Below are 56475 nucleotides of genomic sequence, written 5' to 3'. Positions count from 1 at the left end.
TCGGCAACCCCATCGTGGTGGGCGGGCAGTTCTCGGTGCTGTCCACCGAAATCTTCTTTGCCATCGTGGGTGCGCAGTATGACCAGGGCCGTGCCGCGTCGCTGGCCTGGATCCTCACGTTCTTTGCGCTCACCGTGTTCGCCATCCAGCGCGGCTTGCTGGGCAAGCAGAACTTCACCACTGTATCGGGCAAGGGCGATGCGGGCATCGCCATGCCGCTGCCGACGGGCGTGCGCCGCGTGGTGCACTCGATTGCACTGCCCTGGATGGCGTTCACCCTGATCGTGTACCTGTTTGCGCTGGCCGGTGGCTTTGTGCAGACCTGGGGGCGCGACTACACCATCACGCTGGCGCATTTCCGTACCGCGTTCAGCGTGGAATGGGGCGAGTTTGGTGTGGTGTGGGCGGGCACGGCGTGGAACTCGTTCTTCACCACGCTCAAGCTCGCCGCCATCTCGGCGCCACTCACGGCCACGCTGGGCATCGGCATTGCGTGGCTGCTGGCGCGCACCGAGTTCCGGGGGCAGGGCGCGTTCGAGTTTGCAGCGCTGCTGGCTTTTGCCATTCCCGGCACGGTGCTGGGCGTGAGCTACATCCTGGCGTTCAACGTGCCGCCGTTCGAGCTGACGGGCACCGCCCTCATCATCGTGTTGTGCTTCATGTTCCGTAACCTGCCGGTGGGCGTGCGGGCGGGCACGGCGGCGTTCAAGCAACTCGACCGGTCGCTGGATGAGGCGTCCGTCATGCTGCGCGCAGGCAGCGTGCAGACGCTGCGCCATGTGGTGCTGCCGCTGCTCAAGCCCGCGCTGGTGGCTGCACTGGTCTACAGCTTTGTGCGTGCCATCACCACCGTGAGCGCGGTGATCTTCCTGGTCACGGCCGAGAACGAGCTGGCCACCACCTACATCATCGGCCGCGTGGGCAATGGCGACTATGGCGTGGCGCTGGCGTACTGCACGGTGCTCATCGTCCTTATGTCGGCCTCCATCGGACTCATTCAGCTGCTGGTGGGTGACCGCAAACTGGGCCGCCGTGGAGCCGCTCCCGCTGCGCACTGACCCCCTCTGAAAAAAGAAAACACGCCATGAACAACAATGACGCGGGCATCGTGTTCCGCAACATCACCAAGCGCTACGGCAGCGACAGCAGCGCGGCCCTGGCCGTCAAGGGCATCAGCTTTGAGGTGCCACGCGGCACGCTCACCACCATCCTCGGCCCTTCGGGCTGCGGCAAGACGACCACCTTGCGCATGATTGCGGGGCTGGAATCGCCCACTTCGGGCGAGATATTCATCGCAGGCCAGGACGTGACCACGCTGGGCCCCGCGCAACGCAACGTGAGCATGATGTTCCAGAGCTACGCGTTGTTCCCGCACATGAATGTGGTGGAGAACGTGATGTACGGCCTGCGCATGTCGGGCCAGCCCAAGGAGCAGGCTCGCACCAAGGCCGTGGAGGCGCTGCGCGGCGTGGGCCTGGTGGGCTATGACGACCGCCTGCCCAGTGAACTCTCGGGTGGGCAGCAGCAGCGTGTGGCCCTGGCCCGTGCGCTGGTGCTGGAGCCCGAGGTGCTGCTGTTTGACGAGCCCTTGTCCAACCTCGACGCCCGCCTGCGCCGCGAGATGCGCGAAGAGATCCGTGCGCTGCAGCAGCGCCTGTCGCTCACGGTGGCCTACGTCACGCACGACCAGGCCGAGGCCATGGCGGTGAGCGACCAGATCATCGTGATGAACCAGGGCCTGATTGCGCAAAAGGGCTCGCCCCGTGCACTGTATGAAACCCCGCACAGCGAATTCGTCGCGGGCTTCATGGGCGAGGCCATGCTGTTCCCGGCCGTGGCCGACGCTGACGGCACGGTGGCGCTCGGCCCACTGGTGCTGCGCCCCCGCATGGCGGTGAAGAGCGGCCCGGTGAAGGTGGCGGTGCGGCCGGAGGCCTGGCGCATTCACCGCCAGGGCGAGGGCCTGCTGCCCGCGCGGCTGGGCAAGCGGGCCTACCTGGGCGCCGTGTACGAATACACCTTCGAGACCGCGCTGGGCCACATCTTTGTGGTGTCGTCCGACCTGGACGATGTGCTGGCTGTGGGCGACGCGGTGCAGCTGAGCCTGGGTGCCCACGGCGTATCAGTGGTTGGTAGTACCGAAGGCGCCCGGACCAATGCGGAATAATGGCGCCATGACGAACCAACTCGACGCCCTCAAACAGTTCACCACCGTGGTTGCCGACACCGGCGACTTTCTGCAACTGGCCCAGTTCCGTCCGCAGGACGCCACGACCAATCCCTCGCTGATTCTCAAGGCGGTGCAAAAGCCCGAATACGCGCCGCTGCTCAAGGACACCGTCGCCAAGTGGCAAGGGCGTGCGATGGACGAGGTGATCGACCGCCTGCTGGTGCGTTTTGGTTGCGAGATCCTGACCCACGTGCCCGGCCGTGTTTCCACCGAAGTGGACGCCCGCCTGAGCTTTGACACCAGCGCCACCGTCACGCGCGCCGAGCGCATCATCGAGCTGTACCAGGCCGAAGGCATCCACATCGACCGCGTGCTCATCAAGATCGCGGCCACGTGGGAAGGCATCCAGGCCGCCGCCCAGCTGGAGCGCAAGGGCATCCACACCAACCTCACGCTGCTGTTCTCTTTTGCCCAGGCCGTGGCCTGCGGCCAGGCCAAGGTGCAGCTGATCTCGCCCTTTGTGGGCCGTATTTACGACTGGTACAAGAAGCAGGCGGGTGCGAGCTGGGACGAGGCCGCGCGCGCGGGCGCCAACGACCCGGGCGTGCAGTCCGTCACGCAGATCTACAACCACTACAAGCGTTTTGGCATTGCCACCGAGGTGATGGGCGCGAGCTTCCGCAATGTGGGGCAGATCACGGCGCTGGCCGGGTGCGACCTGCTGACCATTGCGCCCGAGCTGTTGGCGCAGTTGGCTGCGAGTGATGCACCGTTGCAGCGGGCGTTGGATGCGGAGGCTGCCAAGGGCATGGACTTGCCTGCGGTGAACTATGACGAGGCGGGGTTCCGGTTTGCGCTGAATGAAGATGCGATGGCGACCGAGAAGCTGGCTGAGGGGATTCGGGCGTTTGCGGTGGATGCTGTGAAGCTGGAGAAGCTGATCCTCGCGGCTTGAGGTTTGTTTTTGTATTGGGGCGGCTGGTGCCTGGGGTGCAGGTGCTGGCCGCTTTTGTTTTTGGCTATTCGCAAGGCTACTTGCTTATCAGGTGGTGTGCCTGGTTTGAGTGCGGAGGCCGGGAGTCGCCCGGCTTGCGAGTAACTTTCTTTTGCTTCGCCAAAAGAAAGTCACCAAAGAAAAGGCGACCCCCAGTCTGCGACCCCTTCGCTGTGCGAAGGGGCAAACCTGCGGCGGGGCGGTTGTGGGGTGCGCCGTGGAACTCGCTCTGCGCTGGCGCGCGCCGCTCGGACAGCCACGGCGAGTCAGAGCACGATGCACGCGCGCTCCGACGCGCGTGCCACCCCACAACCGCCCCGCCGCAGGCGCAGCCAGCAGGGGTGGGGCAGCCGAACAGCCGAACAGCCAACATCCATTCGGGCCATCGCTTTGCCCGGCCCAGGCTGCGCAGCGCGCGGCGCTTGCCCCCGCGATTCGGGGCCGAGCGCAGCGATGGCCCGTGTGGATGTTCTGCTCCCCTGGCCCCTCTGGATGCGCCGAGGAGCGCAGGGTTTGGCGGATCAGGGCTCGCGTGTGTCTGAGCGACGCGCAGCGGCGCGAGTTGAGCGAGACCCCGCCAAACCCGAGCACCGCAGGTTGCCCCGGAGCGAAGCGCAGGGGACGCAGACAGTGGGGTCGCCTTTCTTTTGGGTACTTTTCTTTGGCGAAGCAAAGAAAAGTGCCTCGCCTGCCGGGCGACTCCCGGCCTCCGCCCTCAAAGAAGGCATGCCATTCGATGCGCACAAGCCCCCAAGACTCAGCGCGCACACCAGACGCGTGAAACCGTCAATTTCCGCTGGAAATCTTCAGCCCCGAAGTGATGGAGATCACTATAAAAATCATAGCTGCCAAGGCATGAAACACTGGCGCACCCAGCCAAAAACACCAAAAACTCACCCCGCAGGCAGCCGCATCCCCACCCGCAACCCCTTCGGCACCATCCCCTCCGCCACGGTCCGCCCTCCGTGCCGCAGCGCGATCTCTTCCACGATCGAAAGCCCCAGCCCACACCCTCCTGCCTTGTCCGACCCGCGCCAGAACCGTGCAAACAAATCGCCCAGGTGCTCGGCCGGCACGCCCGGCCCGTCGTCCTCCACCACCAACAGTGCCCAATGCCCGGGCTCTTCATGGCCCACGCGCACCGTCACCGTGGCGCCGGGGCCTGCGTAGTGCAGCGCGTTGTCGATGAGGTTGTTCAACGCCTCCCGCAGCAGCAGCGGGTGGCCCTGCGCGGGCAGGTGGTCCACGCCCTCGTAGCCCAGGTCCATGCCCTGGGCCAGGGCGCGGGCGGCCCATTCGCGGGCCACCTCGCGGGCCAGGGCGGCGAGGTCGATGGACTGCATCTCCACGTTCGACTCCGAGCGCGCCAGCTGCAGCAGTTGGTGCACCAGGTGGGCGCTGCGTTGCGCGGCCGACAGCACCTTTTGCAGGCGGGCCTGCACGGCGGGTTCGTGGCTTTCGTGCAGGGCCAGCTCGGTCTGGCCGATCAGGCCGGCGAGCGGCGTGCGCAGCTGGTGGGCAGCGTCGTTCAGAAACCGCTTTTCCTTTTGCTGGCCGCGCGCCACGGTCTCCAGCAGGCGATTGATGGTGCTGGCCAGCGAATGCACCTCCTGCGGGGCAGATGTCAGCTCGATGGGTGGCAGGGGCGTGGTGCCCGTGTGGGGCTGTGCGCCTGCACGTTCAATTTGCGCCTCCAGGCGCTTGAGGGGTTGCAGGCCGCGCAGCACGCCGGCGTACACCACGGCGCTCAGGGCCAGGCCCATCAGGCCCATGGGGAGCACCATGCGCTCCAGCAGCTCCTGCGCAATGCGCTCGCGCACCGTCAGGCTCTGGGCCACCTGCACGCGCAGGCGCTGGCGGGTGGAGGCGGTGCCGTAGTCCACGTCCAGCAAGGCCACGCGCACCGGTTTGTCGTCCACCCGCGCCTGGTACAAAAACGCCTCGCCCACCGCCACATCGACCTGGGCGGGCGGTGCTGGCAGCTGCGCGTTGCCCAGCAGAAAGCGGCCGGGCGGGGACGACACCATGTAGGTGATGCGGTCGGCTGGGTCCTGCTCCAGGATGTCCTGCGCGGCCTTCGGAAAGTCCACCAGCAGCCCGTCGCCAATCGGCTTGATCTGCCGCGCCAGAGCCCGCACCGACTGGGTCAGCGTCTGGTCAATGCCCTTCTCGCCGTTCTGCAGCGCAATGCGCCAGGCCAGAAACCCGCCCGACAGCCACAGCACCAGCTGCGGCAGCAGCAGCCACAGCAGCAGCTTGCGTTGAAGAGAGACCCCAGGTACGTGGCGCATGTCAGAGAACCCCACTGCGGGAGGTGGTGAAAGCCCGCAACGCGTGACACTGGCGCGGCCGGGGCGCGGGATGCCGAGCAAGGACCGCCCCGCAGCGAGGGCATCGTCCCCCTGCCCGCGCAGCGGAGCGAAGCGAGAGTGGGGGGAAGGCGCGCAGCGACTCAGGGGGGTGTGCCATCTACGGCTTGTTCAGCATGTACCCCAGCCCCCGGATATTGCGGATCACCAGGTTGGACTGGTCGAGCTTCTTGCGCAGGCGGTGCACATACACCTCCAGCGCATTGGAGTTCAGCGGGGCGGCGGTCTGGCCGGGTTCGGGCGGGCTGGCGCGCCAGGCGGCCAGCACGTCGTCGCGGGTGACGACTTCGCCGCAGCGGTGGGCCAGCAGCTCCAGCAGCTCCCACTCGCGCTGGGTCAGCTCCAGCAGGTCGCCGTTCAGCGCGGCGGAATGGCTGGCGTGGTCCAACACCAGCGGGCCGATGGTGGTGTTGGCAACGCCTGCGGCGCTGCTGGCCTGGGTGAAGGCGGGCTGGCGCGCACGGCGCAACATGGCCTGCAGGCGGGCCTGCAGCTCCTGCATGTTGAAGGGCTTGGTGATGTAGTCGTCGGCCCCGGCGTTCAGGCCCAGCACACGGTCATCGACGCCGTCGCGGGCAGTAAGGATCAGCACCGGCAGGCCGGCAATGTGCGCGCGGGCCCAGGTCAGCAGTTCCATGCCGTCGGCGCCGGGCAGGCCCAGGTCCAGGATGATGCCGTCCACCGCCTGCGTCTGCAAAAGCGCCATGGCCTGCGCCACGCTGCTGGCGGTGCAGACGCTGTAATCGAGTTGCTTGAGCTGGCCGGTGAGAGCGTCGAGCAGGAGGGCGTCGTCTTCGACAATCAGTATCGTGGCCATGGATTGAGCATAACAAAGGCCCCTGCAACGGGCCCTCTGTGGGGCCGCTGCGACTCTCAGGGAAAGCCCTGAGAATTAAATTAATTATTGTAATTAAAGTACCGACTGCGCTGAACGGCACCGGTATCACGGCGCAGCAACGGATTCTGAAAACAACGTCGAGGAGACAAGGGTATGTGGAAAATGACAAAGATCGCCGCACTGGCGGTGGGCCTGGCGGCCGCGATGTCTGCCAGCGCGGGGGAGGTCGAGGTCCTGCACTACTGGACATCGGGCGGCGAGGCCAAGTCGGCTGCCGAGCTCAAGAAGATCATGCAGTCCAAGGGCCACACCTGGCGCGACTTTGCCGTGGCTGGGGGCGGTGGCGACAGCGCCATGACGGTGCTCAAGAGCCGCGTGATCTCGGGCAACCCGCCCTCGGCCGCCCAGGTCAAGGGCCCGGCCATCCAGGAATGGGCGTCCGAAGGCGTGCTGGCCAATGTCGATGCACTCGCCAAGACCGAGAAGTGGGACGACGTGCTGCCCAAGGTGGTCGCCGACGTGATGAAGTACAAGGGCAGCTACGTGGCCGCCCCCGTCAACGTGCACCGCGTGAACTGGCTGTGGGCCAGCTCCGATGCGCTCAAGAAGGCGGGCGTGGCCAGCATGCCCAAGACCTGGGACGAATTCTTTGCCGCAGCCGACAAGCTCAAGGCCGCAGGCCTGATCCCCGTGGCGCATGGCGGCCAGAACTGGCAGGACTTCACGACCTTTGAATCCGTGGTGCTGGGTGTGGGCGGTGCCAAGTTCTACCAGGACGCACTGGTCAAGCTGGACGACAAGGCCATCAACAGCGACACCATGAAGAAGTCGCTGGAGACCTTCCGCCGCATCAAGACCTACACCGACCCCGGCGCTCCCGGCCGCGACTGGAACTTGGCCACGGCCATGCTCATCCAGGGCAAGGCAGGCTTTCAGCTGATGGGCGACTGGGCCAAGGGCGAGTTCATTGCCGCCAACAAGGCGCCGGGCAAGGACTTCCAGTGCGCGGCCGCACCGGGCACGGCCAATGCGTTCACCTTCAACGTGGACTCGTTCATCCTGTTCAAGCTCAAGGATGCTGCAGCACAGAAGGCGCAGAGCGACCTGGCCAGCTCCATCATGAGCCCTGAGTTCCAGGAGGTGTTCAACCTCAACAAGGGCTCGATCCCTGTGCGCACCGGACAGAAGATGGACAAGTTTGACGACTGCGCCAAGCTGTCCAGCAAAGACTTTGCCGACACTGCCAAGAGCGGTGGCCTGGTGCCCAGCGTGGCCCATGGCATGGCGATTGCGCCTGCCACCGAAGGGGCGATCAAGGATGTCGTCAGCCAGTTCTGGAACGACGACAAGGTGAGCGTCGCCGACGCCATGAAGAAGATCGCGGCCGCCGCGAAGACCAAGTAAGCCGTGTACGACACACGTACCTACACGCACTAAAACCAACCCCAGAGGGATCCCATCATGAAGACAAGAAACCGCCTCACGGCGGTGGCTTTGGCCGCCGCATGCGCGAATGGCGCCTTTGCTATGGACGTAGCAGGCTTTGAGTTCAACGGCTACTCCCGCGGTGGCCCGGTGTTCAACCACTCCGACGGCGTCAAGGGCAACCTGACGCTGGGCGGCGAGCTGCAGAAATACCGCCTGGGCAACGAGGGTGACAACGGCATCGAAGTCAACTTTGCCAAGGGCTTCGAGGCCGGCGGCATCAACTGGAAGGTGAACTACATGCCCGCCAAGTGGGGCAGTGGCGACATCAGCACCGAACAGGCTTTTGTGGAAATGAGCGGCTTCTCGTTCTCGCCCGAAGCCAAGTTCTGGGTCGGCCAGCGCCGCCTGCGGATCCAGGACGTGCACATCGTCGACTACTTCCTGCTGAACTACGGCGACAACATCGGCGCCGGTGTGACCGACGTGCCTGTGGGCGGCATGAAGCTGGGCGTGGGTGTGTTCTCCGGCGACAAGTTTGACGGCGGCCTGCCCAACAATGTGAAGGCGCATCGCATTAACGCCGACCTGTCTGACATCAACACCAACCCCGGCGGCAAGCTGCGGGTGCTGCTGACGGCTGTGGGGGGCAAGAACCAGGTGGGCGGCGGCTCGGGCTCCGGCATCTCGCTGATGCACACGCAAAAGGAGTTCCTGCTGCCTAGCATCACCAACACGCTGTACCTGCAGACATCGCGTGGCCATGCCCGCATCGACGGGGAGTTTGAGGCCATCGAGGGCACCAGCGCAGGCAAGCGCGCCACCCGCATCGCCGACTCCATCAATTGGCAAAGCGGCCCGTTTGGCGGCCAGGCCCTCATTGGCTACCAGACCAACAAGGCTGACCTGACCGGTGTGGAGACCAAGGACTTCTCGCTGGGCGGCCGTGGCTCGTACGCGTTCACCAAGAACTTCAAGGGCCTGGTGGAACTGTCCACCACCACCCGCAAGGGCAGTGGCCCGGACCAGCGCCTGTCCAAGGTCACGCTGGCGGGTGCCCTGGCACTGAATGAAGACTTCTGGTCGCGTCCCGAGCTGCGTCTGTATGTGACCAAGGCCAACTGGAACCAGGCGGCGGCGGTGGCCAACGCAGGCACCTTTGGCGCCAATGGCAAGACCTCGCGCACGCTGGTGGGCGTGCAGTACGAGGTGTGGTGGTAAGAACCTGCTCAAGATCTTTTCGGGGTCGCACAAGTACCTTGCCGGGATGGAGTGCAAGGCGCGGGGCGCAGTGGATAGCCCGGCTATCCACAAGCGCCGCAACGCCGCAGACCGCCCGGCAAGGCACTTGCCCAAAGGGTTGGAGTGAAATCGGGCGATTGGACGCCCCGGCTGCTTGCATGGGCACGAGCCCATGCAGCGCATCCGAGGCATCCACTCATCCCGATTGCACTCCAACGCGACCCCGAAAAGATCGTAAACACGTTCTTAGGGACACGCTCTGACGCTGGCACCACCGCTGGAGCCCCACCTCACAAACCACCATCCCACCACCGCATGGACATCATCATCCTGGCGATCCTCATCGCCACCGGCACCTTCATGCTCAACGCCAAAGAGCAGCGCAAGCGCATCGCGCTGCTCGGCAAACACCTGGCCAATTACCAGATCGAAAAGCTGATGGAGGCGCTGACCGACGGCTACCTACGCGCCCTGGGTGAAAGCACCGACGAGCGCCGCAGCCAGATTTGGAGCCTGCTGAGCACCACCGAGTCGCAGCTGAGCGAGCAGTTCAGCCGCTTTGCCGCCGACTTTGCCAAGGTGGACGAAGCCCACGCGCGCGTCAGCCGGCTCTCCGTGCCGATACCGTTTGCCGACAAGCTGCTGCCCGCCATGACCTTTGACGTGCGCCGAGCCCTGGCCATCCACGCGCGCGGCATCGCCCATGTGGTGCAGAACACCAGCCACCTGTCGCCCAAGGACCGCGCCTACATGATGACGGCCGAGCTGTTTCTGATGCAGCACACCTGCCACTGGTACTGCAAGTCCAAAACCGTGGCCAGCGCCCGCATGCTGGCGCGGCACCAGACGCCGCACGAACAGCTCGTCGCTTCCGTCTCGGCCGAAACCCGCAACGCCTACCTGACCTTGATCAACGGCGGCTGAGCCCAGCGACCCAACAATGCCCCATGCCATCCTCCACGCACACCCGCATGACCGACAGCCTGGGCAACCCCATCACGCTGCACGACGCCACCAGCGCGACGGCGCTGAATGACTTTGTAGAAGGCTTCATCGCCTGCGAAGCCCGCGCGGTGAACGTGCTGAACGCGGCGGCCGACACCAGCCCCATCGTTCAGGCCAGCTGCGCGGCGCTGCACATGTTTGCCGAATCGGCCGACGCCCCGCGCAACGCCCGCCCCTTCATCGACCAGGCCCTGGCCCGCGCCACAGAGGCCAGCGAGCGTGAACAACGCTTTGTGGCCGCCATCGCCGCCTGGGTGGATGGCGACCTGCCCCGCGCCATTGCACTGCACGAGGAGCAAGCCCGCCTGCACCCGCGCGATCTCGCCTCCCTCAAGCTCGGCCAATACCATTTGTTCAACCGGGGCGACTCGCCCGGCATGCTGCGCCTGGCGCTCCAGGCCCTGCCCGCTGCGGCCGAGGTGCCCTACCTGCACGGCATGCTGGCCTTTGGCTGGGAGCAATGCCACCGCCTGCAAGAAGCTGAAAGCGCCGCACGCCACGCCATCACCCTGTGCCGCAAAGAGCCCTGGGCCCACCACGCGCTGGCCCACGTCATGCTGACCCAGGGCCGCATCCGCGAAGGTACCGACTTCATGGCCAGCGTGAACGACACCTGGACGGGCCTGAACTCCTTCATGGTCACGCACAACTGGTGGCACCAGGCGCTGTTCCTGCTGGAACAAGACCGGCACGCCGAGGTGCTAGCGCTCTACGACAGCCAGGTCTGGGGCGTGGTCAAGGAATACACGCAAGACCAGATCAACGCCGTGTCCCTGCTCGCCCGGCTGGAGCTGGCGGGCGTGGACGTAGGCGACCGCTGGGCCGACGTGGCCGACCACCTGGCGCCGCGCCTGGCCGACCATGTGCTGCCCTTTCTGGACCTGCAATACCTCTACGGCCTGGCCCGCGCCGGCCGCATGGAGGCCGCGCGCACGCTGCAAAACAACATCGCAGCCCACGCTGCCTCCCGCACCGAGGCGCATGAACGCACCGTGTGGCAGCAGGTGTGCGTGCCTGCCGCCCACGGCCTGCTGGCGCATGCGCAGGGCGACTGGGCGACGGCGGTGGAGAAACTGGGCGTGGCTCTGCCCCGGCTGGTGGAGATTGGAGGAAGCCATGCGCAGCGGGATCTGTTCCACCAGATCTGGCTGGATGCACTGCAGCGCAACGGGCAGTGGGGGGCGGTGCAGAACGTAGTGCAGCCGATGGTGAATGGGCAGCCGGAGTCGGTGCGGTTGGCAAGGCAGATCAGGGCGATAAACAGCGTGTTAGGGCTACCGTCGGCGACATAGCGGACTCAGCACCAAGACAGCCGAGCGGTCCTCCACAGAAGCCACCGACATTTTCATGACACAGGAATCTCAAATGAAGCGATTTGCACCAGCGATATTGATCATCCTTTCAGGCCTCGCAGCACAAGCGCATGCCATTGACTTCTGGCATTCCAACACGGTGTGGGCTGGTCAAGGTCAATGTTCTGCTGTGTTTTCTTTTGACAGCGGGATGGAAGAAGTCAAAAACCTGCAGGTAGTGGTGACCGTCTTGAACAAAGCAAATAAACGGGTGGCGTCAGGTGTTCTGGAAATTCCTCGATTCGGGCAATCTGCTGCCGATCGGTACGCTGAGGCGTTTCTGGAGAGCGACGAACTCTGCTCGGATGATCTCGTCATTGTGGTGAACAAGGCAACTGCCGCTATCGATGGCAAACGGACTGACCTCTTAAAGTCAAAAGCACTCGTCATCCGCGACTTCAAGCCATTCAAGATTCGCATCGGCAAATAGCGCCACCCGCCTTCAGGCTGACCATCTAGCAAGTCACCTGCCTCTGGCCTATCGCGTGACCCCGACACGGCGCATCACGGGGAGGTAGCGCAAGCCCAAGCTGCTGGCATTTCATTGCCAACAACAGATGCCACTGCCACTCACCGCACCACCAACTTCGTCTGGTCGTACACCGGCTGCTCCGGCAAATCCGCCAGGTGCCGCACATCGGCCCAGTCCAGCACTTCCACCGCTTCTCCACTCACCCGCACGCGGTTGAGACCCGCGTTGGGAATGTCGCTCTGGCGCGGGCCATCCAGCCCCGTGCCGCGTGCAGTGCGCCAGATCATGTCGAGCACGCCGCCGTGGGTGACCACCATCACGGTCTGGCCGCTGTGCTGCTGGGCGATGCGGTAGACGGCGTCCATCACGCGGGTGTGGAACTGGCGGGTGGTCTCGCCGCCGGGCATGCCGTAGTCGGCTTCAAAGCGCAGCCACTGGTTCCATGCGTCGGCGTGTTCCAACTTGACGTCGTCCACGCGCTTGCCGTCCACCACGCCAAAGTTTTGCTCGCGCAGGGCGCTGTCGGTGAGGGTGTCGATGCGGGCATGAGGGAACAGCACCTGCAGGCTGGGAGTGGCGGTCTGCTGGGTGCGGATGAGGTCGCTGCAAATGAGGTGATGCACCACGGGGCGCTCTGCGGCCAGGCGCTCGGCCAAGCGGCGGGCCTGTTCGTGGCCGGTGGCGTTGAGGGGCACATCCACGTGGCCCTGGAAGCGCAGTTCGCGGTTCCAGTCGGTCTCGCCGTGGCGGATCAGGATGAGTTCGGTCATGCGTGCCATTATCGAATGCATGCACATGATTGCAAGCATTTTTGGCTGCTAGCGCTTATGCAATAAGCGCTGATAGCTATGTTTTTTATAACAACCGCAATCCACCGTCCACCGTGCGGCCTGTCACCGCATGGGCACGATGAGTACCTTGCGGCGCGGCTGGCAGCCGGGGCCTTCGTGGGGGGCGCTGTCGCGCTCCCAGCCCGGGCCGGGCGAGGTTTGCGCGCACACGCGCTGGCCATCGACCAGGCTGCGCCAGTAGTACCAGGGGGCGGGGGCGGCCTGCAGCAGCAGCGGGGCCAGCAAAACCAGCGCGAACCAATGGCGGGGGGCGAAAGGCATGGGCAAACAAAGCATCTAACGTGTCCCGCCCATGCTACGCAGCCTGCGGCGGGCCGATGCCTGGAAAAGCGGCGGAATCGTTGGTCAGGGCTTGTCCGCCGTGACGATCCAGCCTTCGAGTGGATCGAGCCCCGGCGGCAGGCCGTAAAGCGCGTCGCCCTCGGCATGGCGCTGCTGGGCCCAGGCGGCCTGCAGCAGGCACAGCACGGCGTCCAGGCTGTCGCCGCTGGCGTCCTGCACCAGCGCGTCGCGCTGGGCGTGGCTGAGCTTGAGGCGCAGGCCCAGGCGGGTCTGGCCCAGTTCCAGCGCATTCACCAGGTCTTTGCGGGCGATGAGGCGGTCGGGCGTCTGCTTGGCGCGGTCGTCGCTTTTGTAGCTGCGCCGCTGCAGCACTTCGCGCGCGAGCAGGCCGGGGTAGGCCTCCAGCGCCACGCGGCGGGGGTCGCCTTTGTGCAAGCCGGGCAGGTGCACGCCCGCGTCCAGCAGCCGCGGCAGGCCCGCGTGCAGCATGTAGGCCACGGGCGGGTTCACCCATTTCATCGAGGGGCTGGAGCCTGCGGGCCCGTCGGTCGCACGGTGCGCAAACTTGCCGCCCACGGGGCGCGCATCGCAGAACGCCGCAAACTGCGCGCGGATCTGGTCGCGGCTGAGGCTGCGGTAGTGCTGCATGCAGGCGTGCCAGTCGGTGGGCCAGCCCAGCGCCTGCACCAGCTCGCGCGGCAGGCCAAAAGGCAGGTCGAACCCGCCCACCCAGTCGCCGGGCTGCGCCAGCCACTGGCCAAACGTGGCCAGGGTGTCGAACGGCTGCAGCGTTGTGAGCGACACGCGCGCGCCCTGGCGCTGGCCCAGCGCCAGCACGATGGGTTTGCGCCGCGTGGGGCTGCTGGAGAAGTCGCAGCCCAGCAGCAGGGATTGTGGTGCGGCAGCCGTCATCCCAAGGCCAACGCCGTGACGCCTGCCGCAATGCACAGCGCGCCAAAGATGCGCGCCACGCGGTCACCCTCGCCCAGCAGGTGCCCGCCGATCAACGCGGCAAACAGCATGGACACCTCGCGCGCCGGAGCCACGTGCGACAGGGGCGCCTGCTGCATGGCGTACAGCACCAGCACATAGGCCACGGGGCTCACCACCGCCACGGCCAGGGCAAAACGCCACTGGGCCAGCCACAGCGTGCGGGCCGTGGGCAGGTCGCGCAGCACCACCGGCGCCAGCAGGCCCACGCGCACAAAGTTGCCCATGTAATCCACCAGGATGGGCGACATCAGCAAAAACTTGACGGCATAGCCATCGACCACCGTGTAGCTGGCAATGAAGGCCCCCGTCAGAACCCCGTAGGCCATGCCCTTGTGCACCCGTGCCCGTGCGGCAGGGTCGTGCGCGGCGCGCAGCAGGCCCGGGCCGCCCGCGATCAGAAACACGCCCCCCACCACGCCCACGATGCCCAAGGCACCCAGCGCCGAGATCTGCTCGCCCAGCAGCGTGATAGCCACCAGCGACGACAACAGCGGCCCCGAGCCGCGCGCCAGCGGGTAGACCACGGTGAGGTCCGCCACCCGGTAGCCGCGCAGCAGGATGACGAAGTACGCCACATGCAGCAGCCCGCTGGCGGCCACGAAGCCCCACTCCACCGCACCCCACTGCGGCACCGCGTCGCGTCCCAGGTACCAGCCCAGCGGCGCCCAGACGACCATCATGATCACCGAGGTGAAGAACGCAAACCGCGAGTCCCCCCCGGCCTTCTTGGCCACGATGTTCCAGCACGCGTGGATGAGGCCAGCGAGGATGATGAGGGCGAAAGCGGTGAAGGTCACAGGTCAGAAAGAGAGAGGGCTTGAATGCAAAAAGCCGCAGCGCGATGGCGGCTGCGGCTTGGATTGAAGGGCTAGGTACCGCTCACGGCATCTGCGACTGGCGCGGCCCAAGCTGGGGGCCACCGTGCAAGGGCCGCCCCGCCGCACTGGTGGCGTCCCCCTGCCCGCACCGCGAAGTGGTGCGAGAGCGGGGGGAAGGCGCGCAGCGCCTCAGGGGGGTGATCTCTATGCTCTTCCGATGATGGAGGCCGTGGCCATCAACTCTTCGAGCAGCGCAAACGACACCTTGCCCGACACGGAGTACGGGTCCAGCTCGGGCTTCTCGGAATACTTCAGCAGGATGGAGTGGTTGATCTTGGACAGGTTGACCTGGCCCATGGTCCAGCCGCCAAACCGGCGCTCGGCGATTTCTTCGTAGTGCAGCAGCACCACGTCCTTGTGGCGCGGGTCCTTCTGGATGTGGCCGTACAGCTCGCTCACCGCAGAGCGGCCGCCCTCGATGGCTTGCAGGAACACGCCTCCGCCGTAGCACAGCACGCCGGTGATGCCGGAGCCCGGGTTGTGCTGGCGCGACTGCGTCAGGATGGCTTCGATGGCGGCGGGCGAGGTATCGACCGCGCGACTAGCGTAAAGCAGGCGTACCAGCATGGTCAGTTCTTTCCAGGAATAAGGGACAAAAATTCACGGCGCAGGGCGCTGTCCTTGAGGAACACGCCACGCATGACCGAGTTGATCATGCGGCTGTCGTTGTCGCGCACGCCGCGCCAGGACATGCAGAAGTGGCTGGCTTCCATGACGATGGCCAGGCCGTCGGGCTGGGTCTTTTCCATGATCAGGTCGGCCAGCTGCACCACGGCTTCTTCCTGGATCTGGGGGCGGCCCATGATCCAGTCCACCAGCCGCGCGTATTTGGACAGGCCGATCACGTTGGTGTGCTCGTTGGGCATCACGCCGATCCAGATCTTGCCGATCACGGGGCAGAAGTGGTGGCTGCAGGCACTGCGCACGGTGAGCGGGCCCACGATCATCAGCTCGTTGAGGTGCTCGGCGTTCGGGAATTCGGTGATGGGCGGCTGCGCCACGTAGCGGCCACGGAACACCTCGTTGAGGTACATCTTGGCCACGCGGCGCGCGGTGTTGTTGGTGTTGTGGTCGCCTTCGGTGTTGATGACCAGGCTGTCGAGCACGCCCTGCATCTTGACCTCAACCTCGTCGAGCAGCTTCTCCAGCTCGCCGGGCTCGATGAATTCGGCAATGTTGTCGTTGGCGTGAAAGCGCTTGCGCGCGGCGGCAAGGCGTTCTCGGATCTTGACGGAAACGGGCGTGCCTTCGTCCGGTGGGGTGGGCGTCATATCGGCGGCAGGTTGGCTGGACATGGGTGGCATCGTACCAGCGAACACAGTTTGATCGATTACAAGGGTTTTAGGCGGCAAGCGCTAGTGCAATATGCCTGAGCAGCTATCAATAAAGTAGCGCACTCGACAAAGACGCCCTCAGTACCGCTTGCCCGTCACCCACAGCGCCAGGCGCATGAGACCAAACGCCACGCGGTCCAGCACCCGCTGGCGCAGCGGGCGGCCGGCGTAGCGCGCAGGGTCCATGCGGCGGCCCGCGTGCTGCATGGCGTGCACCAGGCGCTGGCGCAGGTCGATGGCAAAGGCGGCGTCTTCCACCACCACATTGGCCTCGCGCGCCAGCAGCAGCGAGAGCGGGTCGAGGTTGGACGAACCCACCGTGGCCCAGGGCCGGTCGCCCTGTGCATCGATAACGGCCACCTTGGCATGCAGAAAGCTGGGGGCGTACTCGTAGATCTCGACGCCGGCCTCCAGCAGCGCGCCGTACACGGGACGGGCCGCGTGGTACTGCATGAAGTATTCGTACCGTCCCTGCAACAGCAGGCGCACCCGCACACCCCGGCGTGCGGCCATCACCAGCGCGCGGCGCAGCTTGCCGCCGGGCATGAAATAGGCGTTGGCGATGATGACCTCGTGCCGCGCCGTGCCGATGGCCTTGCGGTAAGCCTTCTCGATGCGGCTGCGGTTGCGCACGTTGTCACGCAGCACCAGGGTGGCACGCACGCGGGGGCCTGCATCGGGGTCGCCACCCTGCTCCGCGTGCCGTGCGGCGCTGGCCGCGCGCAGGGCCCGCAAGGCCTCCGGCAGGCGGCGCTGGCGCGCATCGCGCACAGCCTGCATGCGCCACCAGAGCTGGTCCATGGTGTCGCTGGCCGAGGCCACCAGGCTGCCGGTGGCCCGCACCGCAAAGTCAAAACGGGGCGCCTCCAGCGTGCCGTGGTTGGGGTCGTGAAAGTCATCCAGCACATTGATGCCGCCGCAAAACAGCACCCGCCCATCCACCACGCACAGCTTGCGGTGCAGGCGCCGCCAGCGGTGCGGCAGCAGCAGCCCCAGCGGCCCCAGCGGCGAATACACGCTGCACAGCACACCGGCAGCCTGCAACTGCTCGGCCCAAGCCTTGGGCAGAGCCCCGGTGCCCACGCCATCGACCACCAGATGGGTGCGCACGCCGCGCGCTGCGGCGCGCATCAGCGCCTGGGCCACCGTGGCTCCGGCGCCGGTGAAGTCAAAGATATAGGTCTCGAACTGGATGTCCGCCATGGCAGCATCCATGGCCTCGATGAGCGCCGGGAAGAACTCCTCAGCACCTTGCAGCAGACGGACCTGGTGGTCGTCGGCAGGCCCGGCGCCCGGGGCCTGCGCAAAGGGCCTGCGCCTCATCCGGCCACCCCGCCACCGCACACACCAAGCACGCCCCGCCCGGGCCTCACAGCCGGAACTCCGCAATCAAGGGCAGATGGTCCGACATGCGCCACCAGATGCGGCCACGCGGCACCTGCAGCGACAGCGGCGTGAGCCCGCGCGCGTACACATGGTCGAGCTGCGCCAGGGGCAGGCGTGCGGGGTAGGTGAAGGTGCGGGGCGCATCCCATTCATACAGGCTAAAGCCCGCCAGCATGCGCTTGAGCAACTGCCCCCAGTCGTTGAAATCCCCTGCCACCACCAGCGGCGTGCCGGGCGGCACCTCGCGCTCGATGAAGGCCTGCAGCCGCTCGACCTGGCGGACGCGGCTGCCGGGGATGAGGCCCAGGTGCACCACGATCACGTGCACATTGCGGCCCTGCACATCCACCTCCACATGCAGCAGGCCGCGCTGCTCGAAGCGGTGGTCCGAGATGTCTTCATGCTGGTGCCCGATCACCGGCCAGCGGGTCAGCAGTGCATTGCCATGTTCGCCGTGCTTGGTGATGGCATTGGTGCGGTACACCGCCTCGTAGCCTTCCGGCGCCAGAAACTCGGCCTGCGGCAGCTCAGGCCAGCGCTGGAAATACGCCGCCTCGCGCCGGTGCAGCTTGCGCACCTCCTGCAGGCAGACGATGTCGGCATCGAGCTGCTCCACCGCCAGACCCAGGTTGTGAATCTCCAGCCGCCGCGCGGGTCCGATGCCTTGCACCCCCTTGTGGATGTTGTAGGTGGCTACGCGCAGGATGTCGTCGTGTTGCATGGTCCTAGGAGGGGTAGTTGAACGCGCTCGCCAGTGCCGCGATGGGTGCGATAGGCAAGGCGCGAGGACGCGGCGGGCTCATGCCCGCAAGGAGGAACAACGCCGCATGGCGCGCCCAGCGCGGTGCTGGCGAATGCGTAGCGTGCCCACTCGACAAGCGAACGTCAACGAAGCAGCGAGAGTCAGTATCCATGAGGCGCCCTTGAAAACGGCAAGCGGTCAATTGCCGCTCCTAGGACTGGAGATTGTGTCGCAAGCCGTGGTAGCAAGGGGTTTGCCCGACGCAGGCCTGGTGCTGCAGCGGCTTACACTGGGGGCTCCAACATTTTGAGCACGCAGGGACGGCCCCGACCCCCATGGCTACCGAGAGCGGCCCCAATCCCGCCCCACCGACCCAGGCGCTGATCGTGGACAGCAATGCCACGTCGCGCAGCATCCTGGTGGGACAGTTGCGCGAATACGGCGTGACCCGCATCGTGCAATGCTCCCGTGTGCAGGACGCGCGCGCCCGGCTGGAGCACACGGTGTTCGATTACGTGCTGTGCGACCAGTTTTTTGGCGAATCCAACTACTCGGGCCAGACCCTGCTGGATGACCTGCGGCGCGCGCAGCTGCTGCCGTTTTCCACGGTGTTCTTCATGGTCACGGCCGAGGCGTCGTATGCCGCCGTGGCCGAGGCCGCCGAGTCGGCTCTGGACGGCTACCTGCTCAAGCCCTTCACGCCCAGCGCGCTGTTCGAGCGCCTGAGCCTGGCACGTCTGCGCAAGATCCATCTCAAACCCATTTTCGACGCCATCGAGGCCGAGGACTTCGAGCAGGCCGCCGCGCTGTGTGTAGAGCGCTTTGAAGCCCGCAAGCCTTACTGGCTGTATGCCGCCCGCATCGGGTCGGAGCTGCTGCTGCGCCTGGGACGGCATGATGAGGCGCGCACCCTGTTCGAGGCCGTGATCGCCGCGCGCGCCCTGCCCTGGGCCAAGCTGGGCGTGGCCCGTGCGCAGATCGAGTCAGGACAGGCCGCGCGGGCCATCACCACCTTGCAGGAGCTGATTGGCGAGGACGCCTCGTTTGCCGACGCCTACGACGTGCTGGGCCGCGCGCAGGTGGAGATGGGCAACTTTGCACAGGCCATCGAGACCTACCGCACGGCCAGCACCCTCACGCCCGACTCGGTGGTGCGGCTGCAGAAGCTGGGGATGATGTCGTACTACATGGGCGACCGCGCCACAGCCACCAAGGTGCTGGCGCGCGCCACAGTGCTGGGCATTGACTCCAAGCTGTTCGACTACCAGTCGCTGGTGCTGCTGACGTTTGCCTATTACGCCGAAAACGACCGCAAGGGCATTGAGCGCTGCATGGCCGACTTTGCCCGCATCCTGGAGCGCCACCACAGCAGCGCACGCATCCGTCGGTTTGCGGAAGTGGCGCGCGCGCTGCAGCTCATCCAGCAGCGGCAGTTCTCGCAGGCGGTGGAGTCGGTGCGTGGCATGGCCCGCGAGATCACGTCCAGCACCTTTGACTTTGAAGCCGCCTGCAACCTGGGCAGCCTGCTGGCCGTGTTGGCCGTCACATCCATTGAGCTGCCCGAGGGTGACAGCTGGGTGCGCGCCCTGGGCATGCGCTATGCCAACACACGGGGTCTGACCGAGTTGATGGCCAATGCATGCAACCTGCATGAGCCCTACAGCGAGCTGGTGCGCGACTGCCTGCAACGGGTCAACAAGACGGCCGAAGTCGCGATGGCGCAGAGCCTGGGTGGCGACCCGGGCGGGGCTGTGCAAAACCTGCTGGCCGAGGCCGAGCGCACCCTCAACTCCAAACTGCTGGATATGGCCCAGCAGGTGCTGCTGCGCCACAGCGCGCGCATGGCCGCGCCCGAGCCGCTGCAGGCAGCCATCGACGCACTGCGTACCCGCATGGGTACGGCCCCGGCAAGGGCCATCCTGGGGCAAGACAGCGAGCGGCACCCCGGCGGCGTGGCACTGCGGGTGCGCAGCAGCGGCGACAACGCACCGGCACGCATCCCACCACCTCCGCAAGACAGCCTGGCACTGAACCCAGCACCCACTGACGAGGCCGACGACCCTGCGGCAGCCCTGCGGCTGCGGCCCCCAGAATCTCCTTGAGACCACGGCGCCTGGCACGCGGCCTTCCTCGACCACTGGCCAGTGGCTTGCCGGATTTTCAGGGGCTCACGAACCGGGGCAGCAACAGGCAAGCCTCGGCATTGGAGGCAGAAAAACACCGGTCTGCTGCCTGCTGCCAGGGCAGCCATTCATAGGCATCGTGCTCGCGCGGGCTCAGCACCACGGGTGTCCCGGGGGGCACACACAGGCCAAACACGCGCTCGCGGTTGCGCACCACGCCGGGGGCATAACGGTGCAGCCATTGGGGCCAGATGTCGTACACGTTCTCCAGCGCCCAGTCGGTCAGCAGGCAACCCGGTGCCTGGGTGTCTATGCCGGTTTCTTCGGCGACTTCACGGCGGGCCGTCTCGGCAAAGGGCTCGTCCAGCGCATCCTTGCTGCCGGTGACCGACTGCCAATGCCCTTCACCCCCGGTGCGGCGGATCAGCAGCACTTGCAGCGCAGGGGTGTGGATCACCACCAGCACCGACTCCGGAAGCTTGTACGGCCGCTGCGGCCCGGCGGTTGCCATGGCTCGGCGCCCCCCAACCTTCAGCCGCCCTTGGGACGCTGCGCTGTCGTGGTGGTGGGCACGGGCGGGGGCAGCTCCTTGGCCTGCAACGCGCGCGCCTGCACCACCAGCTGGTTGTGCGCGTCCAGAAACGCCGCGGCGATAACCTTGCCCTCGTTGGTGTTGCTCCAGCCAGCGCCTGCAGCGCCGCCCAGCTTGCCGAACACCAGGCCGCCCACCCCGAGGTCGGTGGTGCGTGCGGAGCCGGTGGCCGCTGCCACCTGCTCGGTGGTTTCGTTGTCGGACAGCAGCAAGGCCGTCTGCGCTTCCTTGAACTTGACCTGCTCCACCAGCCCGGCCAGGCCTGCGATGTCGCGCAGCACCGGGATCATGGCGATCACCCCGGCCAGGCCCCGGCCCGCATCCTGCTCGCTGAACGTGAGGCTGGGCGTGAGCGTGTACTGCGCCTCGTAGCCCTTGCCCTTGGCCACGGTGGAGTTGTTCTTGCGCAGCACACCTGCGTCCTTCAGTTCCTGCTCCTGAATCGTCCCCTTCAGGCCGGCCGCCCGGTCCACCACCCGGAAACACCCGCTCTGTTGGGCCAGCAGCTTGACCAGGGGCACCGGCGACGAAGGCAACTGGTAGCCCGAGCCCATGATGTAGCCATTGGGGTTCTCGGCCAGCGCCAGCGTGGCTACGGGCGCATCACAACGCACCAGTTCGCGGGCCGCGTTCTGCGCGCCCTGCGGCCCGGCCGAGCCCGTGACCACCGAGCCGCCCTGCCCCAGTTCGGTTTTCTTCTCGCCACATCCGGCCAGGGCGATGCAGGCGGCCGCTGCCAGCAGCCAATGGGGGCGTGTCAACAAACGCATGGAGGTACCTCTTTCAGTCCGTGCCCGGCGGTCAGTGCCCGATACGCCGCGCATGAAAAAAGCGGCCCGGGCACCAGGCCCGAGCCGCTTGTTGTGCGACGCATGGCTGCATACGCGAAGGACGTGATGCGTCCGAAATCAGGCTGCCGTCTTGACCGCGTCGGGGTTGCGCAGGCGGATGTGCAGCTCGCGCAGCTGCTTTTCGTCCACAGGGCTGGGCGCCTGCGTGAGCAGACACTGGGCGCGCTGGGTCTTGGGGAAGGCGATCACGTCGCGGATCGACTCGGCGCCGGTCATCAGCGTCACGATGCGATCCAGGCCAAAGGCCAGGCCGCCGTGAGGGGGCGCGCCGTACTGCAGCGCGTCCAGCAGGAAGCCGAACTTGAGCTGGGCTTCTTCGGGCGTGATGTTGAGGGCGTCGAACACCTTCTGCTGCACATCGGCGCGGTGGATACGGACGGAGCCGCCACCCATTTCCCAGCCGTTGAGCACCATGTCGTAGCCCTTGGAGATGCACTTCTCGGGCGCGGTGACCATCCAGTCTTCGTGGCCGTCCTTGGGGCTGGTGAAGGGGTGGTGCACCGAGTTCCAGCGCTGGTTTTCCTCGTCGTACTCGAACATCGGGAAGTCCACCACCCACAGCGGCGCCCAGCGGTCTTCAAACAGGCCGTTCTTCTTGCCGAACTCGCTGTGGCCGATCTTGATGCGCAGCGCGCCAATGGCGTCGTTGACGATCTTTTCCTTGTCGGCGCCGAAGAAGATCAGGTCGCCGTCTTGCGCACCGGTGCGCTCCAGCACCGCTTGCAGGGCGGTGTCGTGGATGTTCTTCACGATGGGCGACTGCAGGCCGTCACGGCCCTTGGCCAGCTCGTTCACGCGGATGTAGGCCAGGCCCTTGGCGCCGTAGATCTTGACGAACTCGGTGTAGGCGTCGATCTCGCCGCGGCTGATGCCGCCGTTTTCCTTGGAGCCGCCGGGAATGCGCAGGGCCACGACGCGGCCGTTCTTCATGTTGGCGGCACCCGAGAACACCTTGAAGTCCACGTCCTTCATCACGTCGGTCAGCTCGGTGAATTCGAGCTTCACACGCAGGTCCGGCTTGTCGGAGCCATACAGGCGCGCAGCGTCCTGGTAGGTCATGACGGGGAATTCGCCCAGGTCCACGCCCAGCGTGTTCTGGAACACCGTCTTGATCATGCCCTGGAACATGTCGCGGATGTCCTGCTCTTCCATGAACGATGTTTCGATATCGATCTGGGTGAATTCAGGCTGGCGGTCAGCGCGCAGGTCTTCGTCGCGGAAGCACTTGGTGATCTGGTAGTAACGGTCAAAGCCCGCCACCATCAGCAGCTGCTTGAACAGCTGGGGCGACTGGGGCAGCGCGAAGAACTGGCCGTCGTGCACGCGGCTGGGCACAAGGTAGTCACGCGCGCCTTCGGGCGTGCTCTTGGTGAGCATGGGGGTTTCGATGTCGATGAAGCCGTTGGCATCGAGGAACTTGCGCACCTCCATGGCCACCTTGTAGCGCAGCATCAGGTTGTTCTGCATGTACGGGCGGCGCAGGTCCAGCACGCGGTGCGTGAGGCGCGTGGTTTCGGACAGGTTGTCCTCGTCGATCTGGAACGGAGGCGTGACCGAAGGGTTGAGCACGTTCAGCTCATGGCACAGCACTTCGATCTGGCCGGTCTTGAGCTTGTCGTTGGTGGTGCCGGCGGGGCGAGCACGCACCACACCCTTGACCTGCACGCAGAACTCGTTGCGCACGTCTTCGGCGATCTTGAACATCTCGGCGCGGTCGGGGTCGCACACCACCTGCACGTAGCCTTCGCGGTCACGCAGGTCGATAAAGATCACGCCACCATGGTCACGGCGGCGGTTCACCCAGCCCGACAGGGTAACGGTTTGGCCCAACAGGGCTTCGGTCACAAGACCGCAATAGTGGGAACGCATGGCCATGACAAAACTTCCGGCGCCGCAGGGCGCGTTGACGTTGAAAGAGATTGCTTTTTTTCTTACTTGGGCGGGGGCAGCGTGGGGTCCGCCGGAGCCACCACACCCATGGAGACGATGTACTTGAGGGCACTGTCCACGCTCATTTCGAGCTCGACACAGTCGCTCTTGCGCACCATCACAAAATACCCACCGGTGGGATTCGGGGTGGTGGGCACGTATACGCTGACGAACTCGTCGCGCAGGTAGGCAGCCACTTCACCATTGGGAGCACCCGTGACGAACGCCACGGTCCACACCCCTTCGCGGGGCCACTGCACGAGCACGGCCTTGCGAAAGGCGTTGCCGCTCTCGGAAAACAGCGTGTCCGACACCTGCTTGACGCTGGAGTAGATGGACCGCACCACGGGAATGCGGTGCACCAGCGCATCGCCCCACTCCACAAGCTTGCGGCCCGCAAAATTGCTGGCAATGGCACCCACCACCAGCAAGATGGCCAGCGTGAGCACCACACCGAAGCCCGGGACATGCACCCCAAGCAGCTTGTCGGGCTGCCACGCGCCCGGCAGGATCTGCAGGGTCTGGTCGAGCGTGCTCACAATCCAGTTGAGCACCCAGGCCGTGATGACACCGGGCACGATGACCAGAAGGCCTGTCAACAGCCATTTGCGCAAGGCAGCCATGCAGGTCCTCAGCTCGAAGAGGAAGAAGTGCCGCTGGCACTTCCAGCGCTAGTGGTACTTGCGCTGGATGCTTCTTTTTTAGGAGCATCACCACCACTGGCAGATGCAGAAGACTCGGTCTTGGATTCCGACTTGGCTTCGGTCGCGGGAGCGGAGCTGCCCCCGCTGCCCCCCCGGAAATCCGTCACATACCAGCCCGAACCTTTGAGCTGGAATCCCGCCGCAGTGACCTGCTTGGAGAAGGCTTCAGCGCCGCAGGCGGGGCACACCGTCAGGGGTGCATCGGAGATTTTTTGCAGCACATCCTTGGCATGGCCGCAGGAGCCGCATTTGTAGGCGTAAATAGGCATGTCAGTGTGTTGAGGGAAAGTGCAAAACCCTCAATTATAGGCGGCATGCCCATCCGCAAGGCCCGCACCATGGCGCGGGCCCGGGCATTCAGCTGGCACTGCCTTGGTAGTGGGTGACGTGCCCTTTGTGATCATCGATCCACTGCGGAGCCAACGAACCCGCCAGCATGCCGACCAAAGCGGCCAGTACTCCTGCCAGTTGTTGCGGGAAAGCCTCCGACAGCATGGGGCTCGCAACGAACAGCAGCCAGACACCCAGACCCATCGCCACGGCCAGCAGGGCGCCTTGGGTGGTGGCACGTTTCCAGTACAGGCCAAACACCAGCGGCACAAAGGCACCGACCAGAGGCACCTGGTAAGCGCCCGACACCAGCTCATAGATCGAGGTGCCCTGCATGGTGATGGCATAGGTCAGCACACAGCCCGTGAACACCAGCACAGAGATACGCATTGCCTTGAGGGTCTGCTGATCGCTCATTCCCGGGCGCAGGTTGTGCAAGATGTTTTCCACGAAAGTGGTGGATGGCGCCAGCAAAGTAGCGGATGCAGTAGACATGATGGCCGACAGAAGCGCTCCAAAAAACGCCACCTGCAGCATCAATGGCATGCGCTCCATCACCAGGGTGGGCAATACCTTCTGGGGGTCTTCTTTGAGCAGCGCCTGCGCCGTTTCAGGCATCACCAAGACTGCAGCGGTGACCACAAACATCGGGATGAAGGCAAACAGCAAATACAACAGGCCGCCGATCACCGGTCCCTTGCGCGCGGTGGCAGCGCTGTTGGACGACATGACGCGCTGGAACACGTCCTGCTGAGGGATGGAGCCCAGCATCATGGTGATGGCAGCAGCGATGAAAAATGTCCATTCCTTGACGCCCCCGGTCGGGAAGAAATGGAACTTGCCCTCACGCGCCGCAAATTCGACCACCTTGCCTGCACCGCCCGCCAAATCGGCGGCATACCAGGCGATGGCCAGCAGGCCCACCCCGATGACGATCATTTGCACAAAGTCGGTCATGGCGACCGACCACATACCGCCATACAGGGTGTAAACCAGCACCACCAGCGTGCCAATGATCATGCCCATGGTGATCGACACAGCGCCTTGGGTGAGCAGGTTGAACACCAGGCCCAAGGCCGTGATCTGCGCCGCCACCCAGCCCAGGTAGCTGAACATGATGATCGCCGAGCAGGCCACTTCAATCACACGACCGTAGCGCTGGCGGTAGTAGTCGCCCAGGGTGATGAGGTTCTTTTGGTACAGCTTGTAGGCGAAAAACAGTCCCACCAACACCAGACACATGGACGCGCCAAAGGGGTCTTCCACCACGGCGCCGAGCCCTCCGTCCACAAAGCGGGCCGATACCCCCAGCACGGTTTCCGATCCGAACCACGTGGCAAACGTGGTGGCAATCACCACCGCCAGAGGCAGGCTACGTCCGGCTACCGCATAGTCAGCGGTGTTGTGCACGCGAGTGGCCGCATACAGGCCCACACCAATCGAAACCAGCAGGTACAGAACGATGAATGACAACAGCATGGCGCCGCTCCAAAACTCCAGAGGTGGTAGCGAAAAAGGCAGCGCGCGCGCAAAGTGGCTGGGGTGGTCACACTGCGGCGCCTGACGACCATGGGGCCGCAGCCCCACTTACAAACACGTTACAAAATTGCTGCGGATTATGAAGGCAACTTTTGTGCCGCAGACGCTAAAAAACCCGGATGCGCATGAATAGCTGCATGGCAAGCAGCCCCAGCACAAACCCCACACCGCCATAAATGATGGATTGCAACAGCCGGTTGGTGCGTTTTTGCGCCTCCAGCAACTCGCGCAGGGCGGGCTGGTGGTCCGCGGGGCGCTGGCGCAGGGCGTCGTAGATCAGGCGCGGCAGCTCGGGCAGCAGCTTGGCATAGTGCGGCGCCTCGGCGCGCAGCTCGCGCCACAGGCGCTGGGGGCCCATCTGTTCCAGCATCCACTTTTCGAGGAAGGGCTTGGCCGTGCTCCACAGGTCCAGGTCCGGGTCCAGCTCGCGGCCCAGGCCCTCGATATTGAGCAAGGTTTTTTGCAACAGTACCAGCTGGGGCTGGATCTCGACATGGAAGCGCCGCGAGGTCTGGAACAGGCGCATCAGCACCAGCCCGAGTGAAATCTCCTTGAGCGGGCGGTCAAAGTACGGCTCGCACACGGCGCGAATGGCCGATTCGAGATCGTTGACCCGCGTTTCGGGCGGAACCCAGCCGCTTTCGATGTGCAGCTCGGCCACGCGCTTGTAGTCGCGCCGGAAGAACGCCACAAAGTTCTGAGCCAGGTATTCCTTGTCCACCTCGGTCAGCGTGCCCACGATGCCGAAGTCCAGCGAGATGTAGCGGCCGAACGTGGCGGGCTCCAGACTCACCTGGATGTTGCCCGGGTGCATGTCGGCGTGAAAGAACCCGTCGCGAAACACTTGGGTGAAAAAGATGGTCACGCCGTCGCGCGCCAGCTTGGGGATGTCCACCCCCGCCTCACGCAAGCGCTCGATCTGGCTGATGGGCACGCCCTTCATGCGCTGCATCACCATGACCTCGGGGTGGCAGAAGTCCCAGAAAATCTCGGGGATCAGCACCAGGTCGAGCCCCGCCATGTTGCGGCGCAGCTGGGCCGCGTTGGAGGCCTCGCGCACCAGGTCCAGCTCGTCGTGCAGGTAGTTGTCGAACTCGGCCACCACCTCGCGGGGCTTGAGGCGCTTGCCGTCAGCCGACAGACTCTCCACCCAGCCCGCCATCATGCGCATGAGGCTCAGGTCCTTCTCGATCACCGGCAGCATGCCGGGGCGCAGCACCTTGACGGCCACCTCGCGCTCAATGCCCTGGCGGTCACGCACCGTGGCGAAATGCACCTGGGCGATGGACGCGCTGGCCACCGGTGTGCGGTCGAAAGAGGTGAACACCTCATCCACCGGGCGGCGGAACGCACGCTCGATGGTGGCGATGGCAATGTCGGGGTCGAACGGCGGCACGCGGTCCTGCAGGCGGGCCAGTTCGTCGGCAATGTCGGGCGGCAACAGGTCGCGGCGGGTGGACAGCACCTGGCCGAACTTGACGAAGATGGGGCCCAGGCTCTCCAGCGCCTCCCGCAGGCGCTGGCCACGCGGCGCATCCAGATTGCGCCCGATGGACACGATGCGCGAAATCATGCGCAGCCAGGGTTTGTTGAAGCTGTCGAGCAACAAGCCATCCAGGCCGAACCGGAACACCACCCACAGGATGGCAGCCCCCCGAAAGAAGCGCTTCATGCGTCGGCCCGGTCCGAACCACCCGAGGGTGACAGCGGTGCAGCCGCCGGAGCGCCGGGCGCCACCGGTGCCGTCGCAACCATCACCGAGGAAGACGCCGCGCTGGCGGCGGCCATGCGCGAACCTACAAACTGGCGCAATGTCTGGGCCGCCCGGCCGGCGAACTGCGCCAGTGTGTGTGCAGGGGCATCGCCGATCACGCGGGCCAGGTCTTCTTCCACATCCCAGCGCACATGGTCCGCCAGCCAGTTGATCTCGGCCGCCAGTTGCACGTCACCTTCAATGCGGATGGCGGGCTTGTCGCCCCGCAACGCGGCCTGGGCCAGGGTGATGGGGGAGGTGTCGGTCACTTCCAGCCGCAGGTCGGGCACCGCGGATTCGGGCGCCAGATTGAGCAGGCCTGCCGGGGTGATGACCAACGACAGGGAATAGGCCCGCCACTGCACCCGCGCGATGCGGCCTTTTTGGCGCACCAGCCGGTCCGTGGCCTCTTTTTCCTGCATCAGCACATGGTTGAGAAACAGCACCAGGCGTTGCTGCACTTCGTGGACCAGCCATTGCGGGGGCTGCGGGCCAGCGGCCAGGCGCTCGAAGAGGCCGTCCAGAAAAGGAAAAGGGGACTGTGGTGTTGCCATAGTCCCCGATTATTCCCTGAACTGGAATGCCCCTGACCCGCAGGGGCCCCATGGGCTGCGTTTACTGCAGCGCTTGCACGCCAGCCACCAGCCAGCCGGTGTTGCCGGTCTTGGGCTTGGTCATGTTCCAGACCTCCCTGAACGGGCTGGGCCCGGCCGAGGGTTCTTCGCGGATCATGCCGGAGAACTCGACGCTGGCCATGTAGCCATCGCCCAGGTCTTCGATGCCCAGCAGCTGCGCCTCGATCATCACCACATCGGTGTGGTTGGGCTGCGTGCCCCGGTGGGCTTCGCGCTCGGCCAGCTGGGTGCGGATTTCATCGAGCATGTTGTCCGTCATCATGGACCGCAGGGTGGCGATGTCCGACCGGTCCCACGCGCCTTGCAGGGTCACAAAGTTGCGCTTGGCGGCCGACAGGAAACCCTCGGTGTCGAAGTCTGCGGGCACACCCCAGTTCTGCGAGCCCGACAGGCCCGAGCCGATCACCACACCCGAGCCCACGCCACCCTGACCAGCGCGCGAGGCGTCAAACGCCATGCTGCTGCGCTCCCAGGGGCGGGCCGATGCGTCGTTGCCCACGTTGTTGGGGCTGTACTGCGGAGGCACCTGCGCAGCGGCAGGCGTTGCGGCCCCTGCGCCCTGGAAGGCGAACGGAGCGCCACCCGCCGCGTTGCCCGTGCCATTGCCGCCACCGTTGCGCGACCGCATGACCATCTTGAAGATGGCAAACGCCGCCAGCGCCAGCAGCGCAATCATCAGGATGTTGGCAAAGCCTGCGCCCAGACCCAGCGAGTGCGCCAGCCAGGCCAGACCCAGCCCCGCTGCCAGGCCGCCCAGCATGGCGCCCCAGGGCTTCTTGGCCGGTGCGGCCGGGGCTGCTGCCGGCGTAGCGGTGGCAGGCTTGGCGGCCGCCGCCGTGTTGGTCGCACTCTGTGCAGGTGCGCCCGGTGCAGCGGGCGGCGTGGCCGCCTCGCGCTGCGTCACGTTGCTGGACTGCTTGCCCACCGATTTGCCACCACCCAGTCGCCGCGCGGCGTCGGCATCGGCGTGTGCAAACGCCAGCATCGCGACCAACACCACAGACCACAGTTTCATCATGACTTCTCCGTCTCCGTTATCGACCGAGCAAACCGCTCAGCACTTGATTCCAACATGGAGGGCGACAATTCCCCCCGTCATGTTGTGATAGTCCACATGCCCAAAACCATTTTTTTGCATGAGGCTTTTGAGTTCTTCCTGCCCCGGGTGCATGCGGATGGACTCGGCCAGGTAGCTGTAGCTGGCGTCGTCGCCCGCCACCAGCTTGCCCAGCTGGGGCAGCACCTTGAATGAGTACCAGTCGTACACCTTCTCCAGCGGCTTGGCCACCTTGGAAAATTCCAGCACCAGCAGCTTGCCGCCGGGCTTGAGCACGCGGCACATCTCGGCAATGGCCTGGTCCTTGTGGGTCATGTTGCGCAGGCCAAAGGCCACGCTCACCACGTCGAAATGCGCATCGGGGAACGGCAGCTTTTCGGCGTCACAGACCAGCGTGGGCAGCACCACGCCCTCATTGATGAGCCGGTCACGGCCCACGCGCAGCATGGCTTCGTTGATGTCGGTGTGCACCACACGGCCCGAGGCGCCCACCTTCTTGGAGAACGCCAGCGCCAAGTCACCCGTGCCACCGGCAATGTCCAGCACCTGGCTGCCTTCGCGCAGGTTGGCCACCATCACGGTGTAAGCCTTCCAGGCGCGGTGCAGGCCCGCCGACATGAGGTCGTTCATCACGTCGTATTTGGAGGCCACGGAATCGAACACACCGCGCACGCGGCGTGCCTTTTCCTGCTCGTCCACCGACTGAAAACCGAAATGCGTGGTGCTCATAAGAATCATGCTAGGCGCGTGAACGCCAGAGGTACAGCGACAACCCCGCACTGAATTGGGGCATCTGTCGCAATTTGGAGAACACTATTGAAAAAAACCAACCGCTAGCGCAAGCAAATATTGCGCTGACAGCTATATTTTCAATAGCACCTTGGTGAACAGGGGCTTGTGCAGCTGAGGGTGCCTGGCACCCCGGCGCGTCTGCGCACAGCCTCAGTGGCCGCCGCAGGCATGGCCCCCTGCACCACCCTTGGGCGCCATGGGCGCGTCGCGATCGGCTCCGGCCGCAGCCAGCCGCTCGGTGTACTGCGCCCACAGTGCGTCCTGCTTCTGGCCCAGCTCGTAGAGGTAGTCCCAGGTGAAGATGCCGCTGTCGTGCCCGTCAGAGAACGTGGGCTTGACGGCATAGTTGCCCACGGGCTCCAGGTTGACCAGCGCCACATTGCGCTTGCCCGTCTGCAACACCTCTTGCCCCGGGCCGTGGCCCTGCACTTCGGCCGAGGGCGAGTACACGCGCATCAGCTCGAACGGAATGCGGAACGTGGCGCCATCCGAAAAGCCCACTTCCAGCACGCGCGACTGTTCATGCACCGTCAGGGCCTGCGGCGTGGGAGCGCCCGCTTTCAAACCTGCCATGGAATCACCTTGAGAAAACTGTTGTCAGAAACGACGGCTGCCATTGTCCCACCCGCCCCGGCACAAGCTGCCAGCCAGGTTACCGGGCGGCCCACTGCGCCAGCTGAGACTGCAGCTGCGCCTCCAGCGCGGGCAGCAGGGCCAACACGGCGGCCTCTTGTGCTGCGGGGCTGGGCCGCTGCGCTGCGGCCCATACCGGGGCAGGGAAGTGGCTGTCCCAGTCAAACCGTGCAATCACATGCCAGTGCAGGTGCGGCACCATGTTGCCCAGGGCCGCGATGTTGACCTTGGTGGGCGCCAGGTGCTGGCGCAGGGCCTGCTCCACCAGCGTCACCGCCTCCATGCAATGCACGCGGTCGGCGGCAGTCAGGTCCGAGAACTCAGCCACGTGCGCGTTCCACACCACGCGGTAGAAGGCGGGGAACCCCGCCTCCTGCGCGCGGATGACACGCAGGCGCTCGCCACGCCAGACCAATGTGCCGCCGTCTTCAGCGCACAAGGGGCAGGCCATCAGACCAGCACCCGCTCAATGCCGCCGTTGTTGGCGCGGTGTACGTACTCGGGCATCCAGTTCTCGCCCAGAATCTCGCGCGCCATCTCGACCACGATGTAGTCTGCTTCGAGCAGGCCGTTGTTCAAGTCACCCTCATAGCGGTTCAAACCCTGCAGACAGCTGGGGCAGCTGGTGAGGATCTTCACGTTGTCCTGCGGGCCCACGGCACCGCTTTCGCGCAGCTTGGCTTCGCCCTTGCGGATTTCTTCTTCCTTGCGGAAGCGCACCTGCGTGGACACGTCGGGCCGGGTCACGCCCAGCGTGCCCGACTCGCCGCAGCAGCGGTCGCTCTTGAGCACCTGTTCGCCCACCAGCGCCTTCACGGTCTTCATCGAGTCCTGCTGCTTCATGGGGTTGTGGCAGGGCTCGTGGTACAGGTAGGCGCCCTTGCCTTGCAGCTGGATGCCCTTTTCGAGCAGGTACTCGTGGATATCGATGATGCGGCTGCCCGGGAAGATCTTGTCAAACTCGTAGCCCTGCAGTTGGTCATAGCAAGTGCCACAGCTCACCACCACGGTCTTGATGTCCAGGTAGTTGAGTGTGTTGGCCACGCGGTGGAAGAGCACACGGTTGTCCGTGATCATCTTCTCGGCCTTGTCGAACTGGCCCGAGCCGCGCTGGGGGTAGCCGCAGCACAGGTAGCCGGGCGGCAACACCGTCTGCACGCCCGCGTGCCACAACATGGCCTGGGTTGCCAAGCCGACCTGCGAGAACAGGCGCTCCGAGCCACAGCCCGGGAAGTAGAACACCGCCTCCGTCTCGGCCGTGGTGGCCTGCGGGTTGCGGATGATCGGCACGTAGTCCTTGTCCTCGATGTCGAGCAGCGCACGCGCCGTCTTCTTGGGCAGGCCGCCGGGCAGCTTCTTGTTGATGAAGTGGATCACCTGCTCCTTGATCGGAGCCGTGCCCACCGTGGCTGGCGGCTTGGCCGTTTGCTTGCGGCCCACCTTGCGCAGCAGGTCCACGGCCATGCGCTGGGCCTTGAAGCCCACGTCCACCATGGCCGAGCGCATCAGCTTGATGGTGTCGGGGTTGGTGGCATTGAGCATGGTCATGGCCAGCGCGTTGCCAGGGCGGAAGGTCTTCTTGCCCATCTTGCGCAGCAGGTTGCGCATGTTCATGGTGACGTCGCCGAAGTCGATCTTCACCGGGCAAGGGCTCTCGCACTTGTGGCACACCGTGCAGTGGTCGGCCACGTCTTCAAACTCCTGCCAGTGCTTGATGCTCACGCCCCGGCGGGTCTGCTCTTCGTACAAAAACGCCTCGACCAGCAGCGAGGTCGCCAGGATCTTGTTACGCGGGCTGTACAGCAGGTTGGCGCGCGGCACGTGCGTGGAGCACACGGGCTTGCACTTGCCGCAGCGCAGGCAGTCCTTGACCGAATCGGCAATGGCGCCGATGTCGCTCTGCTGCATGATCAGCGACTCGTGGCCCATCAGCCCGAAGCTGGGCGTGTAGGCGTTGGTCAGATCGGCATGCAGCGCAGGTTTTGAAGCCGAATCGGCACCAAGCGCTAGTGGAACATGCCCTGGTTGCTCCTGATTTCGGAGCAGCTTGCCTTTATTGAAGCGGCCTTCCGGGTCCACCTTGCGCTTGTATTCGGCAAAGGGACGCAGTTCGTCGTCGGTCAAAAACTCCAGCTTGGTGATGCCAATGCCGTGTTCGCCGGAGATCACGCCATTGAGGCTGCGCGCCAGCACCATGATGCGCGCCACGGCCTCGTGCGCCGTCTGCAGCATCTCGTAGTCGTCGCTGTTGACGGGGATGTTGGTGTGCACGTTGCCGTCGCCCGCATGCATGTGCAACGCCACCCACACGCGGCCCTTGAGCACGCGCTTGTGGATGGCCACGGCCTCGTCCAGGATGGGCTTGAACGCCGCACCGGTGAAGATGCCTTGCAGCGGCGCACGCAGCTGGGTCTTCCAGCTGGCACGCAGCGTGTGGTCCTGCAGCTGGGGGAACAGGGTTTCCACATCGTGCAGCCAGCCCTGCCACAGGGCGCGCACCTCTTCGACCAGGGCGATGGCCTGGGCCACGCGGTCTTGCAGAAGCTCGGGCGAAGGCACCTCGTCGTCGGCGTCGTGCTTGCCCAGGGGCAGGTTGCCACGCTCGAAGAACTCGGTCAGCGCGTCGCACAGCTTGAGCTTGTTGCGCAGGCTCAGTTCGATGTTGATGCGCTCGATGCCGTCGGTGTACTCGGCCATGCGTGGCAGCGGGATCACCACGTCTTCGTTGATCTTGAAGGCGTTGGTGTGGCGGCTGATGGCCGCCGTCTTCTTGCGGTCGGCCCAGAACTTCTTGCGCGCATCGGCTGTGATGGCCACGAAGCCTTCGCCGCTGCGGGTGTTGGCCAGGCGCACGACCTCGCTGGTCACGCGGGCCACGTCATCGGCGTTGTCACCGGCAATGTCGCCAATCAGCACCATCTTGGGCAGGCCGCCGTTGCCCTTCTTGCTCTTGGTGGCGTAGCCCACAGCCTTCAGGTAGCGGTCATCCAGATGCTCCAGGCCCGCCAGCAGCACGCCACTGCGCTTTTGCTCGGCGAACATGAAGTCCTTGATCTCGACGATGCTGGGCACGGCGTCCTTGGCGTTGCCGAAGAACTCCAGGCATACGGTGCGCGTGTGCTCGGGCATGCGGTGCACCACCCAGCGCGCGCTGGTGATGAGGCCGTCGCAGCCTTCCTTCTGGATGCCGGGCAAGCCCGCCAGGAACTTGTCCGTCACGTCCTTGCCCAAGCCTTCTTTGCGGAAGGTGCGGCCCGGAATTTCAAGCCGCTCGGTGCGCACGGGCGTCTTGCCATCGGCCTCGAAGTACTGCAGCTCGAAGGTGGCGACCTCCACGTCATGGATCTTGCCCATGTTGTGGTCCAGGCGCGTCACCTCCAGCCACTGGGCGTCGGGCGTGACCATGCGCCAGCTGGCCAGGTTGTCCAGCGCAGTGCCCCACAGCACGGCCTTTTTGCCGCCTGCGTTCATGGCGATGTTGCCGCCAATGCACGATGCTTCGGCGCTGGTCGGGTCCACCGCAAACACAAAACCTGCGCGCTCGGCCGCATCGGCCACGCGCTGGGTGACCACGCCGGCCTCGGTCCACACCGTGCCCACTTCGCGGTCCAGGCCCGGCAGGCGGCGCATCTCCACCTCGGTCATGGCTTCGAGCTTTTCGGTGTTGATGACCACGCTCTTCCACGTCAGCGGGATCGCGCCGCCGGTGTAGCCGGTGCCGCCCCCACGGGGAATGATGGTCAGGCCCAGTTCAATACAGCCCTTGACCAGGCCCGCCATCTCGGCCTCGGTGTCGGGCGTGAGCACCACAAAGGGGTACTCGACGCGCCAGTCGGTCGCGTCGGTCACGTGGGACACGCGCGAGAGGCCGTCGAACTTGATGTTGTCCTTGGCCGTGAGGCGGCCCAGGGTTTTCTGGATCTGGCGGCGCAGCTGCGCGGCCTGCTCGAAAGTGGCGTTGAACTCGGCCACCGCACGGCGCGCGGCGACGACGAGCTCGCCCACGAGGCGGTCGCGGTCGGCGTCGTCGGCGGGGGTGCGGCGCTTTTCGATCTCGGCCAGCCGGTGGTTCAGCGCATCAACCAGCAGCTTGCGGCGGCCGGGGTTGTCCAGCAGGTCGTCCTGCAGGTAGGGGTTGCGCTGCACCACCCAGATATCGCCCAGCACCTCATACAGCATGCGGGCCGAGCGGCCCGTGCGGCGCTCTTTGCGCAATTGGTCCAGCACCTCCCAGGAGGCGGAGCCCAGCAGCCGGATCACGATCTCCCGGTCGGAGAACGAGGTGTAGTTATAGGGAATTTCTCGCAGTCGGGCAGGCTCGGCGGCCTGCGTCTGCAAGGCCGCCAGCGCGATCGGTACATTCATGGGGGTCTACCTGGGGTGGGGGCGCGATTTTAAGCCACCGGCCTACGGCTTGCCGGGCCAGGGCTGCCCGGCTGAGCCGAAGCAGCCCTGCCAGAGCCTCAGAACAGCACGCGGCTGCGCAGGGTGCCACTCACCCGGGCCAGCTTGTCCAGCGCCAGGTCGGACGAGGCAGCATCGATGTCGATCACCACATAGCCGATCTTCTCGTTGGTCTGCAGGTACTGAGCCGACACATTGATGGCGTTGTCCGAGAAGATGCGGTTGATCTCGGACAGCACCCCCGGCACGTTGCGGTGGATGTGCAGCAGACGGTGCTTGCCAGGGTGGGCGGGCAGCGCCACCTCCGGGAAGTTGACCGACGAGGTGCTGGTGCCGTTGTCGCTGTACTTCACCAGCTTCTCGGCTACCTCCAGGCCAATGTTGGCCTGCGCCTCCATGGTGGAGCCGCCGATGTGCGGGGTCAGGATCACGTTGTCCAGCCCGCGCAGGGGCGACTGGAACTCGTCCTTGTTGGTGCGCGGCTCGACCGGGAACACGTCGATGGCGGCGCCCAGCAGCTTCTTGGCCTTGAGGGCCGCAGCCAGCGCCTCAATATCCACCACCGTGCCCCGCGCGGCGTTGATGAGGATGCCGCCGGGCTTCATGGCCGCAATTTCGGCGGCGCCGATCATGCCCTCGGTAGAGGGCAGCTCGGGCACATGCAGGCTCACAATGTCGCTCTGGCCCAGCAGGTCGTGCAGGTGCTGCACCTGCCGCGCATTGCCCAGAGGCAGCTTGTTGACCACATCAAAGAAGGCCACGTGCATGCCCAGCGCCTCGGCCAGCACCGACAACTGCGTGCCGATGGAGCCATAACCCACGATGCCCAGGGTCTTGCCGCGGATTTCGTAGGCGTTGTCGGCGCTCTTGAGCCAGCCGCCCCGATGCGCCACGGCGTTCTTCTCAGGCACCCCGCGCAGCAGCAGGATGGCCTCGGCCAGCACCAGCTCGGCCACAGAGCGGGTGTTGGAGTAAGGCGCGTTGAACACCGCAATGCCCCGCTCGCGCGCCGCATTCAGGTCCACCTGGTTGGTGCCAATACAGAAGCAGCCCACTGCCACCAGCTTGTGGGCCTGGGCAAACACCTCTTCGGTGAGCTGGGTGCGCGAACGGATGCCCACAAAGTGCACATCAGCGATCTTGCGCTTGAGCTCCTCGTCCGGCAGCGCACCGGACACCGTCTCGATCTGCGTATAGCCCGCCGCCCGGATCACATCCACTGCGGAGGAGTGGATGCCTTCGAGCAGCAGAAACTTGATCTTGTTCTTGTCGAGCGAATTGGTGGCCATGGCGATGAAGGAGAAGGGGTGAAAGAAGGAAACGTCCGGCGCGCGACGGCGCGAACGAACCGAGGGTGCCCACGCAGGTGAACAGTCACCAGCATGGTGCATTGCACAAAACCTTGCAAGCCTCGGCAAATGCGCCACACCTTGTCACAAAAAGGTCACAATCGCACCCCTCACGGGTAACCCAAGGGGTTTCCCCGGTTGATGCATGCCGCGAGGTCATGCGACAACGACATATCAATGTCACAAAGGCTGCATAGCATCCGGCCCTTGTGCTTTTCGTCATCCTCGGAGGAAATATTCATGAAAACGAAGCTTCTGGCGGTCTGTGCTGCTGTTGCCATGTCGGTCTGCGTGCCTGCACAAGCGCAGGCTCCCATTGAGATCCAATGGTGGCACTCGATGAGTGCAGCGCTGGGCGACTGGGTCAATGACCTGGCCAAGCAATACAACGCCAGCCAGACCCAGTACAAAGTGGTTCCCACTTACAAGGGCCAGTATGACGAATCGATGACCGGTGCCATCGCCGCGTTCCGCGCCGGCAATGCCCCCCACATCCTGCAGGTGTTCGAAGTGGGCACCGCCACCATGATGGCCAGCAAGGGCGCCATAGTGCCTGCGGCCAAGGTGCTGAACGACGCAGGCTTCAAGTTTGAGCCCACCGAATACGTGTCCGCAGTGGCCGGCTACTACACCGCCCCCAACGGCCAGATGCTGAGCTACCCGCTCAACAGCTCCACCACCATCTTCTATTACAACAAGGACGCCTTCAAGAAGGCCGGCCTGGACGCCGACAAGCCGCCCAAGACCTGGCCCGAAGTGTTTGCTGCTGCCTCCAAGCTGAAGGCCAGCGGCCACAGCTGCCCGTTCACCACCAGCTGGGTGAGCTGGACGCAGCTGGAAAGCTTCTCGCTGTGGCACAACACGCTGTTCGCATCGAAGAACAACGGCTTTGACGGCAACGACGCCCAGCTGCAGATCAACACCCCCCTGCACGTTCGCCACTTCGAGAACCTGGCCAAGGCCTCCAAGGAAGGCAGCTTCGTCTACAAGGGCCGCAACAACACCGCCGATGCATCCTTCCCCTCCGGTGAATGCGCCATGATCACCGGCTCGTCGGGCCTGTACGCCCGCGTGGCCAAGGAAGCCAAGTTTGCCTACGGCATCTCCACCCTGCCCTACTACCCTGATGTGAAGGGCGCTCCCCAGAACACCGCCATCGGTGGTGCCAGCCTGTGGGTGATGGCCGGCAAGAAGCCCGAGGAATACAAGGGTGTGGCCAGCTTCCTGAACTTCCTGAACGACACCAAGGTGCAGGCCGCCAGCCACCAGCGCACGGGCTACCTGCCTGTGACCATGGGCGCGTACAAGCTCACCGAAGCCTCTGGTTTCTATGACAAGAACCCCGGCACCGATGTGGCCGTGACGCAGATGATCCGCAAGGCCACCGACAAGTCGCGCGGCATCCGCTTGGGCAACTTCGTGCAGATCCGCACGATCATCGACGAGGAAACCGAACAGATCTGGTCGGGTAAGAAGTCGCCCAAGGAAGCCCTGGACACCGCTGTGACCCGTGGCAACGAACAACTGGCCCGCTTCGCACGCGCCAACAAGTAAGTACGGTCCACCATCTGTCGGTGCCACCCTGCCCCACAGCAGGATGACACCGAAAGCCCGCCGCCCCGTCAACCAGCATGGTTCACGGGGCGGCGGGGTTTTCTTTTTGAGAGTTTCGTCATGGAAAAACGCGTACTTTTCCGCTCTGCATGGCTGCCCTGGGTGCTTCTGGCGCCACAGCTGGTCATCATCAGTGTGTTCTTCTTCTGGCCTGCAGGCCAGGCCCTGGTGCAGTCGTTCCAGATGCAGGACAGCTTCGGCATGTCCACCGAATGGGTGGGGCTGGACAACTTCAAGGCCCTGTTCGAGGACCCAGGCTACCTGGCATCCTTCAAGACCACGGCCTTCTTCTCGATTCTGGTGGCGGTGGTGGGCATTGGCCTGTCGCTGATCCTCGCGATCTTTGCCGACCGCATCATCAAGGGCGCCATCGTCTACAAGACCGCCCTGCTGCTGCCCTACGCCGTGGCCCCTGCGGTGGCCGGTGTGCTGTGGATGTTCATGTTCTCCCCCTCGCTGGGTGTGGTGGCGTACATGCTGCGCCAGTCGGGCTTTGACTGGAACCACATGCTCAACTCCGACCACGCGATGACGCTGATCGTGATTGCTGCGGTGTGGAAGCAGATCTCCTACAACTTCCTGTTTTTCCTCGCAGGCCTGCAGTCCATCCCCAAGTCGCTGATCGAAGCTGCCGCCATCGACGGCGCCGGCCCCTGGCGCCGGTTCTGGAGCATCCAGTTCCCGCTGCTGTCGCCCACCACCTTCTTCCTGCTGGTGATCAACGTCGTGTACGCGTTCTTCGACACCTTTGCCATCGTGGATTCGACCACGCAGGGCGGCCCCGGGCGCGACACCTCCATCCTGGTCTACAAGGTCTACCACGACGGTTTCAAGGCCATGGACATGGGCGGTTCGGCCGCGCAGTCGGTGGTGCTGATGGCCATCGTCGTGGTGCTGACGGTCATCCAATTCCGCTACGTCGAGAAGAAAGTGCAGTACTGAAATGGTTGAACGTAGTCCCTACCTCACCGCGTTCTCGCACCTCATCATGGTGCTGGGCGTGATCATCGTCGGCTTCCCGCTGTACCTGGCCTTCGTGGCCTCCACCCACACGGCGCAGGACATCGTGCAGGTGCCCATGCCCATGGTGCCCGGCAGCAACTTCTGGCAGACCTACCACGATGCGCTGTTTGGCGGCGGCTCAGGCCCCGGCTCCAGCGCCCCTGTGGCCCGCATGATGTGGGTGAGTTTCATCACCGCCATCGTCATCACCCTGGGCAAGATCGCCATCTCGCTGCTGTCGGCGTTTGCCATCGTGTACTTCCGCTTTCCCTTCAAGGGCATCTGCTTCTGGCTGATCTTCATCACGCTGATGCTGCCGGTGGAAGTGCGCATCGGGCCCACCTACCAGGTCGTGTCCAACCTGGGCATGCTCAACACCTACGCGGGCCTGACCGTGCCGCTGATCGCCTCGGCCACTGCCACCTTCCTGTTCCGGCAGTTCTTCCTCACGGTGCCCGATGAGCTGGTGGAGGCCGCACGCGTGGACGGCGCCGGCCCCATGCGCTTTTTCAAGGACATCCTGGTGCCGCTGTCGCGCACCTCGATTGCCGCGCTGTTCGTGATCCAGTTCATCTACGGCTGGAACCAGTACCTCTGGCCCTTGCTGGTGACCACCTCCGAGGACATGTACCCCGTGGTCATCGGCATCAAGCGCATGCTGGCCGGCGGCGATGCAGGCAACGAGTGGAACATCGTGATGGCCACGGCCCTGCTGGCCATGCTGCCGCCTGCCTTTGTGGTGGTGGTGATGCAGCGCTGGTTCGTCAAAGGCCTGGTGGATACCGAAAAATAGGACAAAACCCCTGCAAGCGCTTGTTCAATAAGCCCCTGTAGCTATCAAATTCATTGCACATATGGCATCCCTCTCTCTTCGCAACATCGTCAAGCGCTACGGCGTGGGCCCCAAGGCCAACCAGGTCATCCACGGCGTGAACGCCGAGATCAAGGACGGCGAGTTCGTCGTCATCGTCGGCCCCTCGGGCTGCGGCAAGTCCACCCTGCTGCGCATGGTGGCGGGCCTGGAAGAAATCTCCGGCGGCGAACTGCGCATCGGCGACCGCGTGGTCAACGACCTGGAACCCGCCCAGCGCGACATCGCCATGGTGTTCCAGAACTATGCGCTGTACCCGCACATGACGAACTACGAGAACATGGCCTATGGCCTGAAGATCGCCAAGGTGCCCAAGGAAGAAATCCAGCGCCGCGTGGACAAGGCCGCCAAGATCCTCGAACTCTCGCACTTGCTGGAGCGCAAGCCACGTGAACTGTCTGGCGGCCAACGCCAGCGCGTGGCCATGGGCCGCGCCATCGTGCGCCAGCCGCAGGTGTTCCTGTTTGACGAGCCCTTGTCCAACCTGGACGCCAAGCTGCGCGCCCAGACCCGCCTGGAGATCCAGAAGCTGCACCGCGAGCTGGGCATCACCAGCCTGTTCGTGACGCACGACCAGGTCGAGGCCATGACGCTGGCCCAGCGCATGATCGTGATGAACGCGGGCAACATGGAACAGTTCGGTACGCCCGAAGAGGTCTACCACACGCCCGCCTCCACCTTTGTGGCCAGCTTCATCGGCTCGCCCCCCATGAACCTGCTCAAGAACGCCCCGGGCGCCAAGCCGGGAACCATCCTCGGCATCCGCCCCGAGCATCTGGACGTGGGCAGCGAGGGCTGGGCCGTCACGGTCGAAACCGTGGAGCTGCTGGGTGCTGAGCGCCTGATCTACGGCCGCCTCAACGGCGAACAGATCATCGTGCGCGTGGAAGAAGGCACCCACGCGCCGCAGCCCGACGCGGTGATCCATGTGCTGCCGCGCCCCGACCGCCTGCATGCGTTCGATGCCACCACGGGCAAACGCATCCCCGGCTGAGCCTGTGCAGCTGGGTGAAGCCGTCCGCGCCGGGCAAGGCATTCTGGCCACCGTGCCGGTGCTGGCCTCCCTGCACCTGGCGGAAACCCGGCAGTTCTACGTCGAACGGCTGGGCTTCACCGCGCTGCTGGAGATGGACAACTACCTGATCCTGCAGCGCGACGGCTGCGAACTGCACTTCTGGCACTGCACCGAGCGTCACATTGCAGAAAACACCTCGTGCTACGTGCGTGCAGACACTGGCTTGCTGCACGCGGATTTCACGGCACGGGGCCTGCAACTGGCGCCCCCTACCGTCCAGCCCTGGGGCATGAAGGAGATGTTCGTCATCGACCCCCACGGCAATCTGCTGAAATTTGGTGAACCCGCATGAGCGCACCCTCTTCACCCCTCGCCCCCTGGCCCTACCCCCGCTGGATCGCCCACCGTGGCGCTGGCAAGCTGGCCCCTGAAAACACCCTGGCCGCGTTCCGGATGGGCGCCCAGTACGGCTACCGCATGTTCGAGTGCGACGCCAAGCTGAGCAGCGACGGCGTGCCCTTTCTGATGCACGACGCCACGCTGGAGCGCACGACCAACGGCCACGGCACCGGCGGTGATCTGCCCTGGGCCGAGCTCGCCCAGTTGGACGCCGGCGGCTGGCACTCTCGCAGCCACGCGGGCGAGCCCCTGCCCACCCTGGAGAACCTGGCGCGCTACTGCATCGCCAACGGTTTTTTCCTGAACATCGAGATCAAGCCCACGCCGGGGCAGGAAGAAGTGACTGGCCGCGTGGTGGGTGAATACGCTGCGCGGCTGTGGCAAGGCCAGGCTGTGCCGCCCCTGTTCTCGTCATTCAAGCCCGAGGCACTGGCCGGTGCCATGGCCACCGCCCCCCACATACCCCGCGCGCTGCTCATCGACGCACTGTGGGACGGGTGTTTGGACAAAGCCCAGGCGCTGGGCTGCGGGGCCATCGTGTGCAACCATGCGCTGTGGGACCAGGCCCTGGTGGCCCAAGTGCACGGCATGGGCATGCGTACGCTGAGCTACACGGTGAACGATGACTGGGCAGCGCACCGCCTCATCGCGCTGGGCACGGACGGCATCATCACCGACCGGGTGGATTTTTTCTCGCCCGCCAAGCCATAGGGCACCACTTCACCAAAACACCCCCATCCCAATCCAGCGGCCACCGTGGGCCGGCCTCACCGGGCCACTGGTGGCGCCCCCCTTCAGGGGGGAGGCGCTTAGCGCCTCAGAGGGTCAATCCATCTTCGCGCCGGACTTCTTGACAGCATCCGCCCAGCGCGGCATTTCGGCGGCCAGGAACTTGGCAAAGTCGTCTGCGCCCAAAAACGCCGGGTCTGCGCCCTGGCTCACCATGCGGTTGCGCACGTCGGGCATCTGCAGCACCTGGCCAAAGGCGTCACTGAGCTTGTTGACCACGTCCTTGGGCGTGCCTGCGGGCGCCAGAAAGCCGTAAAAGCCCACCACCTCAAAGCCCTTGATACCGCTCTCGATCACCGTGGGCACCTCGGGCAGCGCGGGGTTGCGCTCTTTGCTGGTCACGGCCAGGGCGCGCACCTTGCCTTGCTTGTGGTACGACGCAGCCTGGGGAATGCTCTCGGCCATGAACTGCACCTGCCCTCCCATGAGGTCGGTGAACGCGGGCGCGCTGCCCCGGTAGGGGATGTGCACCATGAACAGGCCCGTGGCCGTCTTGAACATCTCGGGCACCAGGTGGCTGATGCCGCCATTGCCCGCCGAGCCAAAGTTGACCTGGCCGGGCCGCGACTTGGCATAGGCCATGAACTCCTGCAGGTTCTTCGCGGGCACGCTGGGGTTGACCAGCAAGGCCAGCGGCTGCATGGCGGTGCGCGCCACGGGCACAAAGTCCTTCAGGGTCGCGTAGGGCAGGCGGCTGTACAGCGCGGGGTTGATAACCATCACCCCCGTGTTGGCCAGCATGATGGTGTGGCCGTCCGGGGGCGCTCGCATGACCTCCTGCGCACCCACGGTGCCACCGGCACCGGCCTTGTAGTCCATCACCACGGGTTGGCCCAACACGGTCTGCAGCTTGTCGGACAGCAGGCGCGCATGCTGGTCCAGCGGCCCGCCGGCGGGGAAACCCACCACGATACGAACGGGCTTGGACGGAAACGCCTGCGCATGCACGGCGGCAGCCAAGGTCAGGCCTGCGGCCAGGGTGATGCAGGTACGCAGCAGCTTCATGGGGGTGTCTCCAGCTTTGGTTGTGGGTGTGAGGGATACTTGCCGCCTCCGCCGACGCGGACCGTGGCGGCCGCATGGGAAGATGCAAAGAGGCTATCAGACACCAGGGCGCGGCAGCCCTCCAAAGCACCTCTCGCAAACCCTCAAAAAATGCGACGGCTTGCTGAAAGCTTCAGGCCTTCCAGCCCCGCACCAGCACCCACTGGCAGGTGGCGCAGGCCACGACCAGCGCGGCATAGGTGAGCATCTTGCCGTCGCGCCCCCACAGCACCAGCCCTGCCGCGAGCACTGCCACCCCCACGGCAAACAGAATCGCCCCACGCAGCCACACCGACATCGCAGAGGCACTGCGCGAGCCCACCAGGCGGCCCGAAAGCACCAGCACGAGCGCCACGGCAGCAGCGGGTGCAACAAAATTGAGGAGGTGGTTGGCGATGTCCAGCGGACCCATGGAATTGACCCAAATCAAGGCTTGAACAAGCAAGGCCGCCTGTTCGGGCCAACAATTTTATAATTGCAGCATATGGCAGTCTGGGCCCTCGGCATCAACCACACCACCGCGCCGCTCGATCTGCGTGGCCGGTTTGCGTTTGCGCTCGACCAGATTGCGCCCACCCTGCATGGTTTGCGCCAGTCGCTGGGCAGTAACACCCGGCACCCGGGGGTGGAAACCGCCATCATTTCCACCTGCAACCGCACCGAGATTTACTGTGCGGCCGAGGCGCCGGCCATGGACCACACGCTGGGCTGGCTGGCACAGAGCGGTGGCGTGAGCCCCGCGCTGCTGCGCTCGCACTCCTACACCCTCGAAGACAGCCTCGTCGCCCGCCATGCCTTCCGCGTGGCCAGCGGGCTCGATTCGATGGTGCTGGGCGAGGCCCAGATCCTGGGCCAGATGAAAGACGCGGTGCGCGCCGCCGAAACGGCCGGCGCACTAGGCACCACGCTCAACCAGCTGTTCCAGCGCAGCTTTGCCGTGGCCAAGGAAGTGCGCACCAGCACCGAGATCGGCGCGCACAGCATCAGCATGGCCGCCGCCGCCGTGCGCCTGGCCAGCCAGCTGTTTGAAGACCTCTCCAAGATCCGTGTGCTGTTTGTAGGCGCGGGCGAGATGATCGAGCTGTGCGCCACGCACTTCGCGGCCAAGAACCCCAAGGCCATCGCCATTGCCAACCGCACGCTGGAGCGTGGCGAAAAGCTCGCCACCCGCTTTGGCGGTGAGGTGATGCGCCTGGCCGACCTGCCCGAGCGTCTGCACGAGTTCGACGCCGTCATCAGCTGCACCGCCAGCAGCCTGCCCATCATCGGCCTGGGTGCCGTGGAGCGCGCGCTCAAGAAGCGCCGCCACCGCCCCATCTTCATGGTGGACCTGGCCGTGCCGCGCGACATCGAGCCCGAGGTGAAAGCCCTGGGCGACGTCTACCTGTACACCGTGGACGACTTGGCCACTGTGGTGCAGACCGCGCAAGCCAACCGCCAGGCCGCCGTGGCGCAGGCCGAAGCCATCATTGACGCCGGTGTGCAGAGCTTCATGCACTGGATGGAGTTGCGCAGCCCCGCTGCTGCCGAGGGCGGCGTCGTGCCGCTGATCCAGCAGCTCAACGCCCAGACGGACGAATGGCGCGCGCTGGAAATCGCCCGCGCCAAGAAGCTGCTGGCCAAGGGCGAGGATGTGGACGCCGTGCTCGAAGCCCTCTCGCGCGGCCTCACGCAAAAGATGCTGCACGGCACCCTGGCCGAGCTGCGCGCGGGCGATGCCGAGATGCGCGCCCAGACGGCCCAGACCGTCTCACGCCTGTTCCTGCGCTCGCAAAGCAAGCCCCCCCACAACAACGGCCTGTAGCGGCGCTCGCCCGCTCCGCAGCCGTTCCGATTTGAGCCAAATCGGCCTCAAGCGCATGATATATAAGCGCTACCAGCTACCAAATCTGTAGCAAATCCTTTTCCCAGAATTCCATGAAACCCTTTCTCCGAAGCCAGCTGGAGCGCTACGCACAACGCCTGGGCGAACTCGACTTTCTGCTCTCGCGCGAAGACATCATGAGCGACATGGCGCAGTACCGGCGCATCTCCGTCGAACATGCCGAAGTCACGCAGGTCGCCGGCCGCTACGCCCGCTACCAGCAGCGCGAGGCCGACCTAGCCGGTGCGCGCGAGATGCTGGTGTCTTCTGCCGATTCGCCCGACATGGCCGAAATGGCACAGGAAGAAATCGCCAGCGCCGAGGCCGAGCTGGTGCTGCTGGAGGATGAACTCCAGCGCCTGCTGCTGCCCAAAGACCCCGACGACGCGCGCAATGCCTTCGTCGAAATCCGCGCGGGCACGGGCGGCGATGAATCCGCCCTGTTCGCCGCCGACCTGACCCGCATGTACACCCGCTATGCCGCCACCCAGGGCTGGAAGGTGGAGATCATGAGCGCCAACGAAAGCGAGCTGGGCGGCTACAAGGAAATCGTGCTGCGCGTGGAGGGCGACCATGTCTACGGCGCGCTCAAGTTCGAATCCGGCGGCCACCGCGTGCAGCGCGTGCCCGCCACCGAAACGCAGGGCCGCATCCACACCAGCGCCTGCACCGTGGCCGTGATGCCCGAGCCCGATGAGCACCAGGCCGTCACGCTGAACCCGGCGGACCTGCGCATCGACACCTTCCGCGCCAGCGGCGCGGGCGGTCAGCACATCAACAAGACCGACTCTGCCGTGCGCGTGGTGCACTTGCCCACCGGCATCGTGGCCGAATGCCAGGACGGCCGCAGCCAGCACAGCAACAAGGCCAAGGCGCTGCAGGTGCTGCAGGCCCGCATCCAGGAGAAAGAGCGCAGCGAACGCGCCGCCAAGGAGGCCGCGCTGCGCAAGGGCCTGATCGGCAGCGGCGACCGCAGCGACCGCATCCGCACCTACAACTTCCCGCAGGGGCGCCTGACCGACCACCGCATCAACCTCACGCTGTACAAGCTGCTGGCCGTGATGGAAGGCGACCTGGGCGATGTGCTGCAGGCCCTGCAGCATGCCCGCGAGGCCGAGCAGCTGGAAGAGCTGGAGATGGGCGCCACCGCGTGAGCCAGGCCAGAATTTGAGAAAAATTGGCAGGTAGCGCTAGATTCACATGCCTGAACGGCTATCAAAACAATAGTGAACCACTCCACCTCCCCCACCCTCGCCCAGGCTTTGGCGCAGGCCCACACACTGGGCCTGGCGCGTATCGACGCGCAACTGCTGTTGCTGCACGCCGTGGGTCGGCCTGATGCAGGCCGCGCCTGGCTGCTGGCACACGACACCGACGCCATGGACGAAGCAGTACACACCCAGTTCATCGCCCTGTGCCAGCGCCGTTTGGCGGGCGAGCCGGTGGCCTACCTCACCGGCCGCAAGGAGTTCTACGGCCTGCCGCTGCAGGTGGACGCGCGCGTGCTGGACCCGCGCCCGGACACCGAAACCCTGGTGGACTGGGCGCTGGAGGTGATCGCCCCGCTGGCATCGCCCCGCGTGGTGGACCTGGGCACCGGCAGCGGCGCCATTGCCCTGGCGCTGCAAAGCCAGCGCACCGACGCCCAGGTGCTGGCGGTGGATGCCAGTACCGATGCGCTGGCCGTGGCGCAGGCGAATGCCGAGCGGCTGGGCCTGCCCGTGCAGTTCCAGTCAGCCAATTGGCTGGCGGGCGTGGAGGGCCTGTTCGATGCCATCGTCTCCAACCCGCCCTACATCCCCAGCGCCGACCCACACCTGGCCGCGCTGACGCACGAGCCGTTGCAAGCCCTGGCCAGCGGCGCAGACGGCCTGGAAGACATCCGCACCATCGTGGCCCAGGCGCCCACCCACCTGCGCCCCGGCGGCTGGCTGCTGCTGGAGCATGGCTACGACCAGGCCCAAGCCGTGCAGGCGCTGCTTGCCGCCCACGGCTTTGCCCAGGTGCAAAGCCGCAATGACCTCGCTGGCATTGCGCGTTGCACGGGCGGGCAGTGGCCCTTGGCGCAGACAGTGAAATAATCCACCCCATCGCGGGCTCCTAGCCCCCCCTGCCCGCCAGCCCCTTTACCAGGAGTTTTCCCCATGAGCGACACCCAACAACGCATCGACGCCCTCGTCAAATCCAGCGACATCCTGCTGTTCATGAAGGGCAGCGCCAGCTTCCCCATGTGCGGCTTCTCCGGCCGCGCGATCCAGATCCTGAAGGCCTGCGGCGTGGACCCCAAGAGCGTGGTCACCGTCAACGTGCTGGAAGACGACGAAATCCGCCAGGGCATCAAGGAATACAGCAACTGGCCCACGATCCCCCAGCTGTACGTGAAGGGAGAGTTCATCGGCGGCTCGGACATCATGATGGAGATGTACGAATCGGGCGAACTCAAGCAGGTGCTGGGCACCGAAGGCTGATCGACGCAGCCGTTGCGCCACCCGCCATCAGGCCGCCTTCGGGCGGCCCTTTTTGTTTGCCCGCAACAGAGGCACCAATCAGGGGCTTTTCCGATGGAGCAGCGGGCATGTTGTGTGCTTGAATGATTGCGTGACGTAACCCTCACAGGAGCATGCAATGACCAGCCATAGCCTTGTTCCCCAGTCCCCCGCCCTGCGCCTGCCGGTGGCCCAGATGCGCAACGTGTTCCATCCGGGTGATGTGGAACGCAAGCTGGCCCGGTTGCAAGAGTCGGGCAACCAGCGCGAATACGAAACCCTGCGCACCGTGTACGAACGCATGCTGGAGCGTGGCCCGGAGCGTTTTCAGGTCAAGCCCTCTGGCGTGCCCGACATGGCCAGCCTGTACGAGCAGTTGCCCAACTTCACCGAGGTGCTGGACGACGTGAAGCGCCACGTGGCGCTGGCACAGGACAGCAGCGACGGCCTGGAAGTCACGCCCATGCTGCTGCTAGGCCCGCCCGGCATCGGCAAGACCCACTTTGCACGCCATCTGGCCGAACTGCTGGGCACGGGCATGAACCTGCTGCCCATGAGCTCCATGACCGCTGGCTGGCTGCTCTCGGGCTCGTCCGCACAATGGAAGGGCGCGCGGCCTGGCAAAGTGTTCGAAGCGCTTGTGGAGGGCGAATACGCCAACCCGGTCATCGTGGTGGACGAGATCGACAAGGCCAGCAGCGATGCGCAATACGACCCACTGGGCGCGCTGTACAGCCTGCTCGAATACGACACAGCCCAGAGCTTTACCGACGAGTTTGCCGAGGTGGCCATCGACGCGAGCCAGGTGATCTGGATCACCACAGCCAACGACACGCGCGGCATCCCCGACCCCATCCTGAACCGCATGAACGTGTTTGAGGTGGAGGCGCCCACGCTGGATCAAGCCCGCACCATCGCCCGCAATCTGTACCAGGGCATCCGCGCGGGGCATGACTGGGGCCGCCTGATCGACCCCGAGCCGCTGGACGACGTGCTCGACCACCTGGCCCAGATGCCCCCGCGCGAGATGCGGCGGGCGCTGATGACAGGCTTTGGCAACGCGCGGCTGGACCGTCGATCTACCGTGGAGATCACCGACCTGCCCAAGGCCGCCACGGGGCGCAGCCGCATCGGCTTTGTGCAGTAAGTAGCGCGGTCGCCTGCTGGTGCCGCCTCCCCCGCCACGCCAAGCAACGGCCTGGCGCAGGGTTGGCACCACCCACCCAGACAACATCAGCAGGCCGGCGCACAAGGTGCGCAGATACACTTGGTGGCCCGTGGCACACACACTGTGCACCGGCTCCACCCTCGTCCCATGACCCTGTCCCAAAGCCTCTTCGTGATCGGGCTGCTGATTGCAGCCAGCGCCTTTTTCTCCATGGCCGAGATTTCGCTTGCGGCCGCCCGCCGCCTGCGCCTGCGCCAGATGGCCGACGAAGGCGACGCGCGCGCGGACCGGGTGCTGCGCATGCAAGAGCAGCCGGGCGACTATTTCACGGTGGTGCAGGTGGGACAAAACGCCGTGGCCATCCTGGGCGGTATCGTGGGCGAAGGGGCGCTGAGCCCGCATTTCAGCGAACTGTTTGCGCTGTGGATGTCGGGCCCCTCGGCCGAGCGGGCGGGGTTCCTGGCCTCCTTCCTCATCATTACCTCGCTGTTCATCCTGTTTGCCGACCTGTTCCCCAAACGCCTGGGCATGGCAGAGCCCGAACGGCTGGTGATACGGCTGGCACAGCCCATGGCCTGGTGCATGACGCTGTTGCGGCCGCTGGTGTGGTTCTACAGCCGGGGGGCGGACGCGCTGTTCCGCCTGCTGGGCTTGTCATCGTTGCGGGACGACCGCATCACCTCGGACGATATCCTGGCGATGATGGAGGCCGGTGCCCGCGCCGGGGTGCTGGCAGCGCGCGAGCAACAGGTCATCACCAACGTGTTTGAGCTGGACACGCGCACTGTGTCCAGCGCCATGTCGCCGCGCGACCGGGTGGCGTTCTTCCTGCGCGACGAGCCCGACTCGGTGATCCGCCTGCGCATTGCAGCCGAGCCGTTTTCAACCTACCCGGTCTGCGAGGGCGACATCGACCATGTGGTCGGCTATGTGGATGCCAAGGACCTGTTTCAGCGCGTGCTGAACAACCAGCCGATTTCACTGGCCGACGACAGCCTGGTGCGCAAGGTGCTGATCGTGCCCGACCGGCTCACCTTGTCGGAAGTGCTGGAGCAGTTCCGCCAGGTGCACGAGGACTTTGCGGTCATCGTGAACGAATACAGCCTGGTGGTGGGCGTGGTCACGCTGAACGACGTGATGAGCACCGTGATGGGCGATCTGGTGGGCCCGGTGGATGAGGAGCAGATCGTGCGACGGGATGAAAACTCCTGGCTCATCGACGGTGTGACGCCCATTGAGGATGTGCTGCACGCACTGTCGCTGGACGAGTTGCCGCACACTGGCGAATATGAAACCCTGGCGGGCTTCCTGATGGTGATGCTGCGCCGCGTGCCGCGCCGCACCGACAGCGTGAGTTGGGGCGGCTACAAGTTTGAGGTGCTGGACGTGGACAGCTACCGCATCGACCAGGTCATGGTGTCCCGGCTGGGCGGGGCCTCTGGCGGCACCGCTGTGAACCCGTCAGCGCCCGCAGCAACCACCGCGCAGTGACCGGGGCCCGGCCCACGTCATGCCCTGTTCACTGAATCAAGCGGCGGGCGACTGCGGCCGGTCGGCAAACAGCCACTTGCGCTGGGCCGCAAACACGGCATCTGGGTAAGGCGACCGGCCTCGGCTGCCGTTGTAGCGGCCCAGTGCCATGAACAGGTCGCCCTGCTCCCGGTCAATGTAGTGGCGCAGGATGACGCAGCCAAAACGCAGATTGGTCTGCATGTGAAACAGCTTGCCCGGGTCGCCGTCGCCAATCACGCGCGTCCAGAAGGGCATGACCTGCATGTAACCCCGCGCTCCGACGCTGGACACCGCAAACTTGCGGAATCCGCTTTCCACCTGGATCAGCCCCAGGACCAGAGAGACATCCAGCCCCGCGCGCTTGGATTCGTACCAGACCGTCTGCAGGAAGTCGCGGCGCACCTCCAGGTCCGGCTTGCGCGGGCGCAACCGATCGCTCTGCGTGCCCAGCCACCGCAGGTAGTGCAGGCGCGCTTCGGTGGTGAAAAACTCCGGCTCAGGCGGTGCCTGGTTGGCAATGGCCGAACTCAGTGCGGTACGCACCGAATCCATCAGGGGCTCCTCCAGCTGCCCGCCGGCGTGCGCCACCTGCGGAGCACCCAGCCAGGCAGCGGGCGCTGCCAGTGACGCCAGCGACACCAGGCAGCCGCGGCGCGACAGCCCCCCGGGGCCGCCAGCGGCAGCAACCCACGGAGCGTTCAAGGGAGCGCCGCTCTTGCTCATACGGCCATGCGGCCCTTCACGTGGGCCAGGATGTCGGCCACGGCCACCTTGGTGGCTGCGGTGTCACGGCGGTGCTGGTACTCGACCACACCTTCCTTCAGGCTCTTGTCGCCGATGGTCACGCGGTGGGGCACGCCGATCAGTTCCCAGTCGGCAAACATGGCGCCGGGACGCTCGCCACGGTCGTCCAGGATCACGTCCACGCCTGCGGCCAGCAGGTCGGCATACAGCTGCTCGGCCGTGGCCTTGACGGCCTCGCTGCGGTCCATGCCCACGGGGCAAACCACCACCGTGAACGGTGCAATGGCGTCCGGCCAAATGATGCCGCGCTCATCGTGGTTTTGCTCAATAGCGGCAGCGGGCAGGCGCGTCACGCCAATGCCGTAGCAACCCATCTCGAAGAACGCCGGCTTACCATCGTCGCCCAGGAAGGTTGCGTTCATGCCCTTGCTGTATTTGGTGCCCAGGTAGAACACATGGCCCACTTCGATGCCGCGCTCGATCGCCAGCTCGCCCTTGCCGTCCGGGGAGCGGTCGCCCGCTACTACGTTGCGCAGGTCAGCCACCATGTCGGGCTCGGGCAGGTCACGACCCCAGTTGACGCCGGTGATGTGAAAGTCCACTTCGTTGGCGCCGCAAATCCAGTCCGCCATCACAGCAACTTCGCGGTCCACCACGATCTTCAAAGGTTTCTTGAGGCCAATGGGGCCCAGGTACCCCGGCTTGCAGCCAAAGTGGTCCTCGATTTCGCCCAGCGTCGCAAAGCGGAAGCCCGCCAGTCCGGGCACCTTGCCGACCTTGATCTCGTTCATGTCATGGTCGCCACGCAGCAGCAGCAGCCAGACCTGGGTCTTGATGATCTCGCCGGCTTCGTTGGTGTCGTCCGTGGCCAGCACCAGCGACTTCACGGTGGTGTTGAGTGGAACACCCAGCAGTTCCGCCACATCGGCGCAGGTGCTCTTGCCCGGTGTGGCCGTCTTGGTCAGCGCCTGCGTGGCAGCGCCGCGTGGTCCGGTGGGGGCCAGCGCTTCGGCCTTTTCCATGTTGGCGGCGTAGTCGCTCTGCGGGCAGTAGACGATGGCGTCTTCCCCCGTGGCAGCAATCACCTGGAATTCTTCTGACAGGTCGCCCCCGATGGCACCGCTGTCAGCGGCCACGGCGCGGTAGGTCAGGCCGAAGCGGTCAAAGATTCGCCGGTAGGCCTGCGCCATCACCTGGTAGCTGGCCTTGGCGGCCGCCTGGTCGCGGTCAAAGCTGTAGGCATCCTTCATGATGAACTCGCGGCCGCGCATGAGGCCAAAACGGGGACGGCGCTCGTCGCGGAACTTGGTCTGGATCTGGTAGAAGTTCTTCGGCAACTGCTTGTAGCTCTTGAGCTCCTGGCGTGCGATGTCAGTGATCACTTCTTCACTCGTCGGCTGCACAACAAAGTCGCGGCCATGGCGGTCCTGGATGCGCAGCAGCTCAGGACCCATTTTCTCAAAGCGGCCCGTTTCCTGCCAGAGCTCGGCGGGCTGCACCACCGGCATGGTCAGCTCCACGGCGCCCGCGCGGTTCATTTCTTCGCGCACGATAGCTTCCACCTTGCGGATCACGCGCAGGCCCAAGGGCATGTAGTTATAGATGCCAGCGCCCAGCTTCTTGATCAGCCCGGCCCGCGTCATGAGTTTGTGGCTGACCACTTCGGCGTCCGCCGGAGCTTCCTTGAGGGTGGAAATGAAGAATTGGGAGGCTTTCATCGGGAGTCGATTGCAGGCAGAACGGGGCCGTCCACTTGCTGCGCGCTAGGCGCCGTGCATAATGGACACAGTTTAAAAATTTGGGGTTTGATTATGCTTGACCGGGACGGCTTTCGGCCGAACGTCGGCATCATCCTGCTCAACCAGAAAAACCAGGTGTTTTGGGGCAAGCGCATACGCACCCACAGCTGGCAGTTCCCGCAGGGTGGCATTGACCGGGGCGAGACCCCCGAGCAGGCCATGTTCCGCGAGCTGCATGAGGAGGTGGGATTATTGCCCAACCACGTTCGCGTGGTGGCCCGCACCCGGGACTGGTTGCGCTATGAGGTGCCTGACCGGTACATCCGCCGCGATGCACGCGGTCACTACAAGGGCCAGAAGCAGATCTGGTACCTGCTGCAATTGATGGGGCATGACTGGGACTTGAACCTGCGCGCCACCAACCACCCGGAGTTTGACGCTTGGCGGTGGAACGATTACTGGGTTCCGCTGGATGTGGTGGTCGAGTTCAAACGTGGCGTTTACGAAATGGCGCTGACCGAACTGGCCCGCTATCTCCCGCGCCACGAACAGCGCAACCGCTATTTGCGCAGTGGCTTGCGCACCAGAGAGGGCGAACACACCGGCGCTGCGAACATGTTTCGCACGGGCTCCATGCTCGTCAATCCGGGCATGGAACTCCCACCGGGGGCCAGCTTCGACCCCGATCCGCAAAACAGCATGCCGGGAGAGCTTGACGGTATCCCATCGGTATCAGATACGCCGCGCTGACCCAGGAGCGCTCCATGCAAAACGCCTGCAAATGCAGGCGTTTTGTTTTGGTGGGTGGTTCGCTTCTCAGCCCAGAACCGGTGCACACGCTGCTCGATGCACGCTGTGAATCTCTAGGCGCCCTGCGCCAGCACGAGATTGTCGCGGTGGACCATCTCCGGCTCCGCCATGTAGCCCAGCAGTTTCTCAAACTCCGTTGACGGCTTGCGGCACAGCAGGCGTGCTTCGGCAGCCGCATAGTTGGCCAAGCCACGTGCGATTTCGACTCCGGCCCCGTCGCGCACAGCAATCACATCGCCACGCGAAAAGTCGCCCTCCACCGCCGTCATGCCGATGGGCAGGAGGCTTTTGCCTTCATCGCGCACCTTGGCGGCCGCACCCGCGTCCACCACCACGGAGCCGCGCAGCTGCAGATGGTCGGCCATCCACTGCTTGCGGGCCTGCTTTTTCTGCGTTTGCGCGACCAGGAGGGTGCCCAGTGCCTCGCCATTCACGAGACGAACCAGCACATCGGGCTCGCGCCCCCAGGCGATCACGGTCGATGCGCCGGAGCCCGCCGCACGCTTGGCCGCCAGGATCTTGGTGATCATTCCGCCCTTGCCGATGCTCGATCCCGCGCCGCCCGCCATCGCTTCCAGCGCCGGATCACCCGCCTTGGCCTCGTGCACAAATTGTGCGGATGGGTCCCGGCGCGGGTCAGCGGTGTAAAGCCCCTTCTGGTCCGTGAGGATGATCAGGGCGTCGGCCTCCACGAGGTTGGCCACCAGCGCACCCAGCGTGTCGTTGTCGCCAAACTTGATCTCGTCATTGACCACCGTGTCGTTTTCGTTGATCACCGGGACCACACCCAAACGCAGCAACGTGAGCAGGGTAGAGCGCGCATTGAGATAGCGCTCGCGATCGGCCAGGTCGGCATGGGTGAGCAGCACCTGCGCGCTGCCCATGCCCTGCTCGCGCAGCTTGGTTTCGTACATCTGCGCCAGCCCCATCTGCCCCACCGCTGCAGCAGCCTGCAACTCGTGGACTTCCTGGGGTCGCGTGGTCCAGCCCAGACGCTTCATGCCTTCGGCAATGGCGCCACTGGACACCATCACCACCTCGCGCGGTGCGCCCCCGTCGCCGCGTACAAGAGCGGCCAGTTGGCGACTCCACTCGCCGATGGCAGTTTCATCCAGTCCACGCCCTTCATTGGTCACAAGGCTGGAGCCCACCTTCACCACGATGCGGCGGGCATCTCTCAATACGCTGGAAACCATTTTGATGTCTTTGATGCCGATAGCGCTACTGCTTCATGCCTGAGTAGCTATTAAAAATATAGCAAATCTTTGCTCTGGACCTCAAGGCGTCAAGCCGGCGCGTCACCCGCAAAACGAGGATCCACCTCCACCGGCTCGTTCTCCGTGCGCTGCTCGGACTGCACGTGGCGGAAGATGGCGTGGATCAGCGGCTCGCAGCCCTCGCGGGTCAAGGCGGAAATTTCGAACACCGGGCCCTTCCATTTGAAGCGCTTCACAAAGTCCTTCACACGCGCCTCGCGCTCCTCGGCGGGCACCATGTCCAGCTTGTTCAAAACCAGCCAGCGCGGCTTGTTGTAAAGCTGCTGGTCGTATTTCTTGAGCTCGTTCACGATGGCTTTGGCCTGGGCCACCGGGTCCACCGCCTCATCGAACGGCGCCACGTCAACGATATGCAGCAACAAGCGCGTGCGCTGCAGATGGCGCAGGAACTGGTGCCCCAAGCCCGCACCTTCGGATGCGCCCTCGATCAGACCGGGAATGTCGGCCACCACAAAACTCTGCTCAGGCCCCACCCGCACAACGCCCAGGTTGGGGTGCAATGTGGTGAAAGGGTAGTCCGCAATCTTCGGCCGCGCGTTGGACACCGCCGTGATAAAGGTAGACTTGCCCGCGTTGGGCATGCCCAGCAGGCCGACATCAGCCAGCACCTTCAATTCCAGCTTGAGGTTCTTTTTCTCTCCCGGCCAGCCGGGCGTTTTTTGGCGCGGAGCGCGGTTGATGGCGCTCTTGAAACGCAAGTTGCCGAAGCCGCCGTCCCCCCCCTTGGCAATGGTGATGACCTCGCCCGGTGTCAGCAGCTCGTACAGCACCTCGCCCGTCTCGGCATCGCTGATGATGGTGCCAACCGGCATCTTGAGGGTGATGTCGGCACCCGCAGCACCGAACATGTCGGAGCCCATGCCATGCTCACCGCGTTTGGCCTCGTGGCGGCGCGAGTAGCGATAGTCCACCAAAGTATTCAGATTGGGATCAGCCACGGCGAACACATGCCCGCCGCGCCCCCCGTCACCACCATTGGGGCCGCCGAACTCCTTGTATTTTTCGTGCCGGAACGACACGCAGCCATTGCCACCATCACCAGCGGCAATGTCAATAAAGGCTTCATCGACGAACTTCATGGGGTATCCAGTTTACAAAAGGGTCCGCAGCATCCGCT

General features: G+C 65.0%; 52 protein-coding genes (1 of these 52 running past the window's edge). 22 read left to right on the top strand and 30 right to left on the bottom strand.

What is annotated here, in order from left to right:
• The 3 genes in view from ACODSM_RS19135 to tal are tightly spaced (at most 26 nt apart) and all read left to right on the top strand, a layout consistent with a single transcriptional unit that may run on beyond the window.
• A protein-coding gene (locus ACODSM_RS19135; RefSeq protein WP_235511552.1) for an ABC transporter permease crosses the window boundary here: on the top strand, positions 1-1058 show its end. 1093 nt of this gene lie to the left of the window's left edge; only the last 1058 of its 2151 coding nucleotides appear in the window; its start codon lies off the left edge, out of view; its stop codon occupies positions 1056-1058.
• 26 nt (positions 1059-1084) lie between these two features.
• Positions 1085-2167: an ABC transporter ATP-binding protein gene (locus tag ACODSM_RS19130; protein ID WP_444825990.1), complete on the top strand. Its 1083-nt coding sequence runs from the start codon at positions 1085-1087 to the stop codon at positions 2165-2167.
• A 7-nt stretch (positions 2168-2174) separates the two neighbouring features.
• A complete protein-coding gene (gene tal / locus ACODSM_RS19125; RefSeq protein WP_116748975.1) occupies positions 2175-3125 on the top strand; it encodes a transaldolase in 951 nt (316 codons plus the stop codon).
• A gap of 932 nt (positions 3126-4057) precedes the next feature.
• Here tal and ACODSM_RS19120 read toward each other — a convergent pair.
• Both ACODSM_RS19120 and ACODSM_RS19115 read right to left on the bottom strand, forming a co-directional pair.
• Positions 4058-5455: a sensor histidine kinase gene (locus tag ACODSM_RS19120; RefSeq protein ID WP_476018718.1), complete on the bottom strand. Its 1398-nt coding sequence runs from the start codon at positions 5453-5455 to the stop codon at positions 4058-4060.
• 178 nt (positions 5456-5633) lie between these two features.
• Positions 5634-6350 (bottom strand): response regulator transcription factor, encoded by a 717-nt coding sequence (locus tag ACODSM_RS19115; RefSeq protein WP_015012608.1) that lies wholly within the window; start codon positions 6348-6350, stop codon positions 5634-5636.
• 174 nt (positions 6351-6524) lie between these two features.
• On the opposite strand from ACODSM_RS19115, the gene ACODSM_RS19110 reads away from it, so the two are divergent.
• From ACODSM_RS19110 to ACODSM_RS19090, 5 genes are all read left to right on the top strand, one after another.
• Positions 6525-7775, top strand: coding sequence for an ABC transporter substrate-binding protein (locus ACODSM_RS19110; RefSeq protein ID WP_015012609.1), 1251 nt, complete (start codon positions 6525-6527; stop codon positions 7773-7775).
• A 57-nt stretch (positions 7776-7832) separates the two neighbouring features.
• Entirely contained in the window at positions 7833-9017 is a 1185-nt protein-coding gene (locus tag ACODSM_RS19105) for a carbohydrate porin (protein ID WP_488806544.1), read from the top strand.
• A gap of 336 nt (positions 9018-9353) precedes the next feature.
• Positions 9354-9962 carry a hypothetical protein gene (locus ACODSM_RS19100; RefSeq protein ID WP_015012762.1) on the top strand — a complete coding sequence of 203 codons (609 nt, stop codon included), beginning with the start codon at positions 9354-9356 and terminating at the stop codon, positions 9960-9962.
• A 23-nt stretch (positions 9963-9985) separates the two neighbouring features.
• Positions 9986-11335 (top strand): tetratricopeptide repeat protein, encoded by a 1350-nt coding sequence (locus tag ACODSM_RS19095; protein WP_488806543.1) that lies wholly within the window; start codon positions 9986-9988, stop codon positions 11333-11335.
• Positions 11336-11408: 73 nt separating this feature from the next.
• Positions 11409-11825: an IrmA family protein gene (locus ACODSM_RS19090; protein ID WP_488806542.1), complete on the top strand. Its 417-nt coding sequence runs from the start codon at positions 11409-11411 to the stop codon at positions 11823-11825.
• 140 nt (positions 11826-11965) lie between these two features.
• Here ACODSM_RS19090 and ACODSM_RS19085 read toward each other — a convergent pair whose 3' ends face one another.
• The 8 genes from ACODSM_RS19085 to ACODSM_RS19050 form a co-directional block, all read right to left on the bottom strand.
• The gene (locus ACODSM_RS19085; RefSeq protein WP_422848854.1) at positions 11966-12637 is read right to left on the bottom strand and encodes a histidine phosphatase family protein; all 672 of its coding nucleotides are present in this window, start codon (positions 12635-12637) and stop codon (positions 11966-11968) included.
• Between the two features lie 123 nt (positions 12638-12760).
• Positions 12761-12979 (bottom strand): hypothetical protein, encoded by a 219-nt coding sequence (locus tag ACODSM_RS19080; RefSeq protein WP_488806541.1) that lies wholly within the window; start codon positions 12977-12979, stop codon positions 12761-12763.
• An 84-nt stretch (positions 12980-13063) separates the two neighbouring features.
• Positions 13064-13912 (bottom strand): DUF429 domain-containing protein, encoded by an 849-nt coding sequence (locus ACODSM_RS19075; protein ID WP_488806540.1) that lies wholly within the window; start codon positions 13910-13912, stop codon positions 13064-13066.
• Positions 13909-14790, bottom strand: a complete 882-nt coding sequence (locus ACODSM_RS19070; RefSeq protein WP_252659360.1) for an EamA family transporter — start codon at positions 14788-14790, stop codon at positions 13909-13911. Before ACODSM_RS19070 ends, ACODSM_RS19075 begins: the two co-directional genes overlap by 4 nt.
• A gap of 225 nt (positions 14791-15015) precedes the next feature.
• The gene (locus tag ACODSM_RS19065; protein ID WP_015012755.1) at positions 15016-15438 is read right to left on the bottom strand and encodes a BLUF domain-containing protein; all 423 of its coding nucleotides are present in this window, start codon (positions 15436-15438) and stop codon (positions 15016-15018) included.
• 2 nt (positions 15439-15440) lie between these two features.
• Positions 15441-16166, bottom strand: a complete 726-nt coding sequence (gene folE / locus ACODSM_RS19060; protein WP_110959683.1) for a GTP cyclohydrolase I — start codon at positions 16164-16166, stop codon at positions 15441-15443.
• Between the two features lie 117 nt (positions 16167-16283).
• Entirely contained in the window at positions 16284-17528 is a 1245-nt protein-coding gene (gene clsB, locus ACODSM_RS19055) for a cardiolipin synthase ClsB (protein WP_488806539.1), read from the bottom strand.
• Between the two features lie 46 nt (positions 17529-17574).
• Entirely contained in the window at positions 17575-18312 is a 738-nt protein-coding gene (locus tag ACODSM_RS19050; protein WP_110959685.1) for an endonuclease/exonuclease/phosphatase family protein, read from the bottom strand.
• A gap of 356 nt (positions 18313-18668) precedes the next feature.
• Here ACODSM_RS19050 and ACODSM_RS19045 point away from each other — a divergent pair, with 356 nt between their 5' ends.
• Positions 18669-20435 carry a response regulator gene (locus tag ACODSM_RS19045; protein WP_295937556.1) on the top strand — a complete coding sequence of 589 codons (1767 nt, stop codon included), beginning with the start codon at positions 18669-18671 and terminating at the stop codon, positions 20433-20435.
• A 58-nt stretch (positions 20436-20493) separates the two neighbouring features.
• Here ACODSM_RS19045 and nudB read toward each other — a convergent pair whose 3' ends face one another.
• The 14 genes from nudB to serA form a co-directional block, all read right to left on the bottom strand.
• A complete protein-coding gene (gene nudB / locus ACODSM_RS19040) occupies positions 20494-20967 on the bottom strand; it encodes a dihydroneopterin triphosphate diphosphatase (protein ID WP_488806538.1) in 474 nt (157 codons plus the stop codon).
• Between the two features lie 20 nt (positions 20968-20987).
• A complete protein-coding gene (locus ACODSM_RS19035) occupies positions 20988-21818 on the bottom strand; it encodes a curli production assembly/transport component CsgG (RefSeq protein WP_488806537.1) in 831 nt (276 codons plus the stop codon).
• Positions 21819-21956: 138 nt separating this feature from the next.
• Positions 21957-23774: an aspartate--tRNA ligase gene (aspS, locus tag ACODSM_RS19030; RefSeq protein ID WP_060986755.1), complete on the bottom strand. Its 1818-nt coding sequence runs from the start codon at positions 23772-23774 to the stop codon at positions 21957-21959.
• A gap of 56 nt (positions 23775-23830) precedes the next feature.
• The gene (locus tag ACODSM_RS19025; RefSeq protein WP_015012747.1) at positions 23831-24451 is read right to left on the bottom strand and encodes a DUF502 domain-containing protein; all 621 of its coding nucleotides are present in this window, start codon (positions 24449-24451) and stop codon (positions 23831-23833) included.
• Between the two features lie 8 nt (positions 24452-24459).
• Positions 24460-24801, bottom strand: a complete 342-nt coding sequence (locus ACODSM_RS19020) for an FmdB family zinc ribbon protein (protein WP_110959688.1) — start codon at positions 24799-24801, stop codon at positions 24460-24462.
• A gap of 88 nt (positions 24802-24889) precedes the next feature.
• Positions 24890-26341, bottom strand: coding sequence for a high affinity choline transporter 1 (locus tag ACODSM_RS19015; RefSeq protein WP_488806536.1), 1452 nt, complete (start codon positions 26339-26341; stop codon positions 24890-24892).
• A gap of 166 nt (positions 26342-26507) precedes the next feature.
• Positions 26508-28073, bottom strand: coding sequence for a ubiquinone biosynthesis regulatory protein kinase UbiB (gene ubiB / locus ACODSM_RS19010; protein WP_488806535.1), 1566 nt, complete (start codon positions 28071-28073; stop codon positions 26508-26510).
• The gene (locus ACODSM_RS19005; protein ID WP_488806534.1) at positions 28070-28708 is read right to left on the bottom strand and encodes a hypothetical protein; all 639 of its coding nucleotides are present in this window, start codon (positions 28706-28708) and stop codon (positions 28070-28072) included. The genes ubiB and ACODSM_RS19005 overlap by 4 nt, the downstream gene beginning before the upstream one ends.
• A gap of 61 nt (positions 28709-28769) precedes the next feature.
• Entirely contained in the window at positions 28770-29807 is a 1038-nt protein-coding gene (locus ACODSM_RS19000; RefSeq protein ID WP_488806533.1) for a Tim44 domain-containing protein, read from the bottom strand.
• Positions 29808-29843: 36 nt separating this feature from the next.
• Complete coding sequence (gene ubiE, locus ACODSM_RS18995; protein WP_488806532.1) at positions 29844-30575, bottom strand: bifunctional demethylmenaquinone methyltransferase/2-methoxy-6-polyprenyl-1,4-benzoquinol methylase UbiE; 732 nt, start codon at positions 30573-30575, stop codon at positions 29844-29846.
• 213 nt (positions 30576-30788) lie between these two features.
• A complete protein-coding gene (locus ACODSM_RS18990) occupies positions 30789-31211 on the bottom strand; it encodes a gamma-butyrobetaine hydroxylase family protein (protein ID WP_015012741.1) in 423 nt (140 codons plus the stop codon).
• Positions 31212-31290: 79 nt separating this feature from the next.
• Positions 31291-31722 carry an HIT family protein gene (locus tag ACODSM_RS18985; RefSeq protein ID WP_488806531.1) on the bottom strand — a complete coding sequence of 144 codons (432 nt, stop codon included), beginning with the start codon at positions 31720-31722 and terminating at the stop codon, positions 31291-31293.
• A complete protein-coding gene (locus tag ACODSM_RS18980) occupies positions 31722-35636 on the bottom strand; it encodes a DUF3683 domain-containing protein (RefSeq protein ID WP_488806530.1) in 3915 nt (1304 codons plus the stop codon). The genes ACODSM_RS18985 and ACODSM_RS18980 overlap by 1 nt, the downstream gene beginning before the upstream one ends.
• A gap of 98 nt (positions 35637-35734) precedes the next feature.
• Positions 35735-36964 carry a phosphoglycerate dehydrogenase gene (gene serA / locus ACODSM_RS18975; protein WP_488806529.1) on the bottom strand — a complete coding sequence of 410 codons (1230 nt, stop codon included), beginning with the start codon at positions 36962-36964 and terminating at the stop codon, positions 35735-35737.
• Between the two features lie 300 nt (positions 36965-37264).
• On the opposite strand from serA, the gene ugpB reads away from it, so the two are divergent.
• The 6 genes from ugpB (at position 37265) to ugpQ (ending at position 42636) form a co-directional block, all read left to right on the top strand.
• Positions 37265-38578: a sn-glycerol-3-phosphate ABC transporter substrate-binding protein UgpB gene (gene ugpB, locus ACODSM_RS18970; protein ID WP_110959697.1), complete on the top strand. Its 1314-nt coding sequence runs from the start codon at positions 37265-37267 to the stop codon at positions 38576-38578.
• A 120-nt stretch (positions 38579-38698) separates the two neighbouring features.
• On the top strand, positions 38699-39580 hold the full coding sequence (ugpA, locus tag ACODSM_RS18965) for a sn-glycerol-3-phosphate ABC transporter permease UgpA (RefSeq protein WP_015012736.1): 882 nt from the start codon (positions 38699-38701) through the stop codon (positions 39578-39580).
• A gap of 1 nt (position 39581) precedes the next feature.
• Positions 39582-40433 (top strand): sn-glycerol-3-phosphate ABC transporter permease UgpE, encoded by an 852-nt coding sequence (gene ugpE / locus ACODSM_RS18960; RefSeq protein ID WP_015012735.1) that lies wholly within the window; start codon positions 39582-39584, stop codon positions 40431-40433.
• Positions 40434-40494: 61 nt separating this feature from the next.
• Positions 40495-41505 carry a sn-glycerol-3-phosphate import ATP-binding protein UgpC gene (locus tag ACODSM_RS18955; RefSeq protein ID WP_015012734.1) on the top strand — a complete coding sequence of 337 codons (1011 nt, stop codon included), beginning with the start codon at positions 40495-40497 and terminating at the stop codon, positions 41503-41505.
• Positions 41506-41509: 4 nt separating this feature from the next.
• Positions 41510-41878 (top strand): bleomycin resistance protein, encoded by a 369-nt coding sequence (locus ACODSM_RS18950; RefSeq protein WP_488806528.1) that lies wholly within the window; start codon positions 41510-41512, stop codon positions 41876-41878.
• Positions 41875-42636, top strand: a complete 762-nt coding sequence (ugpQ, locus tag ACODSM_RS18945; protein ID WP_488806527.1) for a glycerophosphodiester phosphodiesterase — start codon at positions 41875-41877, stop codon at positions 42634-42636. The genes ACODSM_RS18950 and ugpQ overlap by 4 nt, the downstream gene beginning before the upstream one ends.
• Before the next feature lie 114 nt (positions 42637-42750).
• Here the strand turns inward: ugpQ and ACODSM_RS18940 are convergent, their stop codons facing one another.
• Positions 42751-43719 carry a Bug family tripartite tricarboxylate transporter substrate binding protein gene (locus ACODSM_RS18940; RefSeq protein WP_015012731.1) on the bottom strand — a complete coding sequence of 323 codons (969 nt, stop codon included), beginning with the start codon at positions 43717-43719 and terminating at the stop codon, positions 42751-42753.
• A gap of 172 nt (positions 43720-43891) precedes the next feature.
• The gene (locus tag ACODSM_RS18935) at positions 43892-44170 is read right to left on the bottom strand and encodes a hypothetical protein (protein WP_309826357.1); all 279 of its coding nucleotides are present in this window, start codon (positions 44168-44170) and stop codon (positions 43892-43894) included.
• A 72-nt stretch (positions 44171-44242) separates the two neighbouring features.
• Here ACODSM_RS18935 and hemA point away from each other — a divergent pair, with 72 nt between their 5' ends.
• From hemA to paeA, 6 genes are all read left to right on the top strand, one after another.
• The gene (gene hemA / locus ACODSM_RS18930; RefSeq protein WP_015012729.1) at positions 44243-45562 is read left to right on the top strand and encodes a glutamyl-tRNA reductase; all 1320 of its coding nucleotides are present in this window, start codon (positions 44243-44245) and stop codon (positions 45560-45562) included.
• Between the two features lie 113 nt (positions 45563-45675).
• Positions 45676-46776: a peptide chain release factor 1 gene (gene prfA / locus ACODSM_RS18925; RefSeq protein ID WP_488806526.1), complete on the top strand. Its 1101-nt coding sequence runs from the start codon at positions 45676-45678 to the stop codon at positions 46774-46776.
• A gap of 72 nt (positions 46777-46848) precedes the next feature.
• Positions 46849-47703, top strand: coding sequence for a peptide chain release factor N(5)-glutamine methyltransferase (gene prmC, locus ACODSM_RS18920; protein WP_488806525.1), 855 nt, complete (start codon positions 46849-46851; stop codon positions 47701-47703).
• Positions 47704-47766: 63 nt separating this feature from the next.
• A complete protein-coding gene (grxD, locus tag ACODSM_RS18915; RefSeq protein WP_015012726.1) occupies positions 47767-48090 on the top strand; it encodes a Grx4 family monothiol glutaredoxin in 324 nt (107 codons plus the stop codon).
• A gap of 157 nt (positions 48091-48247) precedes the next feature.
• Positions 48248-49255: an AAA family ATPase gene (locus ACODSM_RS18910; RefSeq protein ID WP_015012725.1), complete on the top strand. Its 1008-nt coding sequence runs from the start codon at positions 48248-48250 to the stop codon at positions 49253-49255.
• A gap of 168 nt (positions 49256-49423) precedes the next feature.
• Positions 49424-50767, top strand: coding sequence for a polyamine export protein PaeA (gene paeA / locus ACODSM_RS18905; RefSeq protein WP_309826362.1), 1344 nt, complete (start codon positions 49424-49426; stop codon positions 50765-50767).
• Between the two features lie 36 nt (positions 50768-50803).
• Here the strand turns inward: paeA and ACODSM_RS18900 are convergent, their stop codons facing one another.
• Together ACODSM_RS18900 and ACODSM_RS18895 are read right to left on the bottom strand one after the other, a co-directional pair.
• A complete protein-coding gene (locus tag ACODSM_RS18900) occupies positions 50804-51511 on the bottom strand; it encodes a lytic transglycosylase domain-containing protein (RefSeq protein WP_015012723.1) in 708 nt (235 codons plus the stop codon).
• Positions 51508-53250 carry a proline--tRNA ligase gene (locus ACODSM_RS18895; RefSeq protein ID WP_488806524.1) on the bottom strand — a complete coding sequence of 581 codons (1743 nt, stop codon included), beginning with the start codon at positions 53248-53250 and terminating at the stop codon, positions 51508-51510. The genes ACODSM_RS18900 and ACODSM_RS18895 overlap by 4 nt, the downstream gene beginning before the upstream one ends.
• Positions 53251-53343: 93 nt before the next feature.
• Here ACODSM_RS18895 and ACODSM_RS18890 point away from each other — a divergent pair, with 93 nt between their 5' ends.
• Positions 53344-54021, top strand: a complete 678-nt coding sequence (locus tag ACODSM_RS18890; RefSeq protein ID WP_209817604.1) for an RNA pyrophosphohydrolase — start codon at positions 53344-53346, stop codon at positions 54019-54021.
• A 113-nt stretch (positions 54022-54134) separates the two neighbouring features.
• Here the strand turns inward: ACODSM_RS18890 and proB are convergent, their stop codons facing one another.
• Both proB and cgtA read right to left on the bottom strand, forming a co-directional pair.
• A complete protein-coding gene (gene proB, locus ACODSM_RS18885) occupies positions 54135-55277 on the bottom strand; it encodes a glutamate 5-kinase (RefSeq protein ID WP_488806523.1) in 1143 nt (380 codons plus the stop codon).
• A gap of 89 nt (positions 55278-55366) precedes the next feature.
• Entirely contained in the window at positions 55367-56437 is a 1071-nt protein-coding gene (cgtA, locus tag ACODSM_RS18880) for an Obg family GTPase CgtA (RefSeq protein ID WP_060987288.1), read from the bottom strand.
• Positions 56438-56475 lie beyond the last annotated feature (38 nt).

The organism is Acidovorax sp. FG42, from assembly GCF_057809195.1.
The sequence above is the reverse complement of the archived record's forward strand: the minus strand, read 5'-3'. Positions and strand labels throughout refer to the sequence as shown.

Bases quoted from the DNA above. Each gene is read 5' to 3' on its own strand.
- ACODSM_RS19130 (WP_444825990.1), top strand. From the start codon at position 1,085: ATGAACAACAATGACGCGGGCATCGTGTTCCGCAACATCACCAAGCGC.
- tal (WP_116748975.1), top strand. From the start codon at position 2,175: ATGACGAACCAACTCGACGCCCTCAAACAGTTCACCACCGTGGTTGCC.
- ACODSM_RS19120 (WP_476018718.1), bottom strand. From the start codon at position 5,455: ATGCGCCACGTACCTGGGGTCTCTCTTCAACGCAAGCTGCTGCTGTGG.
- ACODSM_RS19115 (WP_015012608.1), bottom strand. From the start codon at position 6,350: ATGGCCACGATACTGATTGTCGAAGACGACGCCCTCCTGCTCGACGCT.
- ACODSM_RS19110 (WP_015012609.1), top strand. From the start codon at position 6,525: ATGTGGAAAATGACAAAGATCGCCGCACTGGCGGTGGGCCTGGCGGCC.
- ACODSM_RS19105 (WP_488806544.1), top strand. From the start codon at position 7,833: ATGAAGACAAGAAACCGCCTCACGGCGGTGGCTTTGGCCGCCGCATGC.
- ACODSM_RS19100 (WP_015012762.1), top strand. From the start codon at position 9,354: ATGGACATCATCATCCTGGCGATCCTCATCGCCACCGGCACCTTCATG.
- ACODSM_RS19095 (WP_488806543.1), top strand. From the start codon at position 9,986: ATGCCATCCTCCACGCACACCCGCATGACCGACAGCCTGGGCAACCCC.
- ACODSM_RS19090 (WP_488806542.1), top strand. From the start codon at position 11,409: ATGAAGCGATTTGCACCAGCGATATTGATCATCCTTTCAGGCCTCGCA.
- ACODSM_RS19085 (WP_422848854.1), bottom strand. From the start codon at position 12,637: ATGACCGAACTCATCCTGATCCGCCACGGCGAGACCGACTGGAACCGC.
- ACODSM_RS19080 (WP_488806541.1), bottom strand. From the start codon at position 12,979: ATGCCTTTCGCCCCCCGCCATTGGTTCGCGCTGGTTTTGCTGGCCCCG.
- ACODSM_RS19075 (WP_488806540.1), bottom strand. From the start codon at position 13,912: ATGACGGCTGCCGCACCACAATCCCTGCTGCTGGGCTGCGACTTCTCC.
- ACODSM_RS19065 (WP_015012755.1), bottom strand. From the start codon at position 15,438: ATGCTGGTACGCCTGCTTTACGCTAGTCGCGCGGTCGATACCTCGCCC.
- folE (WP_110959683.1), bottom strand. From the start codon at position 16,166: ATGTCCAGCCAACCTGCCGCCGATATGACGCCCACCCCACCGGACGAA.
- clsB (WP_488806539.1), bottom strand. From the start codon at position 17,528: ATGAGGCGCAGGCCCTTTGCGCAGGCCCCGGGCGCCGGGCCTGCCGAC.
- ACODSM_RS19050 (WP_110959685.1), bottom strand. From the start codon at position 18,312: ATGCAACACGACGACATCCTGCGCGTAGCCACCTACAACATCCACAAG.
- ACODSM_RS19045 (WP_295937556.1), top strand. From the start codon at position 18,669: ATGGCTACCGAGAGCGGCCCCAATCCCGCCCCACCGACCCAGGCGCTG.
- nudB (WP_488806538.1), bottom strand. From the start codon at position 20,967: ATGGCAACCGCCGGGCCGCAGCGGCCGTACAAGCTTCCGGAGTCGGTG.
- ACODSM_RS19035 (WP_488806537.1), bottom strand. From the start codon at position 21,818: ATGCGTTTGTTGACACGCCCCCATTGGCTGCTGGCAGCGGCCGCCTGC.
- aspS (WP_060986755.1), bottom strand. From the start codon at position 23,774: ATGGCCATGCGTTCCCACTATTGCGGTCTTGTGACCGAAGCCCTGTTG.
- ACODSM_RS19025 (WP_015012747.1), bottom strand. From the start codon at position 24,451: ATGGCTGCCTTGCGCAAATGGCTGTTGACAGGCCTTCTGGTCATCGTG.
- ACODSM_RS19020 (WP_110959688.1), bottom strand. From the start codon at position 24,801: ATGCCTATTTACGCCTACAAATGCGGCTCCTGCGGCCATGCCAAGGAT.
- ACODSM_RS19015 (WP_488806536.1), bottom strand. From the start codon at position 26,341: ATGCTGTTGTCATTCATCGTTCTGTACCTGCTGGTTTCGATTGGTGTG.
- ubiB (WP_488806535.1), bottom strand. From the start codon at position 28,073: ATGAAGCGCTTCTTTCGGGGGGCTGCCATCCTGTGGGTGGTGTTCCGG.
- ACODSM_RS19005 (WP_488806534.1), bottom strand. From the start codon at position 28,708: ATGGCAACACCACAGTCCCCTTTTCCTTTTCTGGACGGCCTCTTCGAG.
- ACODSM_RS19000 (WP_488806533.1), bottom strand. From the start codon at position 29,807: ATGATGAAACTGTGGTCTGTGGTGTTGGTCGCGATGCTGGCGTTTGCA.
- ubiE (WP_488806532.1), bottom strand. From the start codon at position 30,575: ATGAGCACCACGCATTTCGGTTTTCAGTCGGTGGACGAGCAGGAAAAG.
- ACODSM_RS18990 (WP_015012741.1), bottom strand. From the start codon at position 31,211: ATGGCAGGTTTGAAAGCGGGCGCTCCCACGCCGCAGGCCCTGACGGTG.
- ACODSM_RS18985 (WP_488806531.1), bottom strand. From the start codon at position 31,722: ATGGCCTGCCCCTTGTGCGCTGAAGACGGCGGCACATTGGTCTGGCGT.
- ACODSM_RS18980 (WP_488806530.1), bottom strand. From the start codon at position 35,636: ATGAATGTACCGATCGCGCTGGCGGCCTTGCAGACGCAGGCCGCCGAG.
- serA (WP_488806529.1), bottom strand. From the start codon at position 36,964: ATGGCCACCAATTCGCTCGACAAGAACAAGATCAAGTTTCTGCTGCTC.
- ugpB (WP_110959697.1), top strand. From the start codon at position 37,265: ATGAAAACGAAGCTTCTGGCGGTCTGTGCTGCTGTTGCCATGTCGGTC.
- ugpA (WP_015012736.1), top strand. From the start codon at position 38,699: ATGGAAAAACGCGTACTTTTCCGCTCTGCATGGCTGCCCTGGGTGCTT.
- ugpE (WP_015012735.1), top strand. From the start codon at position 39,582: ATGGTTGAACGTAGTCCCTACCTCACCGCGTTCTCGCACCTCATCATG.
- ACODSM_RS18955 (WP_015012734.1), top strand. From the start codon at position 40,495: ATGGCATCCCTCTCTCTTCGCAACATCGTCAAGCGCTACGGCGTGGGC.
- ugpQ (WP_488806527.1), top strand. From the start codon at position 41,875: ATGAGCGCACCCTCTTCACCCCTCGCCCCCTGGCCCTACCCCCGCTGG.
- ACODSM_RS18940 (WP_015012731.1), bottom strand. From the start codon at position 43,719: ATGAAGCTGCTGCGTACCTGCATCACCCTGGCCGCAGGCCTGACCTTG.
- ACODSM_RS18935 (WP_309826357.1), bottom strand. From the start codon at position 44,170: ATGGGTCCGCTGGACATCGCCAACCACCTCCTCAATTTTGTTGCACCC.
- hemA (WP_015012729.1), top strand. From the start codon at position 44,243: ATGGCAGTCTGGGCCCTCGGCATCAACCACACCACCGCGCCGCTCGAT.
- prfA (WP_488806526.1), top strand. From the start codon at position 45,676: ATGAAACCCTTTCTCCGAAGCCAGCTGGAGCGCTACGCACAACGCCTG.
- grxD (WP_015012726.1), top strand. From the start codon at position 47,767: ATGAGCGACACCCAACAACGCATCGACGCCCTCGTCAAATCCAGCGAC.
- ACODSM_RS18910 (WP_015012725.1), top strand. From the start codon at position 48,248: ATGACCAGCCATAGCCTTGTTCCCCAGTCCCCCGCCCTGCGCCTGCCG.
- paeA (WP_309826362.1), top strand. From the start codon at position 49,424: ATGACCCTGTCCCAAAGCCTCTTCGTGATCGGGCTGCTGATTGCAGCC.
- ACODSM_RS18900 (WP_015012723.1), bottom strand. From the start codon at position 51,511: ATGAGCAAGAGCGGCGCTCCCTTGAACGCTCCGTGGGTTGCTGCCGCT.
- ACODSM_RS18895 (WP_488806524.1), bottom strand. From the start codon at position 53,250: ATGAAAGCCTCCCAATTCTTCATTTCCACCCTCAAGGAAGCTCCGGCG.
- ACODSM_RS18890 (WP_209817604.1), top strand. From the start codon at position 53,344: ATGCTTGACCGGGACGGCTTTCGGCCGAACGTCGGCATCATCCTGCTC.
- proB (WP_488806523.1), bottom strand. From the start codon at position 55,277: ATGGTTTCCAGCGTATTGAGAGATGCCCGCCGCATCGTGGTGAAGGTG.
- cgtA (WP_060987288.1), bottom strand. From the start codon at position 56,437: ATGAAGTTCGTCGATGAAGCCTTTATTGACATTGCCGCTGGTGATGGT.